Source organism: Stenotrophomonas sp. 115C5, assembly GCF_056861055.1.
The window spans coordinates 54158-109821 of record NZ_JBSPUQ010000014.1 but is presented as its reverse complement, the minus strand read 5'-3'; the positions used below and the strand labels follow the sequence as shown (position 1 = coordinate 109821).

47 protein-coding genes and 1 riboswitch (1 of these 48 cut by a window edge) are annotated in these 55664 nt (G+C 67.7%); of the genes, 21 read left to right on the top strand and 26 right to left on the bottom strand.

Features of this window, described 5'->3' with window-relative positions:
- Positions 1-74 precede the first annotated feature (74 nt).
- The 3 genes from AC13FN_RS15935 to AC13FN_RS15925 form a co-directional block, all read right to left on the bottom strand.
- The gene (locus AC13FN_RS15935) at positions 75-1520 is read right to left on the bottom strand and encodes an ExeM/NucH family extracellular endonuclease (protein WP_197579872.1); all 1446 of its coding nucleotides are present in this window, start codon (positions 1518-1520) and stop codon (positions 75-77) included.
- Positions 1521-1728: 208 nt separating this feature from the next.
- Positions 1729-2247: a c-type cytochrome gene (locus tag AC13FN_RS15930; RefSeq protein ID WP_005407662.1), complete on the bottom strand. Its 519-nt coding sequence runs from the start codon at positions 2245-2247 to the stop codon at positions 1729-1731.
- A 205-nt stretch (positions 2248-2452) separates the two neighbouring features.
- On the bottom strand, positions 2453-3067 hold the full coding sequence (locus tag AC13FN_RS15925; RefSeq protein ID WP_049435473.1) for a TetR/AcrR family transcriptional regulator: 615 nt from the start codon (positions 3065-3067) through the stop codon (positions 2453-2455).
- Between the two features lie 161 nt (positions 3068-3228).
- Between AC13FN_RS15925 and AC13FN_RS15920 the strand changes: the two genes are divergently transcribed.
- From AC13FN_RS15920 to AC13FN_RS15910, 3 genes are read left to right on the top strand one after another with little or no spacing between them, the layout of a single operon-like run.
- A complete protein-coding gene (locus AC13FN_RS15920; RefSeq protein WP_482984357.1) occupies positions 3229-4392 on the top strand; it encodes an isovaleryl-CoA dehydrogenase in 1164 nt (387 codons plus the stop codon).
- Positions 4393-4402: 10 nt separating this feature from the next.
- Positions 4403-6013, top strand: coding sequence for a carboxyl transferase domain-containing protein (locus tag AC13FN_RS15915; protein ID WP_111101760.1), 1611 nt, complete (start codon positions 4403-4405; stop codon positions 6011-6013).
- A gap of 8 nt (positions 6014-6021) precedes the next feature.
- The gene (locus AC13FN_RS15910; RefSeq protein WP_482984358.1) at positions 6022-8022 is read left to right on the top strand and encodes an acetyl/propionyl/methylcrotonyl-CoA carboxylase subunit alpha; all 2001 of its coding nucleotides are present in this window, start codon (positions 6022-6024) and stop codon (positions 8020-8022) included.
- A gap of 19 nt (positions 8023-8041) precedes the next feature.
- Here the strand turns inward: AC13FN_RS15910 and AC13FN_RS15905 are convergent, their stop codons facing one another.
- On the bottom strand, positions 8042-9208 hold the full coding sequence (locus tag AC13FN_RS15905; protein ID WP_191863735.1) for a putative peptide maturation dehydrogenase: 1167 nt from the start codon (positions 9206-9208) through the stop codon (positions 8042-8044).
- Positions 9209-9346: 138 nt separating this feature from the next.
- Between AC13FN_RS15905 and AC13FN_RS15900 the strand changes: the two genes are divergently transcribed.
- A complete protein-coding gene (locus tag AC13FN_RS15900) occupies positions 9347-9643 on the top strand; it encodes an NHLP-related RiPP peptide (RefSeq protein ID WP_010487062.1) in 297 nt (98 codons plus the stop codon).
- A gap of 7 nt (positions 9644-9650) precedes the next feature.
- Here AC13FN_RS15900 and AC13FN_RS15895 read toward each other — a convergent pair whose 3' ends face one another.
- The 4 genes from AC13FN_RS15895 to aceB form a co-directional block, all read right to left on the bottom strand.
- Positions 9651-12149 (bottom strand): putative peptide modification system cyclase, encoded by a 2499-nt coding sequence (locus AC13FN_RS15895; RefSeq protein ID WP_478413170.1) that lies wholly within the window; start codon positions 12147-12149, stop codon positions 9651-9653.
- A 4-nt stretch (positions 12150-12153) separates the two neighbouring features.
- Positions 12154-13194: a GGDEF domain-containing protein gene (locus AC13FN_RS15890; protein WP_019337655.1), complete on the bottom strand. Its 1041-nt coding sequence runs from the start codon at positions 13192-13194 to the stop codon at positions 12154-12156.
- Between the two features lie 417 nt (positions 13195-13611).
- Entirely contained in the window at positions 13612-14913 is a 1302-nt protein-coding gene (aceA, locus tag AC13FN_RS15885) for an isocitrate lyase (protein ID WP_019661879.1), read from the bottom strand.
- Positions 14914-14977: 64 nt separating this feature from the next.
- Positions 14978-16600: a malate synthase A gene (aceB, locus tag AC13FN_RS15880; protein WP_329922769.1), complete on the bottom strand. Its 1623-nt coding sequence runs from the start codon at positions 16598-16600 to the stop codon at positions 14978-14980.
- A gap of 110 nt (positions 16601-16710) precedes the next feature.
- Here aceB and AC13FN_RS15875 point away from each other — a divergent pair, with 110 nt between their 5' ends.
- Both AC13FN_RS15875 and AC13FN_RS15870 read left to right on the top strand, forming a co-directional pair.
- A complete protein-coding gene (locus AC13FN_RS15875) occupies positions 16711-17679 on the top strand; it encodes a LysR family transcriptional regulator (protein ID WP_024956234.1) in 969 nt (322 codons plus the stop codon).
- Between the two features lie 307 nt (positions 17680-17986).
- Positions 17987-18895 (top strand): LysR substrate-binding domain-containing protein, encoded by a 909-nt coding sequence (locus AC13FN_RS15870; RefSeq protein WP_049435461.1) that lies wholly within the window; start codon positions 17987-17989, stop codon positions 18893-18895.
- A gap of 83 nt (positions 18896-18978) precedes the next feature.
- Here the strand turns inward: AC13FN_RS15870 and AC13FN_RS15865 are convergent, their stop codons facing one another.
- Together AC13FN_RS15865 and lepB are read right to left on the bottom strand one after the other, a co-directional pair.
- Positions 18979-20235: an MFS transporter gene (locus AC13FN_RS15865; protein WP_049435460.1), complete on the bottom strand. Its 1257-nt coding sequence runs from the start codon at positions 20233-20235 to the stop codon at positions 18979-18981.
- 124 nt (positions 20236-20359) lie between these two features.
- Positions 20360-20986, bottom strand: a complete 627-nt coding sequence (gene lepB / locus AC13FN_RS15860; RefSeq protein WP_482984359.1) for a signal peptidase I — start codon at positions 20984-20986, stop codon at positions 20360-20362.
- 258 nt (positions 20987-21244) lie between these two features.
- Here lepB and AC13FN_RS15855 point away from each other — a divergent pair, with 258 nt between their 5' ends.
- A complete protein-coding gene (locus AC13FN_RS15855) occupies positions 21245-21646 on the top strand; it encodes a hypothetical protein (RefSeq protein ID WP_049410017.1) in 402 nt (133 codons plus the stop codon).
- Positions 21647-21649: 3 nt separating this feature from the next.
- Positions 21650-22096, top strand: a complete 447-nt coding sequence (locus AC13FN_RS15850) for a 3-dehydroquinate dehydratase (protein WP_004153636.1) — start codon at positions 21650-21652, stop codon at positions 22094-22096.
- Positions 22097-22250: 154 nt separating this feature from the next.
- Here the strand turns inward: AC13FN_RS15850 and dcp are convergent, their stop codons facing one another.
- The 3 genes from dcp to arfB form a co-directional block, all read right to left on the bottom strand.
- The gene (gene dcp, locus AC13FN_RS15845) at positions 22251-24407 is read right to left on the bottom strand and encodes a peptidyl-dipeptidase Dcp (RefSeq protein WP_197579841.1); all 2157 of its coding nucleotides are present in this window, start codon (positions 24405-24407) and stop codon (positions 22251-22253) included.
- 111 nt (positions 24408-24518) lie between these two features.
- Positions 24519-25079 (bottom strand): lysophospholipid acyltransferase family protein, encoded by a 561-nt coding sequence (locus AC13FN_RS15840; RefSeq protein WP_224329368.1) that lies wholly within the window; start codon positions 25077-25079, stop codon positions 24519-24521.
- A gap of 46 nt (positions 25080-25125) precedes the next feature.
- Positions 25126-25557 (bottom strand): alternative ribosome rescue aminoacyl-tRNA hydrolase ArfB, encoded by a 432-nt coding sequence (gene arfB, locus AC13FN_RS15835; RefSeq protein ID WP_019337436.1) that lies wholly within the window; start codon positions 25555-25557, stop codon positions 25126-25128.
- A 134-nt stretch (positions 25558-25691) separates the two neighbouring features.
- On the opposite strand from arfB, the gene AC13FN_RS15830 reads away from it, so the two are divergent.
- The gene (locus AC13FN_RS15830; RefSeq protein WP_010487093.1) at positions 25692-26219 is read left to right on the top strand and encodes a DUF2059 domain-containing protein; all 528 of its coding nucleotides are present in this window, start codon (positions 25692-25694) and stop codon (positions 26217-26219) included.
- 70 nt (positions 26220-26289) lie between these two features.
- Here the strand turns inward: AC13FN_RS15830 and AC13FN_RS15825 are convergent, their stop codons facing one another.
- The 4 genes from AC13FN_RS15825 to AC13FN_RS15810 form a co-directional block, all read right to left on the bottom strand.
- Complete coding sequence (locus AC13FN_RS15825; RefSeq protein WP_482984360.1) at positions 26290-27033, bottom strand: pseudouridine synthase; 744 nt, start codon at positions 27031-27033, stop codon at positions 26290-26292.
- A 107-nt stretch (positions 27034-27140) separates the two neighbouring features.
- Entirely contained in the window at positions 27141-27719 is a 579-nt protein-coding gene (locus AC13FN_RS15820) for an O-methyltransferase (protein WP_010487098.1), read from the bottom strand.
- A 5-nt stretch (positions 27720-27724) separates the two neighbouring features.
- Positions 27725-29380, bottom strand: coding sequence for a ubiquinone biosynthesis regulatory protein kinase UbiB (gene ubiB, locus AC13FN_RS15815; RefSeq protein ID WP_126928908.1), 1656 nt, complete (start codon positions 29378-29380; stop codon positions 27725-27727).
- Positions 29377-30012, bottom strand: coding sequence for a ubiquinone biosynthesis accessory factor UbiJ (locus AC13FN_RS15810; RefSeq protein WP_071306513.1), 636 nt, complete (start codon positions 30010-30012; stop codon positions 29377-29379). Before AC13FN_RS15810 ends, ubiB begins: the two co-directional genes overlap by 4 nt.
- Before the next feature lie 373 nt (positions 30013-30385).
- On the opposite strand from AC13FN_RS15810, the gene ddlA reads away from it, so the two are divergent.
- Complete coding sequence (gene ddlA, locus AC13FN_RS15805; protein ID WP_043400715.1) at positions 30386-31480, top strand: D-alanine--D-alanine ligase; 1095 nt, start codon at positions 30386-30388, stop codon at positions 31478-31480.
- A gap of 143 nt (positions 31481-31623) precedes the next feature.
- On the opposite strand, the gene AC13FN_RS15800 is transcribed toward ddlA, so the two are convergent.
- From AC13FN_RS15800 to oleC, 3 genes are all read right to left on the bottom strand, one after another.
- Positions 31624-31779, bottom strand: coding sequence for a DUF1328 domain-containing protein (locus tag AC13FN_RS15800; RefSeq protein ID WP_004153593.1), 156 nt, complete (start codon positions 31777-31779; stop codon positions 31624-31626).
- Positions 31780-31861: 82 nt separating this feature from the next.
- Positions 31862-32854, bottom strand: coding sequence for a 2-alkyl-3-oxoalkanoate reductase (gene oleD, locus AC13FN_RS15795; RefSeq protein ID WP_482984361.1), 993 nt, complete (start codon positions 32852-32854; stop codon positions 31862-31864).
- Positions 32851-34509: an olefin beta-lactone synthetase gene (gene oleC / locus AC13FN_RS15790; protein WP_049435451.1), complete on the bottom strand. Its 1659-nt coding sequence runs from the start codon at positions 34507-34509 to the stop codon at positions 32851-32853. The genes oleD and oleC overlap by 4 nt, the downstream gene beginning before the upstream one ends.
- Positions 34510-34613: 104 nt before the next feature.
- On the opposite strand from oleC, the gene AC13FN_RS15785 reads away from it, so the two are divergent.
- A complete protein-coding gene (locus AC13FN_RS15785; protein ID WP_029380125.1) occupies positions 34614-35045 on the top strand; it encodes a YkgJ family cysteine cluster protein in 432 nt (143 codons plus the stop codon).
- A gap of 76 nt (positions 35046-35121) precedes the next feature.
- Here AC13FN_RS15785 and AC13FN_RS15780 read toward each other — a convergent pair whose 3' ends face one another.
- The 4 genes from AC13FN_RS15780 to AC13FN_RS15765 all read right to left on the bottom strand — a co-directional run bounded on the left by AC13FN_RS15780 (position 35122) and on the right by AC13FN_RS15765 (position 40617).
- Positions 35122-36012, bottom strand: a complete 891-nt coding sequence (locus AC13FN_RS15780) for an alpha/beta fold hydrolase (protein ID WP_049435450.1) — start codon at positions 36010-36012, stop codon at positions 35122-35124.
- Between the two features lie 140 nt (positions 36013-36152).
- A complete protein-coding gene (locus AC13FN_RS15775) occupies positions 36153-37169 on the bottom strand; it encodes a 3-oxoacyl-ACP synthase III (RefSeq protein WP_010487115.1) in 1017 nt (338 codons plus the stop codon).
- 102 nt (positions 37170-37271) lie between these two features.
- Entirely contained in the window at positions 37272-37589 is a 318-nt protein-coding gene (locus AC13FN_RS15770; RefSeq protein WP_005407628.1) for a DUF4156 domain-containing protein, read from the bottom strand.
- Between the two features lie 178 nt (positions 37590-37767).
- Entirely contained in the window at positions 37768-40617 is a 2850-nt protein-coding gene (locus AC13FN_RS15765; protein WP_043400678.1) for a M16 family metallopeptidase, read from the bottom strand.
- Between the two features lie 415 nt (positions 40618-41032).
- Between AC13FN_RS15765 and AC13FN_RS15760 the strand changes: the two genes are divergently transcribed.
- Both AC13FN_RS15760 and AC13FN_RS15755 read left to right on the top strand, forming a co-directional pair.
- Positions 41033-41509: an XAC0231 family protein gene (locus tag AC13FN_RS15760; RefSeq protein WP_049435448.1), complete on the top strand. Its 477-nt coding sequence runs from the start codon at positions 41033-41035 to the stop codon at positions 41507-41509.
- Positions 41510-41577: 68 nt separating this feature from the next.
- The gene (locus AC13FN_RS15755) at positions 41578-42057 is read left to right on the top strand and encodes a tRNA (cytidine(34)-2'-O)-methyltransferase (RefSeq protein ID WP_197644811.1); all 480 of its coding nucleotides are present in this window, start codon (positions 41578-41580) and stop codon (positions 42055-42057) included.
- 99 nt (positions 42058-42156) lie between these two features.
- Here AC13FN_RS15755 and AC13FN_RS15750 read toward each other — a convergent pair whose 3' ends face one another.
- Entirely contained in the window at positions 42157-43320 is a 1164-nt protein-coding gene (locus tag AC13FN_RS15750; RefSeq protein ID WP_010487123.1) for an acyl-CoA dehydrogenase family protein, read from the bottom strand.
- Positions 43321-43576: 256 nt separating this feature from the next.
- Here AC13FN_RS15750 and AC13FN_RS15745 point away from each other — a divergent pair, with 256 nt between their 5' ends.
- Positions 43577-45253, top strand: coding sequence for an electron transfer flavoprotein-ubiquinone oxidoreductase (locus tag AC13FN_RS15745; RefSeq protein ID WP_482984362.1), 1677 nt, complete (start codon positions 43577-43579; stop codon positions 45251-45253).
- 65 nt (positions 45254-45318) lie between these two features.
- Positions 45319-45720 carry a c-type cytochrome gene (locus tag AC13FN_RS15740; protein ID WP_478413165.1) on the top strand — a complete coding sequence of 134 codons (402 nt, stop codon included), beginning with the start codon at positions 45319-45321 and terminating at the stop codon, positions 45718-45720.
- Here AC13FN_RS15740 and AC13FN_RS15735 read toward each other — a convergent pair.
- Positions 45714-49310, bottom strand: a complete 3597-nt coding sequence (locus AC13FN_RS15735; protein WP_482984363.1) for an ATP-binding protein — start codon at positions 49308-49310, stop codon at positions 45714-45716. The genes AC13FN_RS15740 and AC13FN_RS15735 overlap by 7 nt on opposite strands.
- A gap of 74 nt (positions 49311-49384) precedes the next feature.
- Between AC13FN_RS15735 and AC13FN_RS15730 the strand changes: the two genes are divergently transcribed.
- The 6 genes from AC13FN_RS15730 to AC13FN_RS15705 all read left to right on the top strand — a co-directional run.
- On the top strand, positions 49385-50023 hold the full coding sequence (locus AC13FN_RS15730) for a response regulator (protein WP_010487129.1): 639 nt from the start codon (positions 49385-49387) through the stop codon (positions 50021-50023).
- A 378-nt stretch (positions 50024-50401) separates the two neighbouring features.
- Positions 50402-51172, top strand: a complete 771-nt coding sequence (locus AC13FN_RS15725; protein WP_482984364.1) for a hypothetical protein — start codon at positions 50402-50404, stop codon at positions 51170-51172.
- A gap of 111 nt (positions 51173-51283) precedes the next feature.
- Positions 51284-53266 (top strand): peptidoglycan-binding protein, encoded by a 1983-nt coding sequence (locus tag AC13FN_RS15720; RefSeq protein WP_049435546.1) that lies wholly within the window; start codon positions 51284-51286, stop codon positions 53264-53266.
- A 246-nt stretch (positions 53267-53512) separates the two neighbouring features.
- Complete coding sequence (locus AC13FN_RS15715) at positions 53513-53920, top strand: glycine zipper 2TM domain-containing protein (protein ID WP_005411889.1); 408 nt, start codon at positions 53513-53515, stop codon at positions 53918-53920.
- A 125-nt stretch (positions 53921-54045) separates the two neighbouring features.
- Positions 54046-55170 (top strand): phosphotransferase enzyme family protein, encoded by a 1125-nt coding sequence (locus tag AC13FN_RS15710; protein ID WP_482984365.1) that lies wholly within the window; start codon positions 54046-54048, stop codon positions 55168-55170.
- A gap of 43 nt (positions 55171-55213) precedes the next feature.
- Positions 55214-55309: riboswitch (TPP riboswitch) on the top strand.
- Between the two features lie 70 nt (positions 55310-55379).
- A protein-coding gene (locus AC13FN_RS15705) for a TonB-dependent receptor (RefSeq protein ID WP_482984366.1) crosses the window boundary here: on the top strand, positions 55380-55664 show its 5' end (the start). 1905 nt of this gene lie beyond the right edge of the window; 285 of the gene's 2190 nt are visible here — the first part of the coding sequence; the start codon lies at positions 55380-55382; the stop codon falls past the right edge of the window.

The window sequence follows — 55664 nt, the reverse complement described above, 5'->3', positions numbered from 1 at the left end:
GGCGGGGGCCTGTCGGGGGCCTGGGGGGTGGTCGCCATTTCCAACGGAATGGGCTCCGACCCCGGCGTTGGGCGTTATTTGTCGAAGCCCAGCAGCAGCGGGTCGTGGTCGGAGCTGCGCCACGGGCCCTGCACGTTGCGGCCCTGGTAGCCGCTGGCGTCCTGCTCGTCGGCGTTGCTGTGCCATTCGGCGGCGCCGCGCAGGCGCTTGGCCATGCCCGGGCTCAGCAGCGCGTGGTCGAGGCGGCCGGTATAGCCGTTGTAGACGTAGCTGTAGGGATGCTCGACCTTGGCGACCTTGAACGCGTCCTGCCAGCCCAGGTCATGCAGGGTGCGGATCGGGTCTTCCATCGCGTAGGCATTGAAATCGCCGAGCAGCACCGCGTCCTTGGCACCGGTACCGGTCGGGTCGGTCTGCAGCCAGGCATGCAGCTGCTGCGCCGAGGTCACGCGGGTGGCGTTCCAGCAGCCCTGGTTGTCGTTGCGGTCGGCGTCGGCACCGGCGGCGTCGCGGCAGCCCTTCGACTTGAAGTGGTTGGCCACCACCACGAACGGCGCGCCGTGCTTGCCCTGGAAGGCCTGCGCCAGCGGCACGCGGCTGTGCTCGACGAACGGGCCACCGGTCAGCGTGGCCGGCTTGCCGACCGGCTGCAGGCGCGCGCTGCGGTAGATGATGCCGACCCGGATCGGGTTGTCGCCGGGGCCGTTGCCCGCGTCGACGAAGCGCCAGTCGCCCTGCGCACCGCGGTCCCGGTTGAGCGCATCGACCAGTTCGGCGATGGCCGACTGCGGACCGTAGCCGTCGTTCTCCAGCTCCATCAGCGCGGCGACATCGGCGCCCAGCGCGTTGACCGTGGTGACCAGCTTGACCACCTGCGCCTTGTGCTCGTCCAGCGTGCGCGCGCCGCGCAGGGTCGGGAAGCCACCACCCTGGCCATCACCATTGAAGAAGTTCTCCAGGTTGAAGGCCGCCACGTGCAGGCTGCCCGGCACGGTCGGCACCGCCGGACGCTTCAGCTCCGGCAGCTTCAGCGCGCCTTCGACCTGCAGGCGTGGACGGCCCTGTGCGTCCACGCGCACGATGCCCTGCACGTTGCGCAGCTGCATGCCGGTGCGCAGCACCGGGTTGGCCGGCAGGTAGGCCACGCTGGCCGGGTCGCGGGCATCGCTGCCGTCGTCCAGCACCAGGCGGCGGCGCTGGTTGTCGGCCATCACCTGTTCGTAGCCGGCAGTACCCGGCGCGGCCACTTCGGTCGGCTGCCAGAGGCGGCCATCGAAGGCCACGGTGAGCTGGCCGAAGCGCTCCAGGCCGTCGGTACCGGCCAGGGTCAGCGGTGCGGCGATGCGCACGCGCTGGCCATCCAGCACACGCCAGTCGGCCGGCGCGGCGGTCAGCACCACGGTGGCGCTGCTGCGCGCGGTGGAGGGCGACGCGACCGGTGCGGCCTGCGGCTGGGCCTGGGCAAAGGCGCCGGCCGGCAGCAGCAGGGACAGGGCAAGGGCGAGGGAACGGCGGCGCATCGACGGGCGACTCCATGGAAGAGGCGCACAGACTAACCCTGAAATGCGAAACCCCGCCTGCGCAGCGAGGTCATCTGAGCGATCAGGCCTCGGTGGGCAAAGCCTCGGGATCGTAGGGCCGAGCCCATGCTCGGCTGCACATGGCCACGCCGCGCGGAGAGCAGCCGAGCGTGGGCTCGGCTCTACAGGAAGCGGCGCGTTGGGGCGTCTACTTCAGGTTGCCCAGCATCCAGTCCACGGTGGCGTGGATCTGTTCCTCGGTCAGCGCCGGGTTGCCGCCCTTGGGCGGCATGATGCCGCCGTCCGGGCCGGTGTAGCCCTCGATGGCGTGCTTGTAGAGGGTGTCCTTGCCCTGTGCGATGCGCTTGTCCCAGTGCGAATGGTCCAGTGTCGGCGCCATGCCCACACCGGTGGTGTGGCAGGCGGTGCACAGGTTGTCGAAGATGACCTTGCCGTCCTTGGTGCCGCCGTAGGCTACCTGCGACGCGGCCTTGGCCAGCGCGGCGGCCTTGGCGGCGGCCTGCGCGGCGGCGCCGGTGCTGCCGGCATAGACCGCGCCGGTGGGCGAGATGCGCTGTTCGGTGCGCTTGGCCGCGGTCGGCGACACCTCGGGCGGAATCCGGGTGTGGATGTAGGCGGCAAGGAGGATGAGGCCGAGGGTGATGGTCGCCAGCAGCGCGATCACCATGGAGAAGCGTTTCAGGAACTCCAGATCGTAATTCCGCACTCTTCGTTACCCCTGGCTGATAGTCGTTGGACCACGGCTGAGCGACTGCGTGATGGACCGAGTATAGAACGCGCTTTGCGTGCGACAACAGGCGTCACTGCTGGTGCGGCGCAACATGCCGGGGGCCGGGGCCAGATCCCTTTTGCCGTGCAAAAGGGATCTGGCCCCGGCAACAGAAGCAAAAGCAGTCGAGCATGGCTCGACTCTACAAAACCGGGGCGCCGATCGCGCGCAGGCAGAAGCTGCAGATCGCATCCACCAGTGCGTCTTCGTCGCGGTGTGCTTCGCGGCTGGGCGCGGTCGGACCGACCATGGCTTCGGTGAAGGCGCCGACCAGGCAGGCGGCGGCCACATGCGCGTCCTGCGCCGGCAGCTCACCGGCCGCCACGCCCTCCTCCACCAGCCGCAGGAACACGTCACCGAAGGCGCGGCGACCGCGCATGCGCTCGGCTTCCACCTCCGGGTCGACCGGTTCAACGATGAAGGCGTGCGCCAGCCCCGGCCCGGCCAGGGCGCGGCGGACGAAGGCGGTGATCGCCAGCCGCAGGCGCTCGCTGGCCACCTCCGGGCCGCTGGCGATGCGCTCCATGATCGCAACCTCGTGGGCCACGGCGGCGTTGAGCACCTCCACGAACAACTCGGCCTTGGACGGGAAGTGCCGGTAGATCAGGCCGGTGGACACCCCCGCCTGGGTCGCCACGGCGGTTACCGGAGCATTGCGCCAGCCACCGGTGGCGACCAGCTCGCGGGTGGCCAGCAGGATCCGTTCACGGGCCCCGGCCAGGCGTTCTTCCATCAGTGCAGAGCGTTTGTAGGCCATGTTTTGATTCTATTTTCAATTTTTGAATTTGTATTCACTTCTTACCCGAACCCCGCTACGCTGGGGTCCAATCGCCCGTGCGGGCAGCGGTCCTGCAGACCGCCGCCCGCTCCCCCGCCGGGTGCGTCCATTTCCTGCCATCCCGCCGTGGAGCCACCACAATGCACGTGCCATCCCTGAACTTCGACCTTGGCGAAGACATCGACCTGCTGCGCCAGAGCGTGGCCCATTTTGCCGCCGTCGAGGTCGCACCGCTGGCCGCCGAGGCCGATGCCACCAATCAGTTCCCGCTGGCCCTGTGGCCGAAGCTGGGCGAACAGGGCCTGCTCGGCCTCACCGTGGAAGAAGCATACGGCGGCACCGGCATGGGCTACCTGGCCCACGTGGTGGCGATGGAAGAGATCTCGCGTGCTTCCGGCGGCATCGGCCTGTCCTACGGCGCGCACTCCAACCTGTGCGTGAACCAGCTGCGCAAGAACGGCAACGAAGAACAGAAACAGCGCTTCCTGCCGGGCCTGTGCAACGGCAGCCTGGTCGGCGCGCTGGCGATGAGCGAGCCGGGTGCCGGTTCGGACGTGGTGTCGATGAAGCTGCGCGCCGACAAGCGCGGCGACCGCTACGTGCTCAACGGCAACAAGATGTGGATCACCAACGGCCCGGATGCCGACGTGCTGGTGGTCTATGCCAAGACCGACATGGACGCCGGCGCCAAGGGCATTACCGCGTTCCTGGTCGAGAAGGGCATGAAGGGCTTCTCCACCGCGCAGAAGCTGGACAAGCTGGGCATGCGCTCCTCGCCCACCTGCGAGCTGGTGTTCCAGGACTGCGAAGTGCCGGAAGAGAACGTGCTGGGCCAGGTCGGCGGTGGCGTGCGCGTGCTGATGTCCGGCCTGGACTACGAGCGCGTGGTGCTGTCCGGCGGCCCGCTGGGCCTGATGGCCGCGGCGATGGACGTGGTGATGCCGTACGTGCACGAGCGCCACCAGTTCGGCGAGGCGATCGGCAGCTTCCAGCTGATCCAGGGCAAGATCGCCGACATGTACGTGGGCCTGGGCGCCTGCCGTGCGTATGTCTATGCCGTGGCGCGCGCCTGCGACCAGGGCCGCACCACCCGCCAGGACGCGGCCGGCGCGATCCTGTACGCCGCCGAGAAGGCGACCTGGCTGACCGGCCAGGCCATCCAGATCCTGGGCGGTAACGGCTACATCAACGAGTATCCGACCGGCCGTTTGTGGCGTGACGCCAAGCTGTATGAAATCGGCGCCGGCACTTCGGAGATCCGCCGCATGCTGATCGGCCGCGAACTGTTCCAGCGCACCCTGTAAGGCCACCGCGATGACCGTCCTGAACAGCCAGCTGCAACCGGGCAGCGAAACGTTTGAAAGCAACCGCGCGGCCATGCAGGCCGTGGTTGACGACCTGCATGCCACGTTGGCGCGCACCGCGCTGGGCGGCAGCGAGGCCGCACGCGCCAAGCACACCGCACGCGGCAAGCTGCTGGTGCGCGACCGCATCGACGCCCTGCTCGACCCCGGCAGCGCCTTCCTGGAAATCGCACCGCTGGCCGCGCATGGCATGTACGAAGACGCCGTGCCTGCCGCCGGCGTGGTGGCCGGCATCGGCCGCGTGAGCGGCGTGGAATGCGTGATCGTGGCCAACGATGCCACGGTCAAGGGCGGCACCTACTACCCGATGACGGTGAAGAAGCACCTGCGCGCGCAGGAGATCGCCGAGCAGAACCACCTGCCGTGCATCTACCTGGTCGATTCCGGCGGCGCCTTCCTGCCGCTGCAGGACGAAGTCTTCCCCGACCGCGATCATTTCGGCCGCATCTTCTACAACCAGGCCAACCTGTCGGCGCAGGGCATTCCGCAGATCGCCTGCGTGATGGGCAGCTGCACCGCCGGTGGCGCCTACGTGCCGGCGATGAGCGATGAAACGGTGATCGTGCGCGAACAGGGCACGATCTTCCTCGGCGGCCCGCCGCTGGTGAAGGCCGCCACCGGTGAAGTGGTGACGGCCGAGGAACTGGGCGGTGCCGACGTACACACCCGCATCTCCGGCGTGGCCGACCACATGGCCGACAACGATCTGCAGGCGCTGGCACGGGTGCGCGCGATCATCGCCCAGCTGAACTGGCGCAAGCCGGAGCCGGCGATGGCGGTGCAGCCTTCCGAGGAACCGCTGCTGCCGGCGCATGAACTGTATGGGGTGATTCCCGCCGATACGCGCAAGCCCTACGACGTGCGCGAAGTGATCGCACGCCTGGTCGATGGCTCGCGTTTCGATGAGTTCAAGCCGCGCTACGGCGCAACGCTGGTCACTGGCTTTGCCCATCTGAACGGCTACCCGATCGGCATCATCGCCAACAACGGCATCCTGTTCTCCGAGTCGGCACTGAAAGGCGCGCACTTCATCGAGCTGTGCACCCAGCGCAACATCCCGCTGGTGTTCCTGCAGAACATCACCGGCTTCATGGTCGGCCGCAAGTACGAACAGGGCGGCATCGCCAAGGACGGCGCCAAGCTGGTGATGGCGGTGGCCTGCGCCAAGGTTCCCAAGTTCACCGTGGTCATCGGCGGCTCGTTCGGTGCCGGCAACTACGGCATGTGCGGCCGCGCCTATTCGCCCAACTTCCTGTGGATGTGGCCCAACGCACGCATCGGCGTGATGGGCGGCGAACAGGCCGCCAGCGTACTGGCCACGGTCAAGCGCGATGGCATCGAAGCCAAGGGCGGCCAGTGGCCGGCAGCGGAGGAAGATGCGTTCAAGGCACCGATCCGCGAGCAGTTCGAGCAGCAGGGCCACCCGTACTACGCCAGCGCGCGCCTGTGGGACGACGGCGTGATCGATCCGGCCGACACGCGCCGCGTACTGGCCCTGGCGCTGTCGGCCAGCCTCAACGCCGCCCCGCAGCAGACGCGCTTCGGCGTGTTCCGCATGTAACCCGTGCCATGACCGAGCCTGTTGCCATGTTCACCAAAGTCCTGATCGCCAATCGCGGCGAAATCGCCTGCCGCGTCATCGCCACCTGCCGCCGCCTCGGCATCGCCACCGTGGCGGTATATTCCGATGCCGACCGCAACGCGCGCCACGTGCGCCTGGCCGACGAAGCCATCCACATCGGTCCGGCCGCTGCACGTGAAAGTTACCTGCGCGGCGATGCCCTGCTCGACGCCGCACGCCTGACCGGCGCGCAGGCCATCCACCCCGGCTACGGCTTCCTCTCCGAGAATGCCGACTTCGCCGATGCCTGCGCCGCCGCCGGCATCACCTTCATCGGGCCGCCGGCCAGCGCCATCCGCGCGATGGGCGACAAGAGCGCGGCCAAGGCATTGATGGCGAAAGCCGGCGTGCCGCTGACTCCGGGCTACCACGGCGACCAGCAGGAACCGTCCTTCCTGCGCGAACAGGCCGACGCCATCGGTTACCCGGTGCTGATCAAGGCCAGCGCCGGTGGCGGTGGCAAGGGCATGCGCAAGGTCGAGCGCAGCGAGGACTTCGTCGATGCGCTGGCCAGCTGCCAGCGCGAGGCGGCCTCGGCGTTCGGCAATGACCACGTGCTGGTCGAGAAGTATGTCGAGCGCCCGCGCCATATCGAGATCCAGGTGTTCGGCGATTCCCACGGTGATGCGGTGTACCTGTTCGAGCGCGACTGCTCGGTGCAGCGCCGCCACCAGAAGGTGCTGGAAGAAGCCCCGGCGCCAGGCATGAGTGCCGAACGCCGCGCGGCGATGGGCAAGGCGGCGGTCGATGCCGCGCGCGCGGTGGGCTACGTCGGTGCCGGCACGGTGGAGTTCATCGCCGGCCCGGACGGCGATTTCTACTTCATGGAAATGAACACCCGCCTTCAGGTCGAGCACCCGGTGACCGAATACATCACCGGCACCGACCTGGTGGAATGGCAGCTGCGCGTGGCCTCGGGCTTGCCGCTGCCGCTGCGCCAGGAGCAGCTGGCGATCCACGGCCATGCCATCGAAGCACGCCTGTACGCAGAAGATGCCGACCGCGGCTTCCTGCCCTCCACCGGTACCCTGCGCCGCCTGCGCCTGCCGGCGCCGTCTGCCCATGTGCGCGTGGATACCGGCGTGGACGAAGGCGACAGCATCACCCCGTACTACGATCCGATGATTGCCAAGCTGATCGTCTGGGACGTGGACCGCGATGCCGCGCTGCGCCGCATGAGCCAGGCGCTGGCCGACTGCCAGGTAGTGGGCGTGACCACCAATGCCGGCTTCCTGCGCCGGCTGGTGAACACCGATTCGTTCGCGCACGCCAAGCTGGATACCGCGCTGATCGAACGCGAACAGGCGGCATTGAGTGCAGTGGGCGATACGGATGATGCCCTGTGGCAGCTGGCCGCCGTGGCCGCGGTTGCAAGCACTGCCGGTGCCGGCAGCGATGCGCGCGACCCGCATTCGCCGTGGCAGGCGCAGGACGGCTGGCGCCTCGGCGCATCGGCACCACGCGTGCTGCCGCTGCAGCAGGGCGATCGCCGGCACACGCTGAAGGTGTGGGCGCAGGCCGATGGCTGGCGCGTGCAACGCGATGACGCCGCGCCGGTGCAGGTGATCGGCACGGCCGATGCGCAGCACCTGACCGTGCAGCTGGGCGAGCGCCGCTGGTCACTGCAGCTGCTGCGCGACGGTGACCAGCTGTACCTGTTCGGCGCCGATGGCCAGCACCGCTTCACCCTGCATGATCCGGTGGGCGAATCGGACCACGCCGTGGCCGATGCGGGAAGCCTGCTGGCGCCGATGCCGGGCAGGATCGTTGCCACGCTGGTCGCCGCCGGTACCGAGGTCAAGCGCGGCACGCCGCTGGTGGTGCTGGAAGCGATGAAGATGGAGCACACGCTGCAGGCACCGGCGGACGGCACGGTGAAGGGTTACCGCGCCAAGGCCGGCGACCAGGTGGGTGACGGTGCAGTACTGGTGGACTTCGAGGCGGCGTGAACGCCGCGGCGGCGACCGCTCAGCGGTCGTCGCCCACCACCACCCGGCCAGCAGGATCGAATTCGGCCGTGTCCAGCGTGGCACTGCGCCAGCCCAGGCCGCAGATGGCCATCGCGCTCTGCCCGATGCCGTCGAAACCGAAGGCACGATCGACATCGGCATCGTTGATGGCTGCGGTGACGAATGCCGCCAGGCCACGCTCGGTCGCGCACAGGTACAGCAGCTGCGAGATGTGGCCGACATCCAGCGTCACCGCACGATACGCCTTGGCGTGGTTGCGGTACTTCCAGAAGCAGCGGTCGTACCGCGGTGCCAGCACCAGCAGCGCCGGTGCATCGGCGAACCACTCCTGACCGGACAGCATCCGCCGTGCCAGCGCGGGCAATGCATCGGGCGGCGGCGAGGGCAACGGCAGTACCGCGTGCTGCACGGGGTGGTAGTGGTACAGCCCGGGTACCAGCCCTTCCACGTTCTGTACCAGCAGGAAACCTTCGGTGGGATGCAGGCCGCCGCCGGAGGGCACGTTCTTCTTCAGGAACTCCGTATCACGCTCGACCTTCTGCACCGCGTGGGCCATCAGCGTGCGCTGCAGCACCTGGGCCAGCAGCGGCAATGGCAGTGCACGCTGCGGGTCGAAATTGCGGCAGGTCGTGCGCTGCGCCAGCAGCGCGTCGAACGCGGCCTCTTCGCTGCGCGGCAGCGGCTGGTAGTCGCCCTGCAGGGCTTGCACCACCGGTGGTGGCGGCCCCAGCCGCTGGCGCAGGCCGGCAGCGGTATCCAGCCCCTGGCGACGCATGTCCTCCACGCTGTCCACCGCCTGCCAGCGCGCATGGCGATGGGCCAGTGCGGCCAACGGCCACCACTGGCTGCGTCGCAATGCCTCATCACGCATCTGGTGCCCGACCTCATCCGGCGGGTCGGTCAGCACCAGCCCCTGCTCGACCAGGCGCGCCAGCATCGCCGGAGAGGTGCCGGCCGGCGGTTCGCTCCAGCGGTGCGCGCTGAGCTCGCCCAGCAGCTGGCGCTCCTCGGCGTCCACCGGCAGCGGCTGGTCCAGATGGGCGGCCAGGGCCACCCAGCTGATCTGGCTGTCCATCTCGGCCTGGCCGGCCAGCATCGCGCGCAGGTCCAGGGTGACCGACTCGCGGGGCTCGAACATCAGGCTGGCGCAGCGGCGCAGGCGCATGGGTTTCCTTCCTTCTGCCGCACAACCGGCATAGCAGCAACGACCGCGACGCGGCCAACTTTAGCGACATGCACGCCACCGCCCTCAATGGCAGGCTGTCGCGGCCGATACGAGAAACTCAACCTACGGACGATCCCCATGAGCACCCATCCCCGCCTTTCCGCCGAAGACGCCAGCACCCTGCTGGACCACCTCATCGGCAACGACGACTTCCGCAACCACTTCACCGCATCGCCGGGCAAGGCCCTGGCCTCGATCGGCCTGGACGGTGCGGTTGGCGAGAACGACTGCATGAAGATCGGCACCCTGGCTTCGGTCGAGGAGCTGCGCCGCACCCGCGATTCGCTGCATGCGTACCTGAGTGCCTCAACCGCCTCGATGACGGTGGTGTTCTGCTTCGAAGCCGACCGGATCGACGAGCGCGTCAACGCCTGAGTCCGCATCAGCGCGGCACCCGCACCGACGTCGCCTCCGTGGCGATGTCGTGCACATTCAGGGGCTGCCAGACCTGCATGGACGCCACCTCGGCAATGGCCTGACCGTGGTGCCGGGCCAGCCAGGCCTGCTCGCGGCGCACGCCGGCAGTGTCCTGCTCGGCACGCAATGCCTGCAGCAGCACAACATGGGCCTGCACCGGTTCGCTGCCATCAAAGGTGGGCTCGAGCAGGTGGCGTGCCGCTTGCGGACGCTGTTGCGCCAGTTCGGCCATCGCCAGCACAACCCGGCGCCACTTGCCCACCACAGGGCTGCGCTGCCGCTCCAGCAGTTCGCCGTGGTCACGCAGCCACTCTGCGGCCAGCGCATGCTGGCCCTGGCGCTGGGCCAGATAGGTCAGGGCCAGCAGCTGCAGACTGCGGCTACCCACGGCGGAGTCGTCGTTCTTCCGCAGCAGCGGTCGCAGCATGGCGGCGATGGATTCAAGCTCCTTCGCATCGCCGGCCGTGCACAACGTGGTCACGGTGGCGTGTTGCAGGCGCTGATGGATCTGGTAGTCGATCAGATCCGGTGCCGGGCCATCCGCAGCGATCGCGGCATGCAGGCTGCTGCAATCACGCTGCTCCGCAGCCACCAGCAGGTTTGCCCGCAGGCGCATGCGCTGTTGCAGGTCATCCCCCCGCGGCAACCGCATCAACAGCTGCTGTGCCTGTGCGTCCAGGCCCTGCGCAACCAGCACGTCCACATCCAGGTCGTCGGCCTCGTCATTGCCGCGCAGCATCTGTGCCTGGTGCAAGGTGCGCATTGCCTGCTGCGGCTGGCCGAGGCCCAACTGTGCCCGCGCCAGATGGATCATCGGATACAGCCGCAACGGGTCCTGAGGCACAGTCGCGGCGCGCGCGTAGGGCGCGGCCTCGGCGAAGCGATTGTCCTGCAGCAGCCCCCAGGAGGTATTGGACAGTCCCGCAAACGAATCCGGATAGATCTTGGCCAATGCACGCCACTGTTCCAGCGGCCAGCCACCGGGTTCCAGTTCGGCCTGCCAGCCCTTCAGGTACAGGCGCTCACGCGCGGGCAAACGCTGCTGCTGGGCGAGCGCGTGCTCCAGCGCGTCACGCGCGTCCGCGACCTGCGCGGTGCGGGCCAGCAGCTTGGCCACGCCCATGTAGGCCAGGGCGAAACCGGGATCGATATCGATCGCCGCCTGGTAGAGGTTGCGTGCTTCTTCGAAGCGACGCTGGCCCAGTGCGCTTTCGGCCAGGGCAAACGCACGCAGTGCGCGCAGGTCCTGGGTCGATGCCCGCGGCAGCGGCAACGACTGTTCCAGGCTCGCCACCGATTCGCCCAGTCCGCGCCGCAGGCGCCCGACCACGTCGTCCACCGCGAACACCATCTGATCGGATCGATCCACGGTGGCGGTGAACGTCTGGATCACCTGGCCGGTGCCGGGTGCGGCGACGTCGATGGCCAGCTCATAGCCACCAATCTTCTGCCGCACGGTCGGCAACAACACGGCGCGCGCACCCTCCCGCACCGCCACCTCGGCCGCGGTATCGCGGTTGAGCCGGGTATCGCCCGAGAGCCGCGCCATTTCCAGGCTCTCGCGGATCTTGCCCTCCGACAGCACGTTCACGTAACGCGACTGCTCCAGCGCAATCCGGATGGCGTGCCGCATCGAGTCGTCGAAGATCGGGTCGCCAGTGAGGTTGTCGACATCGCCGAGCACCACCCAGTCGCGCTCGGCGAACGCGATCGCCGGTTCCGGTCGCAGCAGCAGCCAGCCGCCGAGCACCGCCACCGTCAGTACCAGACCTTCGGCGGCCAGCACCAGCGGCTGCCGCCACAGCGGCAGGTCACGGCGCGCCTTGGCATTGGCACGCGGCATGCGCAACGGCGCCGCACCGATCTCGCCCACTTCGATCACTTCCTGCACCACCGGCACGCCCTTGAAGCGCCAGCGCCCGTGCGACTTCCACAGCAGGCGCGGGCCGCGCTCGCCCAACGCATCGGTGGCGCGGCGCGTCAGTGATTCGGCGACGGCCGACAACAGGATCTGGCCAGGCCGTGCCAGCATCATCAGGCGCGCCGCCATCGGCTTGGCCAGCCCTTCCACTTCCATCGACTTGGCGCCGGCGCGCACCGCTTCGGGACTGTTGTCCCAGGTCAGTACGTCACCCACATGCAGGCCGGCACGTGCGCGCAGTTCAATCGAACGCTGCTGGCCCAGCGTGTGCAGTTCGCACTGGTAGTCCAGCGCGAAACCGAGCGCATCGATGGCGCGCTCGAACAGCATGAACAGACCGTCGGAGCGATCGATCAGCTGGCCATTCCAGCGGTGCTGCAACACCAGCACCAGGCGGTCGTGTTCCTGGAACAGGCTCGCGGCCGCGACGTCGCCGATCCGCTCGACCAGCTGCAGCGAATCACACAGATCGGTGAACAGCAGGGCGCGTAGCTGGGGGCTATGCGGGGCTGACGTTCCGTTGTCGCCATTCATCGCCTGCATCTCCCTATGGGCCGTCCGGAGCATCCACCCAGCGCAGGCAGTTGCCGCCATCGCGCTTGGCCTGGTACAGCGCGCGGTCCGCACTGGCATACCACTCGCTCCAGCCGGCCTCCGGCGCCAGCAGGCTGGCACCGATGCTGACCAGGCTGACATGCGGCGTGCCATGACTGCGTTCGAGCAGGCCATGCACCGCGCTGAGGATGAACTCGGCCGCGTGCTGCACGATCTCGTGATTGCCACGGCGCAGGATCAGGCAGAACTCATCGCCGCCGAGGCGGCAGGCCAGGTCCTGCTCACCGGCCATCGAGCGCAGGATGTTGCCCATGCTCTGCAGCACACGGTCGCCGGCCTGGTGGCCGTGACGATCATTGATCTGCTTGAAGCGGTCGCAGTCGATCAGCAGCAGGGCCTGCGGCAACCCGTCACCGTCGGCGCGGCACTCCTGCAGGTACAGGGTCAGGCCACGGCGGTTGTGCAGCCCGGTCAGTTCATCGGTACGCACCAGCTCACGGGTGTGGGTCAGCTGATGGGTGGTGATGTACAGATTGTCCAGCGCGGTTTCCAGATCATGGTTGCGCCGGCGCAGCTGGCTGATCAGGGCCTGCTCGTTGGTCAGCACGCGCATGATCGTGCGCCGCAGGAAGTAGGCGACCAGGCCGGGATCGGATTCCACCAGGCGATGGAAATCGGCCGGGCCCAGCTCCAGTACTTCGCAGTCGGCCAGCGCGCGTGCACTGGCGCTGCGCAGGTGATCACCGACCAGCAGGCCAAGCTCACCGAAGAACTCATGCTGGCCGAGCGTCTTGATCACCAGGTCCTCGCCGAAGTCCAGTTCGATCTGGCCCTGGAGGATCACATACATCCGTTCGCCGCGATGGCCACGCTGGAACAACCACTGTCCGGCATGAAGCTTGCATGGACGGGCAAATCTGGCGAACAATGCCACCTCGGCAGCGGACAGCAGCGCGTGCACGATCTCGGCCATCGCCACCCGGGCGATACCTGACGTCACATCACTGTTCTCGGCCGCACCCCTGCCGGTCATTCCCTGCACCCGCCGCCAGCGTCCCCTGGTGAGCCGCGGAGCATAGCACCGCTTTAAAGTGTGCGCCCTATCTCATTTTGACCCTTCTGCCGATCTTGATTGATGTGAAGATCGATGGTGGCCCGTTCTGGTCACGGGTGTCCGGGCAAAACCCCTGCTGGATCAATCCGATGCCGGGTTTCACAGGGTTTCGGCCAAGTTGCCGGCACACGGGGTGCGCCTGATTGACGCTGCCTGCTGGCCGCGCCTTTGCATCGATACAACAACGCCGGCAGGTCCCCCGACCGGCCGGCGTTGTCTGGCCCTTCCCTGGCCACCCTGATCGCTCTGAGGCCCGGTAGTGCCGGCCGCTGGCCGGCAACCATCTGGACCTCGGGAACATCGACGGGTTGCCGGCCAGCGGCCGGCACTACCGCATCACGCAGCGCGTTCGCTGCGCCCGCCGTGGAACTGCTCTTCCTCGGTCGAGCCGGTCAGCGCGGTGGTCGACGACTGGCCCTGCTGGATCGCCTGGGTCACCGCGTCGAAGTAGCCGGTACCGACCTCGCGCTGGTGCTTGACCGCAGTGAAGCCACGCTCGGCCGCTTCGAACTCGGCTTCCTGCAGCTCCACGAACGCGCTCATCTGGCGGCGTGCATAGCCGTGGGCCAGGTTGAACATGCCGTAGTTCAGCGCATGGAAGCCGGCCAAGGTGATGAACTGGAACTTGTAGCCGTAGCTGCCCAGCTCGCGCTGGAACTTCGCGATGGTGGCGTCGTCCAGGTTCTTCTTCCAGTTGAAGCTGGGCGAGCAGTTGTAGGCCAGCAGCTTGCCCGGGAACTTCGCATGGATCGCCTCGGCGAACTTGCGTGCGAATTCCAGATCCGGCTTGCCGGTCTCGCACCACACCAGGTCGGCGTAGGGTGCATAGGCCAGGCCACGGCTGATCGCCTGGTCCAGGCCATTGCGGGTCTTGTAGAAGCCTTCGACGGTGCGCTCACCGGTGGTGAACGGCTTGTCGTTGCCGTCGATGTCACTGGTCAGCAGATCCGCTGCTTCGGCATCGGTGCGCGCGACCAGCAGGGTCGGCACGCCCAGCACGTCGGCGGCCAGGCGCGCCGCGTTGAGCTTCTCGATCGCCTCACGGGTCGGCACCAGCACCTTGCCGCCCATGTGGCCGCACTTCTTCACCGAGGCCAGCTGATCCTCGAAATGCACGCCGGCGGCACCGGCCTCGATCATCGCCTTCATCAGTTCGAAGGCATTGAGCACGCCACCGAAACCGGCTTCTGCATCGGCCACGATCGGCTGCAGGAAGTCGATGTCATCCTTGCCTTCGGCATGGTGCAGCTGGTCGGCGCGCAGCAGCGTGTTGTTGATGCGCTTGACCACTGCCGGCACCGAATCGGCCGGGTACAGCGACTGGTCCGGGTACATCTGGCCGGCCAGGTTGGCGTCGGCCGCCACCTGCCAGCCGGACAGGTAGATGGCCTTCAGGCCAGCCTTGACCTGCTGCATGGCCTGGTTGCCGGTCAGCGCACCCAGCGCGTTGACGAACTCGCGCTCATGCAGCGACGCCCACAGCTTCTCCGCACCCAGGCGGGCCAGTGAATGCTCGATGTGGACGGTGCCGCGCAGGCGCACCACGTCGGCGGCGCTGTAGTTGCGCTGGATGCCTTCCCAACGCGGGTTGGTATCCCAGTCGTGCTGGATCTGTTCGGCAGTGGGCAGCTTGCTCATGTCTTTCTCCAGTTCGGTTCGTGCGTGCAGCGGGGAGGGAAACGGCCGGTTTGCGGGCAGTCGGTCAGTCGATGCGCGCGTAGGCCGGCAGGGTCAGGAAATCGGTCAGTTCGTCGCTGCGGCTCAGTTCGCCGAGCAGGGCGATGGCTTCGCTGATGCGCGCACCACCAGGCAGCGCGGCGGTATCGCCCAGCCGTGCCGGCAGCTGCGAGAGGGTGGAATCCAGCAGCGCCAGATCGATCGCAGTGCCATCGTCCAGCTGCTGGCCCGGTGTGTGCAGCCACTGCCACAGCTGGCTGCGGCTGATCTCGGCGGTGGCCGCGTCCTCCATCAGGTGATGGATCGGCACGCAGCCGTTGCCATCCAGCCACGCCGCCAGATAGCGTACGCAGACTTCCACGTTGCCCTCGAAGCCGGCGCGGGTGATGGTTCCTGGCGGCCGCGCGATCAGTTCGTCGCGGCCGACGCGCACATCCTGGCGCAGCACGCTGTGCTGGTTCGCACCGGGCATGTGTTCGTCGAAGATGGCCATCGCCACCGGAATCAGCGCCGGATGCGCAACCCAGGTGCCGTCATGGCCGGCGGTGACTTCGCGCAGCTTGTCGGCGCGCACCCGGGCCATCGCCTGTTCGTTGGCGGCGGCATCGTTGTTGATCGGGATCTGCGCGGCCATGCCGCCCATCGCATGCGCACCGCGGCGGTGGCAGGTCTGGATCAGCAGTTCCGAATACGCCTTCAGGAACGGCTGGGTCATGGTCACCTGGCCGCGTTCGGGCAGCACGCGGTCGGCGTGGCGGCGGAAGGTCTTCAGGTACGAGAAGATGTAATCCCAGCGCCCGCAGTTCAGGCCGACGATGCGGTCACGCAGTGCGTGCAGGATCTCGTCCATCTCGAACACCGCCGGCAGCGTTTCGATCAGCACGGTCACCTTGATCTGGCCGTGCGGCATTCCGAGCATGCCTTCGATGTGCGACAGCGCGGTCTCCCACAGCGCCGCCTCTTCCATGCTCTGCAGCTTGGGCAGGTAGAAGTACGGGCCGCGGTCCTTGGCCTGCAGGGTGCGGGCGTTGTGGAAGGCGAACACCGCCGCGTCGAACAGGCCGCCGGCGATGAACTGGCCATCGATGCGCACGTGCTTCTCGTCCAGATGCCAGCCGCGCGGGCGCACGATCAGCACGGCCTGTTCGTCGTACGGGCGCAGGGTGTAGTGCTTGCCATTGGCGGCGGTGAATTCCAGATCACCACGCACCGCCGCCGCCAGCGACTGCTGGCCGGCCAGCAGATTGCGCCAGGTCGGCGAGGTCGAATCCTCGAAGTCGGCCATGAACACCTTGGCACCCGAGTTCAGCGCGTTGATGACCATCTTCGGGTCGGTCGGGCCGGTGATCTCGACGCGGCGGTCCTGCAGCGCGGCCGGCAGCGGCGCGACGGTCCAGTCGCCGCTACGGATCGCGAGGGTGTCTTCACGGAAGTCCGGCAGGCCGCCCTGGTCGAAGAACGCCTGGCGCTCGCGGCGGGCCTGCAGCCGTGCCTGCCGGCCCGGTTCCACCGCACGGTGCAGCGACACCAGCAGGGCCAGCAGCGGCGCCGGCAGCACGGTGTCCTGGCCGGCCACGCGGGTCGCCAGGGCGATGCCGGGGGTGGCCTTGCTGGCAGGGGTGGGAACAGCGGAAGCGACGGCGGACATGGGGCAACTCCAGCGGTGGGGGAACGCCTCCACGGTGCCGCCCGGGCCGAGTATTTGGCAAAACAGTTTTTGCAATGCTCTACATAAGTTGTGCTAATACTTGTAACGCCATGACCACGCGCCCCTCACCAAGTCCGCGTTTTTCCTACAAATCCGACCGGTTGAAGCCGCTGCGCGCGTTCTGCCAGACGGTGCGCCTGGGCTCGGTCTCACGGGCGGCTGAGGCACTTTTCGTCAGCCAGCCGGCCATCAGCCTGCAGTTGCAGGCGCTGGAACGGGAGCTGGGGGTGCCGTTGTTCGAGCGCAGCGGGCGGCGCCTGGTGCCCAGCCGCGAGGGCCAGCTGCTGTACGAAATGGCACAGCCGCTGGTGGAGAACCTGGACGGGCTGGAGGCGCGGTTCCGCGACAAGGTGCGTGGCCTGGACGCGGGCGAGCTGAACATCGCCGCCAACAGCTCGACCATCCTGTACCTGCTGCCGAAGATCGTCGAACGCTTCCGCCTGCATCATCCGGACGTGCGCCTGACCCTGCACAACGCGATCAGCGCCGACGGCACCGACCTGCTGCGCGAGGATGCCGCCGACCTGGCGATCGGTTCGATGACCGATGTGCCGGCCGACCTCAGCTACGCGCCGGCCTACCGTTTCGAGCAGGTGCTGATCGCCCCGCATGACCATCCTCTGGCCAGCGGAGGCGAACTGGAACTGGCCGACATCGCGCGCTATCCGCTGGTGCTGCCACCGAAGCGGCAGATCACCTACCGGCTGGTCGACCAGGTGTTCCAGCGCCACCGCATCGCCTACACCGTGGCGCTGGAGGTGGGCGGCTGGGAAGTGATCAAACAGTACGTGGCGATGGGCATGGGCATTTCCATCGTGCCGGCGTTGTGCCTGAACGAGGCCGACCGCGAGCGGCTGGCGGCGCGGTCGATGAAGCGCTGGTTCCCGGAGCGCAGTTACGGGGTGATCGTGCGCCGGGGCAAGGCACTGTCGGCGCAGGCGCGGGCGTTCATCGAGCTGATCCAGCCGGAGTTGTTCAGCCCGCGCGATTACGACCAGAGCGGGCATTCGGAGCGGTGAGGGGTGTTCGGCAGGGCTGCGCCCTGCACCTGCCGAATCAACGTCAACGGCAAAAGCGGGCATTGCATGGGAAGGCTTGGCGGTGTGGGTGGGCAGGACACGCCGTAAACCCTTCCATGGGGGCTCGATGGCGCCATCCATGGCGCCAACGGTCCTGCCCCGCCACACCGCCCCACCTCTGACAGTTGGTCGCTGCTGTTGGTGGGTGCCGACCGTTGGTCGGCACGGGGTCGGATCCCGTTGCTACGCAACGGGCTCTGACCCCATCTCTGATTCATTTCCGGCTGGCGATGCATAGACTGGGCGCATGTCCATCGAACTCCGTCACCTGCGTTACTTCCTTGCCGTTGCCGATACGCTGCACTTCGGCCAGGCGGCCGAGCGGCTGGGCATGTCACAGCCGCCGCTCAGCCAGCAGATCCGGCAGCTGGAGGAACTGATCGGTGCGCGGTTGTTCGTGCGCAGCCATCGTCGTGTGCAGCTGACGCCTGCCGGTGAGCTGCTGCAGGAGCGTGCACGCGCCATCGTGCAGCAAGTGGAAACGGCGGTGGATGAGGTGCAGCGCGCGCAGCGCGGCGAGCAGGGTGAGCTGCACATCGGCCTGACCCGGGCCACGCCGCTGTCGCCGCAGATTCCGCGTTCGATCCTGCGCTACCGCCAGCAGTACCCGCAGGTGCGCCTGCAGCTGAGCGAGATGAACACGCTGCAGCAGATCGATGCGCTGCTCGACGGTTCACTGGACGTGGGCATCATCCGCAAGCGCGCGTTGCCGCCGGAACTGGTGGCGCACAGCCTGTTCGTCGACCCGCTGGCGTTGATCGTGCATGCCGACCACCCCGCCCTGCGCAAACTGTCGAAACAAGGAACGCTGTCGCTGCGCGACTTCGCGCAGGAGCCGTTCGTGGCATTTCGCCGCAGCGCGGGTGCGGGCATCCATGACCACATGATCGCGTTGTGTGCGGCTGCCGGATTCACGCCACGCATCGTGCAGGAGGCGGGTGAAGCCTCGACGCTGATCAGTCTGGCCGCCGCGGGCCTGGGCGCAGCCATCCTGCCGTCGTCGTGCGATCACATCCGGGTGGAAGGATCGCGCTTCGTGGCACTGGCCGATGCTGGCGCGCATTCGGAAGTGCAGCTGGCCTGGCATCGCGAACGGGTGACGCCGCTGATCCGCAACTTCGCTGGGCTGCTGCGCGGGGCGTTCGTGGAGGGCTGAGCGTGCAACCCACCGGGTAGTAGCCAACCTTGGTTGGCCCACGACCACAGCGCCGACCAAGGTCGGCCTCTACCAGAGTAGGATCACGCCGTCACCGGCTGCGGGGCGCGCTGCTGCAGCGCCCAGACAATGCCACCGCCGATCAGGGTCAGCACGGCGGCGAACAGGCACACACCCAGCCAGTCCCACGCCGCATAGGCCAGGCCGCCTAAAGCACCGAGCACACTCGAACCCAGGTAATAGGCAAACAGGTACAGCGCCGAGGCTTCCGCGCGCATCGTGCCGGCACGGCTGCCAACCCAGCTGCTGGCTACCGAGTGACCGCCGAAGAAGCCGAACGTCACCAGCGCGATGCCGAGTGCCATTGTGCTCAGCCAAGGCAGTGCCAGCAGCGCGATGCCGGCGCCGATCAGTGCGAACGAGATCGACAGGATGCGACCGCGGCCGTAGCGCGTGGCCTGCTGGCCCATCCACGCCGAGCTGAAGGTGCCCACCAGGTACACGCTGAAGATCAGCCCGACCACGGTCTGGCTGAGGTGGTACGGCGGCGCCAGCAGGTGGTAGCCCAGGTAGTTGTAGAGGGTGACGAACACGCCCATCAGCACGAACGAGGTGGCGAACAGCCACGGCAGCCCCGGGTCGGCGAACAGCGTGCGCCAGCGCGACGGCAACTGGCGCAGGCCGTCACGGCGGGGATGGAAATGGCGCGACGGCGGCAGCTGCAGCCACAGCAGCACGGTGCTGGCCACCGCGATGATCGAGACCACGCCGATGCCCCAGCGCCAGCCCCAGTGGTCAGCGATGATGCCGGCCAGCAGGCGCCCGCTCATGCCACCAATGGCATTGCCGCCGATGTACAGGCCCATCGCCAGGCCCAGCGCGCGGCTGTCCATTTCCTCGACCAGGTAGGTCATCGCTACCGCCGGCACGCCGCTCAGCGCCAGGCCGAGCAGGGTGCGCAGCACCAGCAGCGTGGTCCAGTCATCCACCAACGCCGTGCTCAGCGACAGCATGGCCGAGGCCAGCAGCGCAGCGATCATCAACGGGCGACGGCCGACCGCGTCGGACAGCAGGCCGGCCAGCAGCATGGCCACCGCCAGCGTGCCGGTGGTCAGCGACAGCGACATCGCGCTGCCGGCGGCGGACACGCCGAAGTGGCGGCTGAATTCGGGCAGCAGCGGCTGCACCGTGTACAGCAGGCCGAAGGTGGAGAAGCCGGCCAGGAACAGCGCCAGCGCGGTGCGGCGGAAGGCCGGTGTGCCCTGCTGGATGCGGGTCTCGGCGTCTGAGTCGACGGTGTGGGGGCGGCGTTCGACGGCCACCGTGGTTTCGCCAGTCATGGAGTCAACGGGCCGGTGGGGACGGCCGGGCGTGGGAGGGAACGGGCCTCAGACTAGGCCCGTCCATCCAGTCGATCCATAACCTGATAGGTCAGGATTGATATACAGGAAGTATCAATTCAGCTTACAGGCGCTGCCACTCGAAGCCGGCGCCCCGGCGGTAATACACCGCCACGGCGCGGCCGTAGACCTTGTCGGCGTCGACGAAGCCGAAGAAGCGGCCATCGAAGCTGTTGCCACGGTGGTCACCCAGCACCAGCACCTTGCCGTCCGGCACCACCAGGTCGGCGATGTCCGGGCCGCCCCCCATGTCCAGATCGAGGCTGGCACGGCGTTCACCGAAGGCTTCCACATCTTGCAGGTTCGCGGTCTGCAGCGGTTGGCCGTTGATGCTCAGGTGCCCTTCGTGCAGCTGCACATGGTCACCGGCCACCGCGGCCACCCGCTTGATCAGGCGGGTGCCGTCGGCGGGCGAATCGAACACCGCCACTTCGCCGCGCTGCGGTGTGCCGGTGGACACCAGTTCCTTGCTGGTGAACGGCAGGCGCAGGCCATAGGCACGCATGTCCACCACCACCCGGTCGCCGGGCTGCAGGGTCGGCTGCATCGAGCCGCTGGGCACCACGTAGTGGTTGGCGAGGGTATCGCGGGCGGCGGCGAGCAGGCCGAGCATCACCAGCAACGGCAGCGCCTCCTTCTTCAGCCAGGCCAGCGCGCGTTCGGAAAAGGGAGGGCGGGCAACAGCGTCCATGACAGGCTCCGGGTAAGTGGTAGCTGCATCAGACCACATCCGGGCCGAAGAGGTTCCCGCGCCGGCGTCCTGTAGAGCCGAGCCCACGCTCGGCTTGCGCTTCGCGCTTCGGTTGCCCACAGCCGAGCGTGGGCTCGGCTCTACAGGAAGGGTTACGCAGGTTTTACACCCCGGCCCGGCCGCGGGCATCGCACCTTTACGGGCAGCACGCGCATCGTGTGCCCACCGCGCCACAGGGCGCATTCCGCAAGGTGTTGTATGACCCTCCTGGTGATCCGCCACGCGTCTCCGTCGGCGCCGCGCCCGCAGCTGCCGGCGCAGCTGAGCGGCCATCGCGTGCTGTGCAGCGACTGCGCCAGCCTGTCCGAAGTGCGCCAGTGTCTGTGCCAGCCGCAGGCGCGCTCGGCCGACTGGGTACTGCTGGATGTCGGCGCCGCCGACGAGGCGCAATGGCAGGCCGAAGGTGGCGCGCTGCAGGCGGCGCTGGAACGGCTGCCGGCGCAGTACATCGAGCTGCAGGCGCCCAGCGAGCCCGGCCTGGAGGCACGCCTGCGCCTGCAGCATGGCCCCGCCGCAGTGGTGGTGGACCAGCGCAGCCAGCAGGCCGGTTACCCGTTGTCGCTGGCCATCGTTGGCCGCCGCCTGGCGCAGGAGGGCTGAGCCATGTCGATCTTCATCATCCGCGGCCCGGAGGCGGCCGGTGCGTTGATCCGCACGGCGATGCCACTGCCGGCGCCGGTACTGAAGTCGCTGGTGCATCGCGCGATCGATGCCGGCACCAGCGTGGCGATCCGTGCCTGCGGTTCGGAACAGGAGCTGCTGGATGCGCTGCGCGTGGCTGATCACAGCCGTGGCGAGGTGACGCTGCTTGATCCGGGTGCGTGTGCCAACAGCCTACGCCTGCAGCGCCTGCTGCCCTACCTGCACAACGCCTACGTGGAAGTGCATGACGACGGCGCAGTGGCCGAGCCGTGCCTGCCGGCCGGTGTCGGCCAGCGCCTGGGCATCGCCGCCGGCTATGGCGCGCAGAGCTATGTGCTGGCGCTGGACATCGCACTGGATCACCTGGGACTGGCCGAGCAGGCCAACCGGGTGCACGTGGGGACGTAACGCTGTCTGTAGAGTCGAGCCATGCTCGACTGGCTTTTCCGCCTTTGTAGAGCCGAGCCCATGCTCGGCTGCCTTTCCAGGAAACATCAGCCGAGCATGGGCTCGGCTCTACACAAAGAAAAACGGCGGGGTTTCCCCCGCCGTTTTCGCTTTCTTACTTCAGCCCGCGGAACTTCAGCAGCGGTTCCACCGACGGGTCCTTGCCGCGGAAATCGCGGTACAGGGTCGACAGCTCCACGCTGTTGCCGCGCGAGAGGATCTTGTCGCGGAACTCCTGGCCGTTGGCCGCGGTCAGGCCACCGTGCTCGGTGAACCACTGGTAGGCGTCATGGTCGAGCACTTCGGCCCAGAAGTAGGCGTAGTAACCGGCCGAGTAACCGCCACCCCAGATGTGGTCGAAGTAGGTGGTGCGGTAGCGCGGCGGCACCTGCGGCAGGTCGACCTTGAACTTCTTCAGCGCGCTGGCTTCAAAGGCGCCGACATCCTGCAGCGGCGCATCGGCCTTCTGCGTGTGCCAGGCCAGGTCGAGCAATGCGGCCGACAGGTACTCGGTGGTCGCATAGCCCTGGTTGAAGCTGCGTGCCTTGAGGATCTTGTCGACCAGTTCCTGCGGCATCGCCTCGCCGGTCTTGTAGTGCTTGGCGTAGTTGGCGAACACCTTCGGATCCAGCGCCCAGTGCTCGTTGAACTGCGACGGGAACTCGACGAAATCACGCGAGGTGGCGGTGCCGGCAATCGACGGGTACTTCACGTTCGAGAACATGCCGTGCAGCGCATGGCCGAACTCATGGAACATGGTGGTGACGTCGTCGAAGCTGATCAGCGCAGGCTGGCCGGCGGCCGGCTTGGTGAAGTTGCAGACGTTGTAGACCACCGGCTTGGCACCGGTCAGGCCGTCCTGCTCGACGAACACGTCCATCCAGGCGCCGCCGGACTTGCTGTCACGCTTGAAGTAGTCGGTGTAGAACAGCGCCAGCGAGGTGCCGTCCTTGTCGAACACTTCGTACACCTTCATGTCCGGGTTGTAGGTCGGAATGTCGGTACGCGGCTTGAAGGTGATGCCGTACAGCTGGGTGGCGGCGTAGAAGACGCCGTTCTGCAGCACGTTGTCCAGTTCGAAGTACGGCTTGATCTGCGACTCGTCCAGATCGTACTTGGCCTTGCGCACCTGCTCGGCATAGAAGTCCCAGTCCGAAGCGGCGACCTGGAAGCCGCCCTTCTGCGCGTCGATCACCTTCTGGATCTCGCCGGCTTCGGCACGGGCCTTGGCGGTGGCGGCCGGCACGGTGTCGGTCAGCAGCTTCAGCGCGGCGGCCGGGGTCTTGGCCATCTGGTCGCCCAGCTGGTAGTCGGCGAAGGTGTCGAAGCCGAGCAGCTTGGCCTTCTGCGCACGCAGCTGGGCCAGGCGCTGCACGGTCTGCCGGGTGTCATTGGCATCGCCGCGCTCGGCACGGGTTTCCGAAGCCTTCAGCACGGCGGCACGCTGGTCGCGGTCACTCAGCGAGCCGAGCACCGGCTGCTGGGTGGTGTTCTGCAACGGCAGCAGGAACTTGCCATCCAGCTTGCGCTCCTTCGCTGCGTTGGCGGCGTTGTTGATCGCATCCTCGTCCAGGCCGGCCAGCTTGGCCTTGTCGTCAACGACAACGGCCGCAGCGGCGGTAGCGGCCACCAGACGGGTGTGGAACTGGGTGGAAAGGGTGGTTTCTTCCACGTTGAGCTTGCGCAGGCTCGCCTTGTCGGCGTCGGACAGCTGCGCGCCGGCGCGCACCAGGCCGTCGTAGTAATGCTCGACCAGGCGCTTCTGCACCGGGTCCAGTTCCAGCGTGTCACGCTGGTCGTACAGCGACTTCACGCGCGCGAACAGCTTCGGATCGAGGTTGATCTCGTCCTGGTGCGCGGCCAGCTTCGGCGCCACCTCTTCCTGGATCTTCTGGCGCGCATCGTTGGTGTCGGCCTGGACCAGGCCGAAGAAGATGCGCGACACGCGGTTCAGGGTCTCGCCGCTGCGCTCCATCGCCACGATGGTGTTGTCGAAGGTGGCCGGTTCGCTGCTGTCGGCGATCTTGCGCACGTCGGCCAGGTGCTGGCGCATGCCTTCCTCGAACGCCGGCAGGTAGTCGCTGTCCTTGATCTTGTCGAACTGCGGCGCCTGGAACGGCAGCGTGCTGGCGCTCAGCAGCGGATTGGTGGAGGCTTCGGCCGGCTGCTGGGCCGGGGCTTTCTGGGCATCGGACACGGGGGTGGACTCCTTGCCGGAACAGGCCGCCAGCGCCAGGCTGATGGCGGCGGCCAGGACTACGGTACGCGACATGTAAAACGCTCCTTGGGCAGACGGTACGGGATACCAGCCCTCCACCCTACTCCTGTCGCGCTCGCCCGGCATGTGCCGGACGTGGCGTCTATGCGGCGACCTGCGGCCGGCTCAGACCGTACCGCGGGTCTTGCCCATCCACGGCCGGTAGAACTCACGGATGGCGGCCATGTCGGCGGCGTCATCGCCGCTGGGCGTGAACAGCGGGCCGATGCCGATGGTCTTTTCCGGATAGTGGAAGTACGCGGCCAGGATCGGCACGTCGGCCATCCGGGCGATCTTCAGGAAGCCGGCCTTCCAGTCCTTCACGGCCTTGCGGGTGCCCTCGGGCGTGATGGCGAACCACATCTTCTCGTTGTTGCGCAGCAGGTCCACCGCCTGGCCCACTGTGCCCTGCGGCGAGCTGCGGTCCAGCGGGATCACGCCCAGCTTGTGCAGCAGCGGACCCAGCGGCCACCAGAACAGCGAGGCCTTGCCCAGCACCTTGACCTTCATGCCCAGTGCGATCTTGGCCGCCATGCCCCACAGGCCATCCCAGTTGGACGAATGCGGGGCGATGATGAAGACCAGCCTCGGGATGTCAGGCAGGGTACCGGTCACCTTCCAGCCGCCCATGCGCAGGGTGCAGCGCGCCAGCCAGCGCAGGAAGGCGTTGGGTTTGACCTGCGGCATCTGCGGCGGCACAGCCGGCAGCAACGAAGTCGGGTTGTTCAAGCAATCACTCCCAGTCACGTGATGAGCGCCCGCGCTTGATCTGCGCGCGCCCGCGTTTGGCGTCCAGACGACGCAGTTTCGACCCGAGGGTCGGCTTGGTGGCCTTGCGCGGTTTGGGCACGCTCAGCCCGGCCTGGATGAAGGCCGCCAGCCGATCGCGCGCATCCTCGCGATTGCGATCCTGGGTCCGGAAACGTTGCGCGTCGATGACCAGCACGCCTTCGCCGGTCATGCGCCGGTCACGCCGCGCCAGCAGGCGCATGCGCAACGGTTCGGGCAACGAGGGCGAGTTGGCCACGTCGAAACGTAGTTCCACCGCGGTGGAGACCTTGTTGACGTTCTGGCCACCGGCACCACTGGCACGCACGAACCGCTCGACGATCTCGCCGTCGGGGATTTCAAGCTGCGCGCTGATGGTGACCGGTCCACTGCCCATCCGCGCATTGTAGCGGCAGCCACGTGCCGGAGTGCGGCATCGCGCACCGTATGCCGCCGATCAGGTACCGAACACGCCGCCTTCGCCTTGGCTGCGGGTATGCTGGCCGTCCCATGTACTGCAGGAAGCCCCGCATGACCCGCACCGCACCCGCCCTGCCGTCCCTGCTGCGCCGCGCCGCCCTGCTGCTGGCGCTGGCCGTGGCCAGCGTTCCGGCCCTGGCCGCGCCGCCGACCGATGGCGACATCAACCGCCTGCTGTCCGCGTCACGTGCGCAGAGCATGATCGACACCATGCTGCCGCAGATCGAGGCGATGCAGCAGCAGCAGTTCCAGCAGGTGGCCGCACAGCGCCAGCTCAACGCCCAGCAGCAGGAACAGCTGAAGCGGATCCAGGCGCGGACCAGCCAGACCCTGCGCCAGGCCCTGTCGTGGCAGCAGCTGCGGCCGATGTACGTGGACCTGTACAAGAAGACCTTCAGCAAGGAAGACGTGCTGGCGATGGCCGAGTTCTACGAGAGCGCGGCCGGCCAGAGCCTGCTGGACAAGACCCCGGCCCTGATGCAGAACGTGATGGTGGCGATCCAGGCACGCATGCAGCCGCTGTTTGCGGATCTGCAGAAGGATCTGGAAGCAATCGTCAACGAGCCGGAAAAGAAATAACGGGGTGCGCCGGGCCACGCCCGGGCGCTGGCTGTAGAGCCGAGCCCACGCTCGGCTTACCGCAGCAGCATCAGGCGTCGTCCACCTGCCAGCCGAACAGGTCCAGCACCTTCTGGAACTCGCGGTCCAGCGGCGCACGCACATCCACCGTGCCACCGTCCGGATGCGGGAAGCGCAGGCGCTCGGCGTGCAGCAGCATGCGGTGCACGCCCTGCATGCGGAAGATGCGGTTGTGGCGGCCATCACCGTGGCTGGTGTCGCCGATCATGTGATGCGAGAGATGCTTCAGGTGCCGGCGGATCTGCCGGAAGCGCCCGGTCTGCGGCTGGCAGCGCAGCAGCGCGTAGCGCGAACTGGTGAACTCACCGACCGGCACCGACAGCTCGCCGGTGGCCAAGCGCTGGAAGTCGGTGACCGCCGGCTTCTTCACCGGCTTGCCGGGGCCGCCATCCAGGTCATGGTCGACCTGCCAGGAGAGCTCGGCCGGCCAGCCCCGGCAGACGGTCAGGTAGTCCTTCAGCACCTCGCCGCCCATCAGGGCCTTGCCCAGTGCACTGGCGGTATCGCGGTCGAAGGCCAGCAACAGGCAGCCACTGGTGGCGCGATCCAGCCGGTGGACCAGGAAGATCGGGCGGCCCAGCTGCTCGCGCAGGCGGTCGGCCAGGAAATCGTCTTCGCCACGGGCCAGCTTGCTGTCGTGGACCATCAGCCCGGCAGGCTTGTTGACCACGGCCAGGCGTTCATCCAGGTGCAGCAGCTGCAGGGGCGCGGTGTCGGTCTCGACCGCGGCGAGGGTCTCGGGTTCGGTGCTCACCGCGGGATTATAAAGGCCTGCCTTCTGTAGAGCCGAGCCCACGCTCGGCGGCTCTGCGCGACCGGCAACAGCCTGCCAACCAAGGTTGGCACCTGCCTGTAGAGCAGTCAGGCGCTGCGTACGGCCAACAGCTCCCCATTGCCCACCGGCACCAGGCTGGTGCTGAAGTCCGGATCAGCCTCCAGCAGCGCCCGCAGCGGTTCCATCTGTTCTGCATGCGAGGTGGCGTTGTCCACCACCAGCAGGCCACCCGGGCGCAGCACGCGACGCAACTGCGGCCACCAGCCGGCGTATTGCCCGCGGTCCGAATCGAGGAACAGCAGGTCGACGCTGGCATCCGCGGCCAGCGCCAGCCACGGTCCTGCATCGTCGTGGACCAGCGTGATGCGATCGGCCAGGCCACTGCGCGCGAAGGTGTCACGCGCCATCGCCACCTTGTCCTCCGCGTATTCCAGCGTGGTCACGTGGCCGTCGATGGCGGCGGCAGCCTCGGCCAGCCACAGCGTCGAATAGCCGTTGGAGGTGCCGATCTCCAGCACCCGGCGCGCAGCGCCGAAGCGGACCAGCACGGACAGGAATTCACCTGTCTCCGGCGTGATGTTGAGCATGCGGCGGCCACGCGCGCTTTCGCGGGCGTCGTTGTCTGCGCCGAAGCGGGTCAGTTCGTCCTTGAGTGCCTGCAGCATGGGGCCTACTTCCACCACGCGCGCAGCAGCGCCACTGCGCCGACCGCACCAGACAGCCAGCTCCACGCCGGCACGTCGCCCCAGTACCAGCCCGGTGGCTGCAGCACATACATCAGTGCGGCGATGGCCAGCAGGCCGACGCCGGTGATCGCGCCGACCGCATGCTTCTGCAGGCGCTGCACGCTGGCATCCAGTGCGGCCAGGTCGCGCGAGCGCATCGACAGTTCGTGGCGACCTTCCACCTGCTGGGTCAGCCAGGCATGCACCAGGCGCGGCATGTCCGGCGCGTGGGTCATGATTTCCGGCAGGCGCTTGCCGATCTCGCGTACCACCCGGCGCGGGCTGTAGCGCTCGCGCAGGATCTTCGCCAGCACCGGCTTGGCCACTGCCCAGATGTCGATCTGCGGATCGAGCTGGCGGCCGACGCCTTCGATGTTCAGCAGGGTCTTCTGCAGCAGGATCAGCTGCGGCTGCAGGGTCAGCTGGTAACGCTGCGCCACGCGGAACAGCTTCATCAGCACTTCGGCCAGCGAGATCTGCGACAGCGGACGGGTGAAGTACGGCTCGCACACCGAGCGCACGGCCGCTTCCAGGTCATCGATGCGCACGTTGTCCGGCATCCAGCGCGCCTGCACATGCAGTTCGGCGATACGGCGGTAGTCGCGGTTGAAGATGGCCATGAAGTTCTCGGCCAGGTAGTACTGATCTTCCTGCGAGAGCTGGCCCATGATGCCGAAGTCCAGCGCGATGAAGCGCGGGTTGGCGCGGCGCGCCGGATCGGTGTCGACCCAGATGTTGCCGGCGTGCGCATCGGCATGGAAGAAGTTGTCGCGGAACACCTGGGTGTAGAACACCCGCACGCCCTTGGCGGCCAGCGCCTTGCGGTCGATGCCGGCCTTGTCCAGCGCGGCGATGTCGTCGGACGGAATGCCCCACACGCGCTCCAGCGTCAGCGCGCGCTCGGCGGTGTGGCTCCAGATCACTTCCGGCACGTACAGGTCGTCGCTGTTTTCCCAGAAGCGGCGCAGCACGCTGGCATTGGCGCCTTCGCGCTGCAGGTCCAGCTCGGCGGACAGGGTGTTTTCGACCTCGGCCACCACTTCGCGCGGACGGATCTTGTCGGCGCGCGGATGGGTGCGCTCGACCAGGGCGGCCAGCGAATTGAGCAGGGCGATATCGGCGTCGATCTGCTTCTCGATGCCCGGGCGCAGCACCTTGACCACGACCTGGCGGCCATCGGCCAGCGTAGCCGCGTGCACCTGTGCGATCGAGGCCGAGGCCAGCGGTTCGGTGTCGAAGCTGGCAAATGCCTCGCTGACCGGCAGGCCGAGCGCTTCCTCGACGATGCGACGCGCGGTCTCGCCATCAAACGGCTTGACCCGGTCCTGCAGCAGGGTCAGTTCGTTGGCCACATCCGGCGGGACCAGATCGCGGCGGGTGGACAGGATCTGGCCGAACTTGACGAAGATCGGGCCGAGATCCTGCAGCGCCAGGCGCAGGCGCGCACCGCGCGACTGTGCGGCGATGTCGGCCGAGGCGCGCGGCACGAACGGCTTGGCCAGGCGCAACCAGCGCTCGGCCGGTGTGCCCTGCAGCAGGTCGTCGAGGCGGTAACGCAGGATCACCCGGCCGATGCGGCTGGCGCGCAGCACGGCCTTCATGCGGCACCCCGCAGGCGCTGTACGCGTGCACCCAGTCGCTCGACGTCGTCGCGCAGCACGTCCACGTCATCGTGGAAGGCATCCAGTTCAGCGCGCGGCACTACATCGCGCGATTCCTCGGTGATGAACTCGGCGGCGCTGTGGGCCAGGTCGACCGCGCCCTGGCGCGCGTGCTGCAGGGCGCTGCGCAGGGTGTTGGCGACCTGCACGCCCAGTACCTCGCCGAACACGCTGACGAACGGTTGCTGCCAGTCGGGGTCGAAGCCCTTGGCGAGCTGCTGCAGGCGACGTGCCAGTTCGGCGTCGCCGGCCACGCGCACGCGACCCTTGCTGTTGGTGTCGCCGCGCCGTGCGTTGGCCAGCAGCGGCAGCTGCGCGAGCACGCCGGCCAGGCTGCTGCGCACGGCCAGGTCGGCTTCCTGCGCGTCCACCGGGCCGACCCGCAGCTGGTCGCCGTCGACGCTGATGCGCATGGCCAGCGACGGCGCTTCCAGGGTCAGATCGATATGCCGGCCATCCAGGCTGGTCAGCGCATGGCGGGTATCCGGATCCAGCGCCAGCGCGCGGTTCAGGGCGATCTGCAGGGCGCGGCCAGCGACCGGCTTGAGGGACTTGAGCAGGGAGAGAGCCATGTGTGCATTCTACCTGCGTGGGTGGGGGGCTTGGGCCGGGCTGCCGCCCGGCACCCGCAGAGGCACCGGCCGCTGGCCGGCAAGATCAACATCAAAAGCGGGCTATCCGTGGGATGGCGGGGTGGGTCCGGTTGCGGGGGACGCTGCAAGTACGTCCATGTAAGCTCGGTCGCCGCATCCATGCGGCTCACGCCCCCGCAACCGGACCCACCCCGCCTTCGACAGGTTCCTGCTGCTGTTGGTGGGTGTCGACCTTGGTCGACACGGCAGATCGCCATGCGTGGATGGATTTCTGGTTCATCTGTGCCTCACGCGGAGGGCCGATGAAGGTTCATGCTATGAGGCCACGCAATGCACAGGACATCGCAACACCATGGCACGGACCCGGGTCGGCATCATCTTCGGTGGCAAGTCTTCCGAGCACGAAGTTTCGCTGCAGTCGGCGAAGAACATCCTCGATGCGCTCGATCGCGAGCGCTTCGAGCCGGTGCTGGTCGGTATCGACAAGCAGGGCCAGTGGCATCTGAGCCAACCCGATACCTTCCTGATCAATGCCGATGATCCGTCGCGCATTGCGCTGCATCGGTCCGGTACGTCGCTGGCGGTGCGCCCGGGTGCAGAGCAGGCGCAGCTGCAGCCGTCCGATGCGGCCAGCGCGCTCGGCCAGATCGATGTGGTGCTGCCGATCGTGCACGGGCCGCTGGGCGAGGACGGTGCGCTGCAGGGGCTGCTGCGCATGGCCAACCTGCCCTTCGTCGGCTCGCCGGTACTGGGTTCGGCGGTGGCGATGGACAAGGACGTGACCAAGCGGCTGCTGCGCGACGCCGGACTGCAGGTGGCACCGTGGCTGTGCATCCGTCGCCATCAGGCGGCGGCGGTCGATGTCGATGCGGTGATCGCGCAGCTCGGCCTGCCGCTGTTCGTGAAGCCGGCCAACCAGGGTTCGTCGGTGGGCGTGAGCAAGGTCAAGGATGCGGCGGGCTTCGCCGAGGCACTGGCATTGGCGCTGCGCTACGACCACAAGGTGCTGGTGGAATCGGCGGTGGTCGGCCGCGAGATCGAGTGCGCGGTGCTGGGCAACGAACATCCGCAGGCCAGCCTGTGCGGGGAAGTGGTGGTGCACGACGAGTTCTACGCCTACGACACCAAGTACATCAACGCCGATGGTGCCGAGGTGGTGGTGCCGGCGGATATCGATGCTGCAAGCCAGGCGCGGATCCAGCAGACCGCGCTGCAGGCCTACCAGGCGCTGGAGTGTGCGGGCATGGCGCGCGTGGATGTGTTCCTCACCGCAGACGGTGAGATCGTCATCAACGAGGTCAACACGCTGCCGGGCTTCACCCGCATCAGCATGTACCCGAAGCTGTGGGGCGCCAGCGGTGTGGACTACACCACGCTGATCACGCGGCTGATCGAACTGGCGCTGGAGCGCCATGAAGCCGATCGCGGATTGCACAGCGCCGTGTAGCGGCGCTGTGTGTAGCGTCGAGCCATGCTCGACCCTGGAGATGCAGCCGAGCATGGCTCGGCTCTACAGGAGGCGTGCCGACCAACGGTCGGCACCCACCGGGAAGCGACGTGCCGGCCGGTGACCGGCACGTCCTGCAGGTTCTATCCGCGCTTGCGGAACATCGAGATCACTGCCAGTACCAGGAACACAACGAACAGGATCCAGGCAATGTTGCTGGCAGCACCGGCGATGCCGGAGAAGCCGAGCACGGCGGCGATGATGGCGATGACGAAAAAGATGACGGCGTAATGCAGCATGGCGCTCCTCGCAGATGTCCGGGCCGTTGGATGGCGTGGGTCCATCCTCCCGATCTGGCGGTGTGCAGCCAGTGACGGCGATCTATGCAGCAGATGAAGCCTTCAGCCTGCGCAGCCCTTCCTCGATGCTGACCCGCGGCACGTAGCCGAAGTCGCGGCGTGCCGGCTCCATGCTGTACCAGTGCGGCGTGCACAGCTGCTCGGCCAGGAAGCGGGTCAATGGCGGCTCGCCGCGCAGGCGCAGCAGCGGCCACAGGCGCTCGCAGACCGCACCGATACGGTAGGCGGTCTTGAAGCTGATCGCCTTGTCCACCGTCGGCGCACCCATGGCGGCCAGCAGCTTGTTGACCAGCTCGCGCATCGGCAGCGGCTCACCGTTGGAGATGAAGTAGGCCTTGCCCGCACACGCGGCACCCGGCGCCAATGCCTCGAAAGCGAGGAAGTGCGCGAGCGCGGCATTGTCGATGTAGGTGGTATCGACCTTGTTGCTGCCATCGCCCACCAGGCGCAGGCGACCCTGCCGTGCACGTTCGGCCAGGCGCGGCACCAGCTGCTGGTCGCCCGGACCCCAGATCAGGCGCGGGCGCAGCGCCACCGTCGCCAGCGAGGCGTCGTTGGCGGCCAGCACGCGCTGTTCGGCAATCGCCTTGGTCGCCGCATACGGCGCCTGGAAGTCCTCGCCGTAGGGCACTTCATCCGCGCGCAGGCCTTCCACTGGATGGGTGGCACGGTGCGTCACGCTGGGCGTGGAGGTGTAGACCAAGCGGCTGATGCCATGCGCACGGCAGGCGGCGATCACATTGTCGGTGCCGACCACGTTGGCCTGGTGGTAGCTGTCATAGCTGCCCCAGGCGCCGGCCTTGGCACCGTTGTGGAACACCGCATCGACGCCGGCCACCGCGTGCAGCACCGCCTGCGCATCGGCCAGGTCGCCACGGATCTGGCCCACGCCCATCGCCTGCAGTTCCGGGTAATGGCTGCGGTTGAACGCCAGCACCTGGTGGCCACGCTCGACCAGCCCGCGGCACAGCGCCTGGCCAAGGAAACCACCACCACCGGTGACCAGGATCTTCATGCGCGCTTCTCCAGTTCGGCGCTGGCCCAGACGGCGAGCTTCTCGCGGCCGATCTTGGCGTTGTGACGGATATCGACGGGGAACGCCGGATGCACCAGGAAATGCTGCAGGCCGGCCTCAGGCGTGCGCGCTGCGGCATGCGCACGCAGCGCTTCCTGCAACGCCGGGCTGTCTGCCTGGCCACGCTGCAGTTCCACGCACAGCACCGGCACCTGTGCACCCGGGGCGCCGACACCGACCAGTGCAGTGCGCGCCACCCCGGCCACGGTGTTGAACACCGGCTCGACCTGCTCGGTGTACAGCGGTCCGCGCGCGGTTTCCACGCGCTGCGTCTTGCGTCCGCAGAACCACAGGCGGCCCTGCGCATCGAAGTAACCCACATCGCCCATGCGATGGACCACGCGCGTGCTGCCATCGGCCAGCGTCTCGCGGATCTTCGCTGCCGCCGTCGCCTGCGGGCGGTTGAAGTAGGTGTCGGTGGCGGTCGGCCCGGCTACGGTGATCTCGCCCACCTCGCCGGTGGACAGCACGCGCGCCTGCGACCAGTCCGGCAGCGGCGCGTCATCGATGGCGATGATGCGCACTTCGTTTGGCTCGACCACGCTGCCCACGCAGGTACCGGCACCTGCTTCGGTAGCAGCACGGGTGCGCTCCAGCTCGCGGCCCTCGACCACCGCCACCGGCAGGCACTCGGTGGCGCCATAGGGCGTCCAGAACTGCGCGTCGGCCGGCAGCAGGCTGCGGATGGTGGCGACCACGTCCGGCGGCACCGGCGCACCGGCCGAGGTCACCCGGGTCACCGTCGGCAGCGGCCGCCCATGCTTCGCCAGCACCCGCATCAGCGCCGGCGAGCCGAACAGCTGGGTCACGCCGAAACGCTGGATGGCGTCGTGCAGGCGCGCCGGGTCGGCCTGCGCCGGCCGGGTCGGGTCCATGTCCGGGATCACCGAGGTCAGGCCCAGCGCAGGATCGAACAGCGCGAACGGCGGGAAGGTCGGCAGGTCCACCCCGCCCGCTTCCATGCCGAAGGCGCTGCCCAGCAGCTGGATCTGCCCGACGAAGTGGCGATGGCGGTAGACCACGCCCTTGGGCACGCCGGTGGAGCCGCTGGTGAACAGGATCGCCGCCATGTCCTCACCGTCGGTGGCGGCCAGCATCGCCCCCCCGTTGGCGCCGGCGCGCTCCAGCGCGGCCAGGGTGGTTCCGCCCCAGCCGAGGCGGCGGCCGACGGTCACCAGGCGCGCCGCCGACGGTGCCCAGCGCAGCACCAGCCGCGCCACATGGGCCAGCGGAATGCCGATGAAGGCTTCCGGCTGCGCCTCGTCCAGGCACTGTTTCAGCGCGCGCCTGTCGATGCCCGGGTCGACCAGCACCGGCACCGCGCCCAGCTTGAACAGCGCGAACATCAACAGGAAGAACTCCGGCGAGGGCCGCACCATCACCACCGTGCGCACCCCGCGGCCGATCCCGTAGCCGGCCAGGCCGGCGGCCATGGCGTCGCTGCGGGCGTCCAGCTGGCGGTAATCCAGGGTGACGTCGTAGGCGGCCATGCCGTTGCCGGCGCCCCGGCGGCCGGGGCAGCGGATGGCGATCTGGTCGGGGCGTTCACGCGCCAGTTCAGGCAAACGGGCCGCAATATTGCAGGGTCGGTTCATCCGTTCATTGTCGCCGCTAACGGAATTTCTTGCGCGGCGGCCCACTTCGTGGAAAATCCGCACCCTCGTTCCTGATTCCGACTGCCGCCCGAGGCGGCTTGCCCATGCAACATCCCTGCATGACCTGCGGCGCCTGCTGCACCCAATACCGCGTGGCCTTCCACTGGATGGAATCAGACGAGGTCACCCCCGGTGGCGTGCCACACCAGCTCACCGAGGTGCTGGACCCGCATCGCCTGTGCATGCGCGGCACCCATTCCAAGCCGGTGCGCTGCGTGGCGCTGGATGCGCAGATCGGCGTGTATTCGCGCTGCACCATCCACCCCAACCGGCCCAGCGTGTGCCGTGAGGTGGATGCATCGTGGGAGTACGGCAAGGCCAGCCCGCAGTGCGACAAGGCGCGCATCGCCTATGGCCTGGATCCACTGACGCTGGCCGACTGGCGTTGGCGCGATGACGCCGACAATGATGACGATCATCCGGACGACAACGGCAACAGCCCGTCTTCGCCGCCGCAGGCGCCGGTCGCCGCATAATCCGGTGTGCCGACCAACGGTCGGCACCCACCCATACCTTCCACGTGTGGGTGCCGACCGTTGGTCGGCACACCTCTCAGATCGGGTTCTTGTCCAGGAACGCGCGGATCTCCGGCACCAGCACCTCGTGCTTGTCTTCCAGCACGTAATGCCCGGCATCCTCGAAGGCATGCACCTGGGCCCGCGGCAGCGCGGCCTGGAAGCCCTTCAGGAAGTGGTGGTCGAACACGAAGTCGCGCAGGCCCCAGCCGAGGAAGGCGGGGCGGTCGGCGAACGACGGCAGCGCCTTGCCGGCACGCTCCAGCAGCGACCACGCCCTGTCGGCCGGCGACAGCGGGATGTCCTGCATGAAGCGGATGGTGCTGATGCGGTTGGCGTAGCTGTTGTACGGCGACACGTAGGCGCGGCGCACGTCGGCCGGCATCTTCCGCTCCACGCCCAGCCACGAGGCGCCGGACGAGAATGCGTTGAAGCTGCGGATGATCCACTCGCCGATCTTCCAGTGGCGGCCCAGCGCGATCTGCCACGGCATCTTCTTCGCGGCCGGCATCGGGAAGGCGGCGGTGTTGAGCACCACCAGGCGCTTCACCTGGTCGTGGTGCGACAGCGCCCAGCCGAAGCCGATCATGCCGCCCCAGTCGTGCACGGCCAGGGTCACCGGACCGGTAATGCCCAGGTGCTTCAGCAGCGCATCAAGGTCGTCCACGCGCGACTGCAGCGTGTATTCGTAGCGGCTGTCGTCCGGCTTGTCCGACAGGCCCATGCCGATGTGGTCCGGCACGATGCAGCGGTACGTGTCCGAGAGGCCGGCCACCAGCGTGCGCCAGTAATAGCTCCACGACGGGTTACCGTGCACCATCACCACCACCTCGCCGTCGCGCGGGCCTTCGTCGAGATAGTTCATCGACAGGCCAGGGCGCACTTCGAAGCGCTGCGGGTGGGCGGGGTAACCGGGGAGATCGCGCATGCGGAGCACCTAAGGAGAATCGCGGCGCGGTATAGAGCCGAGCCGATGCTCGGCTGCTCTCCGGTCCGCTGCGGAAGAGCCGCGCTGCGCGCGTGAGCCGAGCATGGCTCGGCTCTACAGGAGGTCGGGCAGCGGGCTGCTTACCAGACCACTTCAGCCATCGAACAGTTCAGGCCCGAGCCGATGCCCAGAAGCGCGATGCGATCGCCCTTCTTCAGCTTGCCCAGCTGCTTGAGCTTGCTCAGCACGATCGGCACCGAGGCCGGGCCGATGTTGCCGTGCTCGCCGAAGATGGTCATGACCTTCTTCGGGTCGATGCCGAAGTTCTTGATGAACGCGGCCGTGTGCGGCTGGCTGACCTGGTGGATCACGAACTGGTCCAGCTCTTCCACGGCCCAGCCGAGTGCAATCTTGGCGGCGCTGAAGGTCTTCTGCGCCAGCTTGATGCCTTCGATCAGCAGCAGGCGGGTATCGGTGACCATGCGGTCCAGGTTGCCCAGGCACAGCTGGTTCCACTCGGTGGCCGAGCGGGTCACGCCGCCCTTGTAGCGCGGGGCGTCCGGCACCAGCTCCGAGCGCGCCATCACCATGGCCGCAGCACCCGAACCGGTGGTCAGCGCCGCCAGCTCGTTGCGGAAATCGTCAGCGGTGACGTCCGGGGCGGTCATGCGCTCCAGGGTCTTCTCGTACACCAGGTTGGCGGTCTCGCCATCCACCACCAGCGCGTAGTCGATATCACCGCGCTCGATCATGCGCGCCGCGATATCCATGCCGTTGATGAAGGCCAGGCAGGCATTGGCGACGTCGAAGGTCATGCATTCGTCGCTGACGCCGAGGTTGCCGGACACGATGGAGGCCGTGGACGGCTCCAGGTAGTCACGGCTGACCGAGGTGTTGACCAGCAGGCCGACCTGGGTCGCGGTGATGCCCGCGTCTTCCAGTGCCTTGCGGCCGGCCATGGTGGCGGCGTCCGACGCCAGCACGCCGTTGTCCCACAGGCGGCGGGCATGGATGCCGGCGATATCGCCGAGCACGTCGGTGCGGATACCGAGGCGATCCAACGTCGGCTGCAGGCGTTCGTTGATTTCCTTGGTCGTCAGCGTATGCGGCGCGTCGACGTGTGCCAGGCCGGCGATCGAGACATTCTTGAAGAGCATCGAGGTTAGCGCCAAGGCTCAGGCAAAAGGGGGCGCTATTCTATAACCCCCGGGCTTTCACCGCATCTTTACGAATTCAGCCTTGCCCGTATGGTGAAGCGTTCAGCGCGGCGGGCACTGGAAGGCGGCGAAGCGCTGGCTGCCATCGGCCGGGGCCGCAGCGGCCTGCACGGCATTGGCGCCGGCGCTCGGGGCCTCGTTGCGGGCCAGGGTTTCCAGCTCTTCCTGCACCCGCAGCGGGTTGCGGTTGTAGAAACCGACCTTGCTCTTCACGGTCACCACCACCTCGCCCTTGGCGATGCAGCCGGCGGGAACCGGGCCTGCCGGCAGCACGCGGGTCGCCTTGCCGGCCGGTTCGATCGGCACCCAGGTACAGGCGGTGACGGTGAGCAGCAGGGAGGAAAGCAGCAGAACGCGCATGGGCAGATCCTGGAAGGGTATGGGGGGGATTCTGCCTGAACAGCCTGAATCGGGGGTAGCCGGTGGGGGACGGATCCCCCGCAGGGCGCTCTGGCCCGTCTTCGGGTCAAGGAGTTGCCGGCCAGCGGCCGGCACTACCGGGGGAGCCGGCCCGCCCCATGGCGGGCCGGGTCTTGCCTTACTTCTTGACCGGGTTGCCTTCGGCATCGATCACCGTCACCTCGCCCAGGTTCAGCGCACGCACGGCCGCTTCGGTCTGCTTGAGGTCACCCACCACCACCCAGGTCAGGGCCTGCGGCTTGATCTCGGCGGCGGCCTGCTGCACCTGTGCCGGGGTCATCGACTCGATCTCGGCCTTGCGGCGCAGCACGTAGTCGTCCGGGCGCTTGAACTGCACGATCGAACCGATGGTCGACGCTACCGCGCTGGCGGTCTCGTAGGCACCGGGCAGGCTCAGGGTCTGGATGTTGCGGATGCGGTTGACCTCGGCGGCGGTGGCCGGCTTGCTGCCATCGGCGAACGCGGCGATTTCCTTGCGCATTTCCGCCATCGCCGGACCGGTCTTGTCGATCTGCACCGGCGCGCTGGCCATCCACGGACGCTGGCCCACCGAGTTGACCGCGCTGCTGCGTGCACCGTACGACCAGTGCTTGTCTTCACGCAGGTTCATGTTCAGGCGCGAGGTGAAGTCACCGCCGATCACGCCGTTGGCGATGTCGAAGCGGGTCGAGCTGGCAGCGCTCGAAGGCGCCACCACCTGGCCGGCGAACAGGTTGGCCTGCACCGCGCCCGGCTGGTCGATCAGGAACACGCGCGGGCCCTTCGGCAGCGCTACGTCGGTGGCCGCCTTCACCTGCGGGGCGTCGCCACTGGCCTTCCAGTCGCCCAGCTGCTTGTCCAGCAGCGGCACGATCTCGGCCAGGGTGGTGTCACCGACCACGATCAGGGTGCCGTTCTGCGGGCGCAGCCAGTCGTGGTGGAAGTCGACCAGGTCTTCGCGGGTCAGGCCATTGATCGCCGCTTCGTCACCGCTGCCGGTGAACGGAATGGCGTACGGGTGGCCCTTCCCGTACAGCAGCGGCGGCAGCACGCGCATCGCGACGGCACCCGGGTTGACCTTCTCCTGCTGGATGCCGGCGATCCAGCTCGCCTTGACCCGGTCGATCTCGCCCTGCTCGAAGCGCGGCTCACGCAGCAGGTCGCGGTACAGCGCCAGCGACGGTGCCAGGTTTTCCTTCAGCGCCGACAGGTCCACGCTCATCGAGTCCAGGCCGGCCGAGGCATCCAGGCTGGCACCCAGCGCGTCGGCGGCATCGGCGAAGGCCAGCGAGCCGAGCTTGCCGGCGCCTTCGGTCATCAGGCTCATGGTGAAGTTGGCGGTGCCCGGCTTGCGGCCCTGGTCGGCGCTGAAGCCGCCCGGGAACTGGTAGCTGAACTGCACCACCGGAATCTCGTGGCGCTCGGCCAGGATCACCTGGGTGCCATTCTTCAGCGTGGCGCGCTGCAGCGCCGGGAACTTCAGCTGCGGGAACTCGCGGGTCTGCGGCACGCCGGCCTTGCGGTCGACCTGCTCGGGCAGGGTGCTGTACTTGGGGTCCACCGCCGGCACGTTGAACGGCTTCGGCGCCTGGCTCGGCTCTTCCTTCAGCGCCACGCGCTCACCCGGTGCGATCACCAGGGTGTGGCTGCCCTTGTCCAGCCACTGCGCGCCCAGCCGGCTCAGATCAGCAGCACTGGCCTTCTCGATGTTGGCCAGCGAGGTGCGGAAGCAGCCCGGGTCGCCGGTGAACACCGCGCACTCGGCCAGTGCGTCGGCCTTGCCGCCGAAGCCACCAATGCGCTCAATGCCGCGGATGAAACCGGCGCGGGCACCGGTCTTGGCGCGCTCCAGCTCGGCCGCGGTCGGGCCCTGCTTGATCAGGCGGTCCAGTTCCTCGTCGATGATCTTCTCGACCTTGGCCGGGTCCTGGCCCTGCTTGACCGTCGCCATGATCACGAAGTTCGAACCCAGCTGCGACGTCGACAGGCCCGACGCGATGCTGTCCACCAGCTTGTCCTGGTGCTGCAGGCGCTGGCTCAGGCGCGAGGACTTGGCACCGCCCAGGACCTGCGCGAACAGTTGCAGCTGATCGACATCGGTGGTGCCGACCTGCGGCACGTTCCAGGCGCGGTAGATGCGCGCCTGCGGCACCTTGTCGGTCATTGTCTCGCGCGTGTCGGCGCTGCGCTTGGCCACGTTCACTGCCGGCTGCGCCATGGTCGGGCCGGCCGGGATGGCGCCGAAGTACTTGCCGACCTTTTCCTTGGCGGTGGCCAGGTCGATGTCGCCGGCCAGCACCAGCACCGCGTTGTTCGGGCCGTACCAGGTGCGGAACCAGGTCTTCACGTCATCCAGCGACGCCGCGTTCAGATCGTTCATCGAACCGATCACGCCGTGGTGGTACGGGTGGCCAACCGGGTACAGCGCCTTGTTGAGCTGGTCCCAGGCCTGGCCGTAGGGCTGGTTCTCGCCCTGGCGCTTCTCGTTCTGCACGACGCCACGCTGCTCGTCCAGCGCCGCCTGGTCGATCGCACCGACCAGATGGCCCATGCGGTCCGATTCCATCCACAGCGCCATGTCCAGCGCGGTGGTCGGCACGTTCTCGAAGTAGTTGGTGCGGTCGGTATTGGTGGTGCCGTTCTGGTTGGTGGCACCGACCTGCTTGAACGGTTCGAAGAATTCGCCGTCGTGGTTTTCGCTGCCCTGGAACATCAGGTGTTCGAACAGGTGCGCGAAGCCGGTACGGCCAGCCGGCTCGTCCTTGCTGCCCACGTGGTACCAGACATTGACCGCGACGATCGGCGCCTTGCGATCGGTATGCACGATCACGCGCAGGCCGTTGGGCAGGGTGAACTGCTCATACGGGATATCGACCTTGGCCGGTGCGGCCGGCTTGGCCGCCAGCGCATGGGAAGGCACAAGCGTGCCCAGGGCGGTGCTGAGGGCGACGGCCAGCAGTGCAGCGCGCGGGCGAAGGGCGAGAGACATATCCGGATCCTTGGTCACATAGGTGAACCCCGATCCTAGCCTGCGCACGCAGCGGCAGGAATCGGCCAGCAGTCACTGGGGGTGTTTGCCCCTGTACCCCATCCGCGGCGCCGATCTGCCCTGCCTGACCCGTCACATGCGCCCGCCAGGAACGTCCGGACAGTGTCCGCGGCGCATCGAATGGACAGGTGTCCGCCCACCGGACACTTTCCGACCCGAACAAAACCCTTGCAAATCAACAACTAAAAGTTGGCACGAGGATTGCTTGGTACTTCCTGCGCCAGGAAGGGCTTCAGACGAAAGCTGACTGAAGACTGAACAAATGCAGGAAATCGAAAATTTTCCTTGCATGCCCAGAATCGGTGTACTACCTTACTACCACACCACTGATCACCAACACTAAACAGGCCCCGTCATGAACGCCAAGACCATTGCCATCGCCATCGCCCTGATTGCCGGCACCGCGGTTGTTTCGTCGGTGCAGGCCTCCGAATCCATCAAGACGCTGTCCACCGTGCAGGTCCGCCCGGCCGCCGACCAGCTGGCCCAGCAGGCCTGGGAACAGGCCAGCGGTATCCCGACCCTGGCCACCGTGGAAGTGCGCCCGAGCGCCGACCAGCTGGCCGAGCGCAACGGCTACGTCGCCACCCCGGTTGCGGCCGCGATGCCGATCACCACCCTGGCCTCGGTGGAAGTGCGCCCGAGCCTGGAACAGCGCGTCGCCCTGGCCGCCGAAATGGAAGCCCAGCGCTACGCCGCGACCCTGGCTGCCGCCGCCACCAACGTCGCCAACTCGGTCATCGTCAACCTGCCGGCCCTGCAGGTGCGTCCGAGCGCCGCCGACCTGCAGGCCCTGGCCACCGAAACCGCCCAGGTCCTGCTGCGCCCGTAAGCGGTGCCGCCCTGCCAGCGCAGGGCGTGCGCCGTAAAGGCAGCCGCCGTCGCAGGTACACTGCGCCGATGAATGCCGCGCCCCAGTTCCACGTGATCCTGTTCCAACCGGAAATCCCGCCCAACACGGGCAATGTGATCCGGCTCTGTGCCAACACCGGCGCGCAGCTGCACCTGGTCGAGCCGCTCGGCTTCGCACTGGAAGACAAGCAGCTCAAGCGCGCCGGCCTGGACTACCACGAGTACTCGCGCCTGCAGGTGCACCCCGACCTGGATGCCGCGCTGGCGCGGATCGCACCAAAGCGGTTGTTCGCCCTGAGTACGCGTGCCAGCGTCCGCTATGACAGCGTGGCGTTCGAAGACGGTGATGCATTCCTGTTCGGCCCCGAAAGCCGCGGCCTGCCGCAGGACGTGCTCGATGCCCTGCCCGATGGCCGCCGCCTGCGCCTGCCGATGCGGCCGGACAACCGCAGCCTCAACCTGTCCAACACCGTTGCCGTGGTGATGTACGAAGCGTGGCGCCAGCACGGCTTCGCCGGCGGCGCGTGAAAGAAACCAGCCGAGCATGGGCTCGGCTCTACACGTACGCTCCTGTAGAGCCGAGCCCGCGCTCGGCTCCCCCGTATCGCGTCCGGAAACCGGATAGCGTCAAAACGCGTTGATGCCGGTCAGCTCACGCCCGATCACCAGCTGGTGCACGGTCTCGGTGCCTTCATAGGTGATCACCGATTCCAGGTTCAACGCATGCCGGATCGCCACATGCTCGGTGGTGATGCCCGCTCCGCCCAGCAGATCGCGACACTCGCGGGCGATGTCGATGGCCATGCGGCAGTTGTTCCACTTGGCCAGGCTGACCTGCTGCGGCTGCAACTGACCGGCTTCCTTCAGGCGGCCCAGCTGCAGCGCCAGCAGCTGCGCGGTGGTGATGCGGCGGGCCATCTCGGCCAGCTTGATCTGCGCGCTCTGCGTGGCCGCCAGTGGACGACCGAACAACACGCGCTCCTTGGCATAGCCCAGCGCTTCATCCAGGCAGGCAATCGCCGCACCGATCGGCCCCCAGCTGATGCCGTAGCGGGCCTGGGTCAGGCAACCCAGCGGTCCCTTCAGGCCCTTCACGTTCGGCAGGCGGTGGCTGTCGGGCACGCGCACGTCGTCGAAGAACAGCGCACCGGTCAGCGACGCGCGCAGGCTCATCTTGTGCTTGATTTCCTGCGTGGTGAAGCCGGCCATGCCCTTCTCCAGCACGAAGCCCTGGATACCGTCCTCGGTCTGCGCCCAGACGATGGCCAGGTCGGCCACCGGGCCGCTGGTGATCCACATCTTGCTGCCGCTGATGCGCCAGTCATTGCCGTCGCGCACCGCGCGGGTCTTCATGCTGGCCGGATCGGAACCGCCGTGCGCTTCAGTCAGGCCGAAACAGCCGATCAGTTCGCCGCGTGCCATCGCCGGCAGCCACTGCTGGCGCTGCTCTTCGCTGCCGTAAGCGTAGATCGGGTACATGCACAGCGAGCTCTGCACCGACACGAAGCTGCGCAGGCCGGAATCGCCGCGCTCCAGCTCCTGGCAGATCAGGCCGTAGCTGACCGCACCGAGGTCGCCACCGCCGTACTGCGCCGGCAGGGTCGCGCCGAGCAGGCCCAGCGCAGCGATCTCCGGCACCAGTTCATCGGGGAAGCGGGCCTGGTCGAAGGCATCACCGATGATCGGCAGCACGCGCTCGTTGGTGAAGCGGGCCACGCTCTCCTGCACTGCGCGCTCTTCCTCGTTGAGCAGGGAACGGACATCGAACAGATCGTACGGATGCAAAGCCATGGCACTCACACGCAGTCAGGACCCGGCCATTGTCGGTCATCCGGGCAGAGCGTGCCGACCAAGGTCGGCACCCACCCGGCTGCGGACGTACGCTGCACTGCAGCAATCATGAGGTGAACATCGCCGATCTAGCTCGATCACGCGCGGCCCGGTACCCTGACACATTCAAACAACCGTTTCGCCCGTGGCCGCACGCGCGATTCCCAGGCACCGCCGGTGGCCCCGATGCCGGCCCTACCCACGAGTCATGCAATCGATGAGCGCTGAAGCCAACGCCCTGCCCCCGCGTGAAGTAATGGAGTTCGACGTGGTGATCGTCGGCGCCGGCCCCGCCGGCCTGGCCACCGCGATCCGCCTGCGCCAGCGCGCGATCGAAGCCGGCCGCGAGCTGTCGGTGTGCGTGCTGGAAAAGGGCTCCGAACCGGGCGCGCACGTACTGTCCGGTGCGGTGATGGACCCGCGCGCACTGACCGAACTGTTCCCGGACTGCGCCGAACGCGGCGCACCGCTGAAGCAGAAGGTCACCCGCGACGAATTCCTGTTCCTCAGCGAAACCGGCGCACGCAGCACGCCCAACGCACTGCTGCCGGAGTGCTTCCACAACGAAGGCAACTACATCATCAGCCTGGGTGAAGTGACCCGCTGGCTGGCGCAGCAGGCCGAGGCGCTGGAGGTTGCGATCTTCCCCGGCTTCGCGGCCGCCGAAGTGCTGTACGGCGACAACGGCGAAGTGATCGGCGTGGCGACCGGCGACATGGGCATCGAGAAGGACGGCAACATCGGCCCGGCGTTCGAGCGCGGCATGGCCCTGCAGGCCAAGTACACGATCTTCGCCGAAGGCGCGCGCGGCCACCTCGGCCGCCAGCTGATCGCCCGCTACAGGCTGGACGAAGGCAAGGACCCGCAGGCCTACGGCATCGGCATCAAGGAACTGTGGCAGATCGACCCGGCCAAGCATGAGCCGGGCCTGGTGGTGCATGCCGCCGGCTGGCCGCTGGACAGCGATACCTACGGCGGTGCGTTCCTGTACCACGCCGACGGCGGCAAGGTCGCCATCGGCTACGTGGTCGGCCTGGACTACAAAAATCCGTGGCTGAGCCCGTTCGAGGAATTCCAGCGCTTCAAGACACATCCGTCCATCCGCAAGCACCTGGAGGGTGGCACCCGCATCGGTTACGGCGCGCGTGCGATCACTGCCGGTGGCCTGCTGTCGCTGCCGAAGACGGTGTTCCCGGGTGGCGCACTGGTCGGCTGCGAGGCCGGCTACCTCAACGCCAGCCGCATCAAGGGCAGCCACGCGGCGATCAAGACCGGCATGCTGTGCGCCGACGCCGCGTTCGACGCGCTGGCCGCCGACCGCCAGCACGATGAACTGAGCGCCTACCCGAAGGCATTCGAAGCCAGCTGGCTGTTCACCGAACTGCAGCAGGCCAAGAACTTCAAGCAGTGGTTCAAGAAGGGCCAGACCGTGGCCACGCTGATGACCGGCGTGGAGCAGTGGCTGCTGCCCAAGCTGGGCGTGCGCAATCCGCCATGGACGCTGCACCGCACCCAGCCGGATCATGTCTGCCTGGAACCGGCGTCCAAGCACACCCGCATCGCCTACCCCAAGCCCGATGGCGTACTGACCTTCGATCGTCTGAGCTCGGTGTTCCTGAGCAGCACCAACCACGACGAGAACCAGCCCAGCCATCTGACGCTGAAGGATCCGAGCATTCCGGTGAAGGTGAACCTGGCCGAGTACGCCGGTCCCGAAGCACGCTACTGCCCGGCCGGCGTGTACGAGTTCGTCGGTGAAGCCGACAGCGCGCGCCTGCAGATCAACGCGCAGAACTGCGTGCACTGCAAGACCTGCGACATCAAGGACCCCACCCAGAACATCGTCTGGGTGACCCCGCAGGGCGGCGGCGGCCCGAACTATTCGGGCATGTGATTGCTCCGGGCTGCGACGGCGTGTCGCAGCCCGCCTGCCCCGCTGCGTCGCTATCCTGCCCGCCCATGCGCGCTTTCTGCCTGCCCATCACCGTTGTCGTGGCCCTGGCGGCCACGGCCTGCCAGCGCCCGCCTGCGGCTCCGGCCACGCCGGAACAGGCGCACCAGCAGGCCATGCAGCGCGCGTTCGAGTTGTGTGCCGGCTGCCACACCGTACAGCCCGGCGGCATCCACCGCTTCGGGCCGAACCTGCACGGCGTGATCGGTCGTCGCGCCGGCAGCCTGCCCGACTACGGCTATTCCGACGGCATGCGCCGCGCCGACATCACCTGGACCGCGCAGACCCTGGATGCGTTCCTGCAGTCGCCTACCCACGTGGTGCCCGGCACGCGCATGTACAACGCTTTCCCCAGCGCAGAACGCCGCGCGCTGGTGATCGCCTACCTGCAGCAGCAGCCGGCTCAGTGAGCCAGGCGCTGCAGTTGCTGCTGCAGCCGCGCGACGAACCCCGCCACCGCCTCGAACAACGGCTCCGGATCGGTCTCGGCTGCGTCCTGCAGGCGCTCGACCAGGGCATTGGCCTGCCCGGCCAGCACCGTCGCTCCCACCGCGCCCAATCCACCGGCCTGACGATGCAGGTGCAGTGCGGCAGACATGCGGTCACCGGCCTGCACGGCGCGCTGTATGCCCGCCAGATCACCTTCGCTGGCCTGCACCAGGCTGTCGCGCAGCTGCTCGGCCACCGCGCGCGAGCCGAAGCGCCGCTGCAGGCTGTCCAGATCGGGCAGCGTCCCACCATCGTCGGCAGCGGACTCGGCCAGCTCCTCGAACGACTGTCCCTGCGCCTGCGGCAACCAGCGCAGCAGCGCGGTACGCAGCGTGGCCAGTGACAGCGGCTTGGCCAGCACTTCGTCCATACCGGCCTCGCGGCAGCGCCGCGCATCGTCGTCCAGCACACTGGCGGTCAGCGCCAATACGGTCAGCCGCGGCTGGCCGTTGCGGCCCTCGCGTTCGCGCAGCAGGCGGGTGAATGCGAAGCCATCCAGCATCGGCATCCGGCAATCGGTGATGACCAGATCGAACGGCTCCGACGCCAACCGATCCAGCCCCTGCTGGCCATCGCCGACCAGCACATGCGGCACGCCCAGTTGCTGCAGGCGCCAGGCCATCATCGCCTGGTTGGTCGGATGATCTTCGATCACCAGCACGCGTGCCTCGCGCAGCGCCGGCGGCAGCAGCGACGCTTGCTCCTGCTCAGCGACCAGCGCCTCAACATCACCACTGCCGGCTTCCACCAGCGACAGCCGCACCTCGGCGCGGGTGCCCTCACCCAGCGTGCTGTGCAGCTCCAGCTCGCCGTCCATCATCTGCACCAGGCGTTGGCAGATGCTCAGGCCCAGGCCGGTACCACCATGGTCGCGCTGGATGTACGCACCGGCCTGGGTGAACGGCGCAAACAGGTGCTGCAGCTGTTCCGGTGCGATGCCGATGCCGGTGTCGGTGACGCTCAGGCACAGCGGCTGGCTGCCGTCCTCGGCGGTCGGCCCCAGCACTTCCAGCCGCAGCCGCACTTCGCCGCGCACGGTGAACTTGATCGCGTTGCTGAGCAGGTTGAACACGATCTGGCGCAGGCGCACACCATCCACTTCGTGCGCGGCCGCCAGCTGCGGGTCGATCTGCACGTGCAGGTCCAGCCCACGCGCACTGGCCTGCGCCGACAACAACCGGCACACGCTTTCCAGCAATGGCCGCAGCGGCTGCGGCACCGGTTCCAGGCGCAGCGCGCCGGCCTCCAGCCGCGAGTAATCGAGGATATCGTCGAGGATCTGCCGCAGCATCTGCGCCGAATCCTCGATCACCCCCAGGATGCGCTGCTGCTCGGCATCCAGCGGCGAATGCGCCAGCACTTCCAGCATGCCCAGCACGCCACTCATCGGCGTGCGGATCTCATGGCTCATGGTTGCCAGGAAACGCGACTTCGCTTCCGCGGCCTGTTCGGCGTCGGCCTTGGCCGCAGTCAGGGCCTCGGCCTGCGCACGCGCCTCGCTGACGTCCACCCAGTAACCACTCCAGGTCACCGCGCCTGCTTCCGCCGCATAGGGATGGGCCTGGCTGCGCACCCAGCGCGCGCCGGCACCTTCAGGTCGCAGCCGGAATTCCAGAATGAGCGGTGCGAACTGGCGCGCCGCCTGCTCGACCGCATGCAGGATGTGCTCGCGATCGTCTTCCTCGATGCGCTCCAGCAGGCACCTTGCATCCTGCTCGGCCTGCTGCCGGCTGATTCCGAACAACGCCTGCAGGTCACCGGCAATGAACGGGAAGCTGAGAGTTCCGTCTGCCGCACGGCGCGCCTGATAGACCACGGCGGGCAGGTTGTCGGTGACTTCGGCCAGGCGCTGTTCCAGATGACGTCGCCCGGCCACCTCGCGGCGCAGCCGCCAATGCCCGATGGCGTGCACCAGCAGTGCGGTGAGCAGCACCAGCAGCAGCGGCACGCCCCAGCGCGCCACGCTGGTCCAGTCCAGCCCGTTGCGATACTCGACGGCCAGCCAGTCGCCGCGCAGGGCCTCGCGCTGGCGTGGGGTCATCTGCAGCAGCAGGCGGTCGAAAGTGGTGGCCAGGGCGGCATGGCGGCGCTCGACAGCCAGCACCAGCTGATCGTTGAAGCCAGCCGGTGCGGCCACCTGCAGGCGCCCCGGGAAGCGGCTGCGCAGCAGATGGTCAACCACAGCCAGATTGCCTACATAGGCATCGGCGTCGCCATTGATCAGGCGCTGCAGGGCCTGTTCCGCGCTGCGCGCCGCGATGATCCGGGCCTGCGGTGCCTGCTGCAGCACATAGCCACGCACACGCTCCGGATCGGACAGCAGCACCCGCCTGCCCTGCAGGTCGGACAGGCCCAGCAACGCCGGGCTGTCACGCTGGCTGACGATCACGTTCGGCACGCTGATGAAGGGCTGGCTGAACACCCAGTCCGGGCCCAGGTAGCGCGAATCGGCAGGAATGCCCATTACCGCCTGCAGCTCGCCGCGGCGCGCCTTCTCGCGCACCTCGTACCAGTCATGGCTGTTTTCCACCTGCAGGTTGGCGCCGGCCTGCAGCAAACGCCGCAGGTATTCGTTGGCCAGGCCGCTGGGTCTGCCATCCTGGTCCGCGAACGACAGCGGCGCCGCGTTCGGCGCGAAGCCGATCTTCAACGGCTGCTCCAGTACCCGCTTCTCGGCCTGGCTCAGCGCCAGCTGTGCCGATGCCGACCACCGCGGAGGTGGCAGCCAACGCTGCACCAGCGCATCGCGCTGGGCCTGGCTGGTCGCGGCCAGCGCCAGGTCCAGCGCTTCGGCCAGCGGCTGCTTGCTGTTGGGAATGCCGAAGTGCAGCCGTTCGGGCGGCAGATCGCTGGGGCGCAGCAGCACGACCCCCTGCAGGTCCTCGCGGGCGATCAGTTCGGTGGCTACGTACGCATTGCCGATGTAAACGTCAGCCTTGTCGTCTCTGACCATCTCCAGCGCCGCCAGCGAGCTGTTTGCGACAAGCTGTCGTGCCCGGGGGAAGCGTGCCCGCACCTGCGGGCCGGTCAGGAAGTCCTGCTCGATCACCACCCGCAGTCCATCCAGGTCGGGGATGTCGGAGGCGCGCAGATCATCCGGGCGTCCCACCAGGGCCAGCGGCGCCTCGCCATAGGCGGCGGTATAGACCATGCAGCGGGTGCGGTCGGCACTGAGACCGACATTCATCACCACGTCGATCTCACCACGACATGCCGCATCCAGCACGGATGTCCAGTCGGAATAGCGCCTCGCCTCGACCTTCATGCCTAGCTGACGGGCGAGAAGCGACAGATAATCGGGTCCCAGGCCGACCTGCTGGCCATCACGGAGGGACTCGAACGGCGGCCAGCCACTGTCATACTGGCCCACGACGATGCTCGGATGCGCGGCAAGGTACTCGCGCTGCAGCGGCGTGAGCGACAACGGTCCAGGCACCGCCTGTGCCAGCGCCGCAGGCAACGCCAGCACGGCCAGCAGCAGGACCAGCCCGCGAACAGCCCAGCTACGCATCGGCGTCGATCTCCTAGAATCTGCCAGGAACCGCGATGGTCGCGGCCCGGCCTGCCCGGTGGTCATACTAGAGCATGAGCTTGCGCATCATCATCGCAGACGACCACCCGGTGGTCCGTATCGGTACCCGCGCCGTCATCGAATCAAGCGGGGTTGGCCGCGTGGTCGGCGAAGCCGACAGTGCACAGGCGCTGATGGCCCTGCTCGGCAGCCAGCCCTGCGACCTGCTGGTGACCGACTACTCCATGCCGGGCAGCCCACAGGCCGACGGCTTCGCCATGATCGGCATGATCCGCCGCCGCCATCCCGACCTGCCGGTACTGATGCTCAGTGTCTCCAACAATCTGGCGATCCTGCGCATGGTGCTCGACAGCGGCGTGCTCGGCCTGGTCGACAAGAGTTCGTCGATGGACGAACTGCCGCAGGCCATCCAGTCGGTCTACCGGGGCCAGCCCTACATCAGCCGAAGCCTGCGCGAGCGGGTCGAGGCCGCCGGCAGCTGGCGCATGCGCGAGGGCGACGGCAAGCCGCTGTCGCCACGCGAAGTGGAGGTGCTGCGGCTGCTGGGCACCGGCATGACCGTGAAGGAAATCTCGCTGCAGCTGCACAAGAGCGTCAGCACCATCAGCCGGCAGAAGGGTGACGCCATGCTCAAACTGGGCCTGAAGGGCGACGCCGAGCTGTTCGATTACCTGCGCGACGGCAATATCTGAGAGCCAGATCACACAAGAAGGGCATCTGCCACCGCCCTCTTTGACCCGTCGCCGATCTGTGCCAAGATGGCCCGGCATGAGTTCTCAATGCGAGGTCGAAGGAATCGACCGGCTCATGTCCTCGCTCCCGTCCCTGGTGGATGGGGTGCGGTTTCCTGCCGGCCGTCTGGCCCGGCAACGCTGACCATGGAGAGGCGCATGCATCATCCCCCCAAGCTACGTTGGACCCTGCCGGTGCGGCCCCTGCGCGCATTCGCGGCGTGCCTGCTCGTCTCTCTTTCCGCTGCCGCCTGCAGCGCCGCCGATCCGGCCCCCTCGTCCTCCCAGCCCGGCGCTCCTGCGCAGGCTGCCAATGCGCCCCGACAGGATGTTGCCCCGATGCAGACCCCCACCCCCGATACCGCCGTCACCCCGCCCGACGCGCCGACCGTCATGTATTTCACCTACCAGGTGGACGGCGATGGCGCGACCTCCTATGAGGTCCAGAACGGCAGCGTGGCGACCTTCTGGTTCGGCCACACCTTCACCCTCGATGGCACCACGTACTACACGGGTTTCTCCTGGGATACCCGCGAGCACTACGGCAAGCCGGGCGAGCAGACGCCGGCCGGTCCGGATGACCGCGCCAACCTCGCCGAGGCCACCTTCGTGCTGGCCGGCACCGACGCCAGGAAGCCTTGGAAGTTCCGTGGCCAGGAATGGACCATTGGCGCACTGGGCGCGTACGACAAGGCCGACGATGTCGATACCCGGCGCAAGCCGCTTGAGCATCGCACCGCCGACGGCCGCCTGCTGCTGGCGGTGCCGACCAGCAGCTTCGACCGCGGCATCAGCAGCACCGGCTATGCGCTGCTGCTGTTCAACCCCAAGCGCAGCGAAGACGACGTGGACAGCAAGGTCTGGCGCTATGTCGGCTCGGTGCGCACCGGTGAGGACAACAGTGCCGCCTGCGACGAAGGCAACGTAATGCCCTGCACCGGCAGCGACGGCGAACTGGCCTTCGCTGCCGACGGCAACGGCCTGCCGCGCCTGACCGTGACCTTCAAGGGCACCACCATCGAAGGCCCCGGCAAGACCCGCGCACTGGGTGCCAGCGACGCCGTGCACTACACCTTCGACAGCGCGACCCAGCAGTACGTCGCGCCCTGATAGCACCCGCCACGCGCGGGTTCCCTGTTGACCGACATGTTCTTGACTCACGGATGAGTCCGGTTGGCGATTCGCGGCATGCGCCGCTCCATCAACCCCGAGGAAAACGTCATGGCACAGCATGACTACAGCAGAAAGGAAGTCCTGGACATCGTCGAGCAGGTTGCCCGGCACAAGGGCATCCCGGTCGATGACTTCATGCGCTTCGCGCACATCGAGACCGGTGGCAGCTTCAACGAGCGTGCCCACAACACCTCGTCGGGTGCCAAGGGCCTGTTCCAGTTCGTGCCCGGCTCCGCGCGCCAGTACCACCTGACCGGCCACGAGTTCGACCCCACCCGCAACACCGAAGCGGCCGCGCAGATGTACCAGGACAACCTGGACTCGATGGCGCGCCGCAACGAGCGCACCGGCAACCCGTATCTGTCCGGGGGCAACACGCCCACCGGATTGGACCTGTACCTGGCCCACCAGCAGGGCAGCGCCGGCTATGGCTCGGTGCAGACCGCCATTGCCACCGGCACCTTCGGCGTGGTGCGCAACAGCCACGGCGAAGAGATCAACATGCGCCGCAACGTGCTGAACCAGATCGGTTCCGACGCGAAGGCGCTGACCGGCCACACCCTGGCCGAGATGCGCGGCATGAACGATGGCGACCTGGCGCGGACGTTCTCCAGCTACTACATCCACAAGTACGCGGCGATCAGCATTCCGGAAAAGAACATCGCGCCGCAGACGATAGCGTCGGGCCAGACCCAGACCCCGGCAGCGGCCAGCGCCGCCGTGGCGGCCGGTGCTGCCACGCTGGCGGCGACCGCAACGGCTGCTGCCGCGCCGAAGCCGGGCATCGAACTGCAGGCCGCCTACGACGCAGGCCTGAAGTACGACCACGTCAAGTACGCCATCAACATCCCGGGTCACGCGCTGTACGTGCCGGGCAAGACCGGCAAGAACGTGGAGCAGGGTTACATCGACTGTTCCGGTTGGGTCGGCACGCTGCAGAACCGGACCATGGACGAGATCAACCAGAAGGCCGGGCATGCGGTGTTCAGCAAGGCCGATCGCATCGACCTGGGCAACCTGGGTTCCGGTGGCATCGTGCGCAAGGCGTTTGACCAGTCCGGCGTGCTGCTGGACCGCGACGCGATCCTGAAGCCCGATGCGCTGAAGGAAGGCATGATCATCGGCCTGGATACGGCCAAGACCCGCCATGAGCACTGGAACGGCATCGACCACATCGTGATGGTGGTGCGCGACCCCAACACCGACAAGCTGCTGATCAGCCAGTCCACCGGCAGCAAGGGCGTGCACACCATGCCGGTCGAGGACTACCTCAAGCAGGTGAAGGAGCACCCGAACTGGAAGCTGTACGCCACCGATCCGCTGTCCAAGGCGCGCGACCTGCTGGAAAACCGCACCCAGTCGCATGAGCAGCCCCAGGGCAAGCCTGCCGCCGAGCACAAGGCCGCTGCCACCCCGCACGCCGAACTGTACAAGCAGGGCGCGCACAGCGAGGGCGTGCGCAAGGTGCAGGAGCAGCTGGGCCACCTCGGCTACGTCGGTGCCGACGGCAAGCCGCTGGTCGAGGATGGCCGCTTCGGGCGCAACACCGACGCGGCGGTGCGCCAGCTGCAGAAGGACAACGGGCTGGTGGCCGACGGCATTGTCGGGGTGAAGACGCTGGAGGCCATCAAGGAAGCCCGCGAACGGCCGTTGCTGAACGACGAGCGGCACCCGCGCAATCCATTGTTCATCCAGGCCAGCAAGGGTCTGGAACTGATGCCGGCAGGCACCTTCAAGGATCGCCACGCGCTGGAAAGCGCCGCTGCGGCCCTGACCAAGGAGGCGCATGCCGCCGGCCTGCAGCGCATCGACACGGTGGTGCCGAGCCCGAACGGTGAGCGCCTGTTTGCCGTGCAGGGCACGATCGGTGACCCCGCCGCCAGCCGCGTGGCGGTGGATACCCGTGCCGCCAGCGAGCAGAGCCTGGCACTCAGCAGCGGTGCCGTGCAGGGCGCGCCGAACGTGCTGCACCAGCAGCAGGATGCCCAGCAGGAGCAGGCCCGGCAGGCACAGAAGGCGATGGGCGTCTAAGCCCGCAGCGCCTTGGGAGAGAAGGGAGGGCCACGTCCGCGTGGCCTTTTCCCTTTCTGCCAGCTGAGCGGCCGAGGCCGCTTTCAGCCTTGCTTCATGCCGCCTGCCGCTAGATGAATGCGCAAGCCGCACGGTGGACCAGGCAATGTTCCGGCAATGTTGGAACGCCAGCGTGGACACCACGGCAGCCGGGGCGCCCCACGCCCTCCCTGCCCAGCGTGGCATGCACCTCACAGGAGAACGAACATGCTCAGTACTTCCGCACTCAGCTTCCGTGGTCTGGCGATGGCTCTGGCACTGGTGGCCGGTGTGGCCGTGGTCAGCGATGCCAGCGCGATGTCGAGGAAGGACAAGCGCACCCTGGTCGGCGCCGTGGTCGGTGGCGTGGCCGGCAACCTGCTCTCCAACGGCGATCCTGCGGCCACCGTGGGCGGCGCCGTGGCCGGCGGGGCGATCGGCAACCTGACCACCTCCGACCGCCGCGACCGCCGTTACTACGATAATCGTCGTTACGACGACCGCTACGATCGCCGTTACGACCGTGGCTACTACCGCAGCGGCTACTACGACCGCGGTGACGACCGTCGCTGGCAGCGCGAGCGCTACTACGACAACCGCTACTACCACGACCGCGGTCGCCATCGCGGCTGGTAAGCAGCGCGGCATCTCCCATGCCGATGCACGGACGGGCGGGTCGATGACCCGCCCGTTTGCGTTGGCCGCGTGCATGGCGTTGAATGCGCAGCCTTGGATGTGACTTTCCCCACCGGGGCTGCGGCATGACTTCTTCTTCCCACCGCGTGCAGGGCCTCAACAACGACGAGGTCGCTGCCGACTGGCCACCGATCAGCGCGGCGGACATCGCGTGGCTGCGCCGGCGTTACCCGCAGCTGGGCGAGCACAGCCAACCGCGCTGGCACAGCCCCCGACCGCTGTCGGCCGCCGCGATCGTCGACGGTGTGGACGGCGCGGTGTTCATCAAGCGCCACCACCACAACGTGCGCAGTGCGGCCTGCCTGGAAGAAGAACACCACTTCATCGTCCATCTCGCCGCCGCCGGCGTGCCGGTGGTACAGGTGCTGCCGGCCACCGATGGCCACAGCGCCGTCGAGCATGGCGAATGGACCTTCGAGCTGCATGCGGTTGGCGTCGGTGAGGACCTGTACCGCGACGCCGTGTCGTGGTCGCTGCTGACCGATGTCGCACAGGCCCGCGAAGCCGGGCGCGCACTCGCGCAGCTGCACCGCGCTGCGGCCAGCTATCACTCGGCGCAGCGCAGCACCCATGTGCTGGTCGCGCGCGACGATCTGATCCGCGCCGACGATCCGATCGCGGCCATCAAGGCAGGGCTGCACGAGCGCCCCGGGCTGGCCCGCTATCTCGCGCGCATTCCGTGGGAAGCGCAGCTGCAGCGTGACGTGTTGCCGTGGCATGCCGGCCTGGCCAAGCGCCTGCGCGACGAGCCGCGGCTGTGGGCCCACAACGACTGGCATGTTTCCAACCTGCTGTGGCGCGATGGGCAGATCAGTACCGTGCTGGATTTCGGCCTGGCCTCGCCCACCAGCGCACTGTTCGACCTCGCCACCGCGATCGAGCGCAACGCGGTGGCGTGGCTGGAGCTGGAGCGCGGCATGGAGGCGGTGCGCATCGATATCGCGCTGGCCCTGCTCGACAGCTACCGCCAGGTACTGCCGCTGTCGGCGGCACGCGTGCACCTGCTGGCCGACCTGCTGCCGATGGTCCATTTCGACTTCGCACTGTCCGAAGTGGAGTACTTCGAAGGCGTCACCGGCTCGACCGCGAATGCCGACGTGGCGTGGCAGCCCTTCATGCTGGGGCACCCGGCGTGGTTCCACAGCGCGCCGGGACAGGCACTGCTGCAGGCCCTGCACGCGGCAGCCTGAAGGGCGCCGGCTCGCAAATCCGTACCATTTGTAGTGAAATGGTCACCTGAAGCGGGGGTGCCTGGATCTGCCAGGCTGAGAGAGTCCCTTGGAACCTGATCCGGTTTGCACCGGCGTAGGGAGCTTTGAGCCGCAGCCACACCCCCGTCATGGGCCGGTGCACCTGCGCGCCGTCGCTTCGTCTCCCTTGTTGTCCGAAGACGAATCGAATGAACCGCTGCCTTCGCCCCACCCTGCTCTCCCTCGCCCTCTGCGCCGCGCTGCCGCTGCATGCCCGCGAGGCCGAGGCGTCCCCTGATGTGGCTGCCACCGGCGCCGAGCGCTCGCCCACCGAGCTTGCGGCGGTGCGCGTGCAGGCCGGCAAACCGAAGGCCGATACCTCACGCGTGAACGCCTTCGGTGGCGGCAGCTGGAAGGACACGCCGGCCTCGGTGAACGTGCTCGAGCGCGATTACCTCGATCGCCGCCAGGTGCGTTCGCTGTCCGAGCTGGCC

Coding starts and splice junctions, on each gene's coding strand:
- aceB (WP_329922769.1), bottom strand. CDS start 16,600: ATGTCCGCCGTCGCTTCCGCTGTTCCCACCCCTGCCAGCAAGGCCACC.
- AC13FN_RS15725 (WP_482984364.1), top strand. CDS start 50,402: ATGCAGACCCCCACCCCCGATACCGCCGTCACCCCGCCCGACGCGCCG.
- lepB (WP_482984359.1), bottom strand. CDS start 20,986: ATGGACGCTGTTGCCCGCCCTCCCTTTTCCGAACGCGCGCTGGCCTGG.
- AC13FN_RS15840 (WP_224329368.1), bottom strand. CDS start 25,079: ATGCCGCAGGTCAAACCCAACGCCTTCCTGCGCTGGCTGGCGCGCTGC.
- AC13FN_RS15760 (WP_049435448.1), top strand. CDS start 41,033: ATGAACGCCAAGACCATTGCCATCGCCATCGCCCTGATTGCCGGCACC.
- AC13FN_RS15900 (WP_010487062.1), top strand. CDS start 9,347: ATGAGCACCCATCCCCGCCTTTCCGCCGAAGACGCCAGCACCCTGCTG.
- oleD (WP_482984361.1), bottom strand. CDS start 32,854: ATGAAGATCCTGGTCACCGGTGGTGGTGGTTTCCTTGGCCAGGCGCTG.
- AC13FN_RS15770 (WP_005407628.1), bottom strand. CDS start 37,589: ATGCGCGTTCTGCTGCTTTCCTCCCTGCTGCTCACCGTCACCGCCTGT.
- AC13FN_RS15915 (WP_111101760.1), top strand. CDS start 4,403: ATGACCGTCCTGAACAGCCAGCTGCAACCGGGCAGCGAAACGTTTGAA.
- AC13FN_RS15780 (WP_049435450.1), bottom strand. CDS start 36,012: ATGCGCGATCTCCCCGGTTACCCCGCCCACCCGCAGCGCTTCGAAGTG.
- AC13FN_RS15730 (WP_010487129.1), top strand. CDS start 49,385: ATGAGCTTGCGCATCATCATCGCAGACGACCACCCGGTGGTCCGTATC.
- AC13FN_RS15905 (WP_191863735.1), bottom strand. CDS start 9,208: ATGCGCCTGCGCCGCTGCGCCAGCCTGATGTTCGAGCCCCGCGAGTCG.
- arfB (WP_019337436.1), bottom strand. CDS start 25,557: ATGGGCAGTGGACCGGTCACCATCAGCGCGCAGCTTGAAATCCCCGAC.
- AC13FN_RS15855 (WP_049410017.1), top strand. CDS start 21,245: ATGACCCTCCTGGTGATCCGCCACGCGTCTCCGTCGGCGCCGCGCCCG.
- AC13FN_RS15745 (WP_482984362.1), top strand. CDS start 43,577: ATGAGCGCTGAAGCCAACGCCCTGCCCCCGCGTGAAGTAATGGAGTTC.
- AC13FN_RS15810 (WP_071306513.1), bottom strand. CDS start 30,012: ATGGCTCTCTCCCTGCTCAAGTCCCTCAAGCCGGTCGCTGGCCGCGCC.
- AC13FN_RS15765 (WP_043400678.1), bottom strand. CDS start 40,617: ATGTCTCTCGCCCTTCGCCCGCGCGCTGCACTGCTGGCCGTCGCCCTC.
- AC13FN_RS15850 (WP_004153636.1), top strand. CDS start 21,650: ATGTCGATCTTCATCATCCGCGGCCCGGAGGCGGCCGGTGCGTTGATC.
- AC13FN_RS15935 (WP_197579872.1), bottom strand. CDS start 1,520: ATGCGCCGCCGTTCCCTCGCCCTTGCCCTGTCCCTGCTGCTGCCGGCC.
- AC13FN_RS15750 (WP_010487123.1), bottom strand. CDS start 43,320: ATGGCTTTGCATCCGTACGATCTGTTCGATGTCCGTTCCCTGCTCAAC.
- AC13FN_RS15755 (WP_197644811.1), top strand. CDS start 41,578: ATGAATGCCGCGCCCCAGTTCCACGTGATCCTGTTCCAACCGGAAATC.
- AC13FN_RS15785 (WP_029380125.1), top strand. CDS start 34,614: ATGCAACATCCCTGCATGACCTGCGGCGCCTGCTGCACCCAATACCGC.
- AC13FN_RS15910 (WP_482984358.1), top strand. CDS start 6,022: ATGACCGAGCCTGTTGCCATGTTCACCAAAGTCCTGATCGCCAATCGC.
- aceA (WP_019661879.1), bottom strand. CDS start 14,913: ATGAGCAAGCTGCCCACTGCCGAACAGATCCAGCACGACTGGGATACC.
- AC13FN_RS15775 (WP_010487115.1), bottom strand. CDS start 37,169: ATGCTCTTCAAGAATGTCTCGATCGCCGGCCTGGCACACGTCGACGCG.
- AC13FN_RS15710 (WP_482984365.1), top strand. CDS start 54,046: ATGACTTCTTCTTCCCACCGCGTGCAGGGCCTCAACAACGACGAGGTC.
- AC13FN_RS15830 (WP_010487093.1), top strand. CDS start 25,692: ATGACCCGCACCGCACCCGCCCTGCCGTCCCTGCTGCGCCGCGCCGCC.
- AC13FN_RS15870 (WP_049435461.1), top strand. CDS start 17,987: ATGTCCATCGAACTCCGTCACCTGCGTTACTTCCTTGCCGTTGCCGAT.
- AC13FN_RS15715 (WP_005411889.1), top strand. CDS start 53,513: ATGCTCAGTACTTCCGCACTCAGCTTCCGTGGTCTGGCGATGGCTCTG.
- AC13FN_RS15875 (WP_024956234.1), top strand. CDS start 16,711: ATGACCACGCGCCCCTCACCAAGTCCGCGTTTTTCCTACAAATCCGAC.
- AC13FN_RS15895 (WP_478413170.1), bottom strand. CDS start 12,149: ATGCAGGCGATGAATGGCGACAACGGAACGTCAGCCCCGCATAGCCCC.
- AC13FN_RS15720 (WP_049435546.1), top strand. CDS start 51,284: ATGGCACAGCATGACTACAGCAGAAAGGAAGTCCTGGACATCGTCGAG.
- oleC (WP_049435451.1), bottom strand. CDS start 34,509: ATGAACCGACCCTGCAATATTGCGGCCCGTTTGCCTGAACTGGCGCGT.
- ubiB (WP_126928908.1), bottom strand. CDS start 29,380: ATGAAGGCCGTGCTGCGCGCCAGCCGCATCGGCCGGGTGATCCTGCGT.
- AC13FN_RS15740 (WP_478413165.1), top strand. CDS start 45,319: ATGCGCGCTTTCTGCCTGCCCATCACCGTTGTCGTGGCCCTGGCGGCC.
- ddlA (WP_043400715.1), top strand. CDS start 30,386: ATGGCACGGACCCGGGTCGGCATCATCTTCGGTGGCAAGTCTTCCGAG.
- AC13FN_RS15865 (WP_049435460.1), bottom strand. CDS start 20,235: ATGACTGGCGAAACCACGGTGGCCGTCGAACGCCGCCCCCACACCGTC.
- AC13FN_RS15820 (WP_010487098.1), bottom strand. CDS start 27,719: ATGCTGCAGGCACTCAAGGACGAACTGACCCGCTTCGGCGCAGACAAC.
- AC13FN_RS15735 (WP_482984363.1), bottom strand. CDS start 49,310: ATGCGTAGCTGGGCTGTTCGCGGGCTGGTCCTGCTGCTGGCCGTGCTG.
- AC13FN_RS15920 (WP_482984357.1), top strand. CDS start 3,229: ATGCACGTGCCATCCCTGAACTTCGACCTTGGCGAAGACATCGACCTG.
- AC13FN_RS15890 (WP_019337655.1), bottom strand. CDS start 13,194: ATGACCGGCAGGGGTGCGGCCGAGAACAGTGATGTGACGTCAGGTATC.
- AC13FN_RS15925 (WP_049435473.1), bottom strand. CDS start 3,067: ATGGCCTACAAACGCTCTGCACTGATGGAAGAACGCCTGGCCGGGGCC.
- dcp (WP_197579841.1), bottom strand. CDS start 24,407: ATGTCGCGTACCGTAGTCCTGGCCGCCGCCATCAGCCTGGCGCTGGCG.
- AC13FN_RS15800 (WP_004153593.1), bottom strand. CDS start 31,779: ATGCTGCATTACGCCGTCATCTTTTTCGTCATCGCCATCATCGCCGCC.